This is a genomic window from Butyrivibrio sp. AE2005 (assembly GCF_000686965.1).
Classification (GTDB): Bacteria; Bacillota; Clostridia; order Lachnospirales; family Lachnospiraceae; genus Butyrivibrio; species Butyrivibrio hungatei_A.
Genome location: NZ_JMMD01000004.1, coordinates 115,344 through 173,014, shown reverse-complemented (window position 1 = coordinate 173,014; position 57,671 = coordinate 115,344). Strand labels below are relative to the sequence as shown.

Annotated in this window: 60 protein-coding genes and 1 pseudogene (1 of these 61 only partly in view); 16 read left to right on the top strand and 45 right to left on the bottom strand. The window is 41.5% G+C overall.

The features are described 5' to 3' along the window. Positions 1–85 precede the first annotated feature (85 nt). Together DL92_RS0105495 and DL92_RS0105490 are read right to left on the bottom strand one after the other, a co-directional pair. Positions 86–1,057, bottom strand: a complete 972-nt coding sequence (locus DL92_RS0105495; protein WP_026667146.1) for a LacI family DNA-binding transcriptional regulator — start codon at positions 1,055–1,057, stop codon at positions 86–88. 36 nt (positions 1,058–1,093) lie between these two features. Beyond that, the gene (locus tag DL92_RS0105490) at positions 1,094–2,080 is read right to left on the bottom strand and encodes a diaminopimelate dehydrogenase (RefSeq protein ID WP_026655979.1); all 987 of its coding nucleotides are present in this window, start codon (positions 2,078–2,080) and stop codon (positions 1,094–1,096) included. 179 nt (positions 2,081–2,259) lie between these two features. On the opposite strand from DL92_RS0105490, the gene DL92_RS0105485 reads away from it, so the two are divergent. Both DL92_RS0105485 and DL92_RS0105480 read left to right on the top strand, forming a co-directional pair. After that, a complete protein-coding gene (locus tag DL92_RS0105485) occupies positions 2,260–2,904 on the top strand; it encodes a hypothetical protein (protein WP_026667145.1) in 645 nt (214 codons plus the stop codon). 78 nt (positions 2,905–2,982) lie between these two features. Continuing rightward, positions 2,983–3,177: an SEL1-like repeat protein gene (locus tag DL92_RS0105480; protein ID WP_026655981.1), complete on the top strand. Its 195-nt coding sequence runs from the start codon at positions 2,983–2,985 to the stop codon at positions 3,175–3,177. A 29-nt stretch (positions 3,178–3,206) separates the two neighbouring features. Here DL92_RS0105480 and DL92_RS0105475 read toward each other — a convergent pair whose 3' ends face one another. From DL92_RS0105475 to metE, 6 genes are all read right to left on the bottom strand, one after another. Then, positions 3,207–3,773, bottom strand: a complete 567-nt coding sequence (locus tag DL92_RS0105475; RefSeq protein WP_026655982.1) for an alpha/beta hydrolase — start codon at positions 3,771–3,773, stop codon at positions 3,207–3,209. A gap of 20 nt (positions 3,774–3,793) precedes the next feature. Next, complete coding sequence (locus DL92_RS0105470; RefSeq protein WP_026667144.1) at positions 3,794–4,459, bottom strand: HAD family hydrolase; 666 nt, start codon at positions 4,457–4,459, stop codon at positions 3,794–3,796. Between the two features lie 76 nt (positions 4,460–4,535). Then, positions 4,536–4,781: a hypothetical protein gene (locus DL92_RS20670; RefSeq protein ID WP_074461911.1), complete on the bottom strand. Its 246-nt coding sequence runs from the start codon at positions 4,779–4,781 to the stop codon at positions 4,536–4,538. 246 nt (positions 4,782–5,027) lie between these two features. After that, entirely contained in the window at positions 5,028–6,212 is a 1,185-nt protein-coding gene (locus DL92_RS0105465) for a cation:proton antiporter (RefSeq protein ID WP_026667143.1), read from the bottom strand. Between the two features lie 183 nt (positions 6,213–6,395). Further along, positions 6,396–7,256, bottom strand: coding sequence for a methylenetetrahydrofolate reductase [NAD(P)H] (gene metF, locus DL92_RS0105460; protein ID WP_026667142.1), 861 nt, complete (start codon positions 7,254–7,256; stop codon positions 6,396–6,398). Positions 7,257–7,264: 8 nt separating this feature from the next. After that, entirely contained in the window at positions 7,265–9,544 is a 2,280-nt protein-coding gene (gene metE, locus DL92_RS0105455) for a 5-methyltetrahydropteroyltriglutamate--homocysteine S-methyltransferase (RefSeq protein WP_026667141.1), read from the bottom strand. Between the two features lie 178 nt (positions 9,545–9,722). Here metE and DL92_RS0105450 point away from each other — a divergent pair, with 178 nt between their 5' ends. Then, positions 9,723–10,628 carry a LysR family transcriptional regulator gene (locus DL92_RS0105450; protein WP_026667140.1) on the top strand — a complete coding sequence of 302 codons (906 nt, stop codon included), beginning with the start codon at positions 9,723–9,725 and terminating at the stop codon, positions 10,626–10,628. 151 nt (positions 10,629–10,779) lie between these two features. Here DL92_RS0105450 and DL92_RS0105445 read toward each other — a convergent pair whose 3' ends face one another. Beyond that, positions 10,780–12,063, bottom strand: a complete 1,284-nt coding sequence (locus DL92_RS0105445; protein WP_026513256.1) for an O-acetylhomoserine aminocarboxypropyltransferase/cysteine synthase family protein — start codon at positions 12,061–12,063, stop codon at positions 10,780–10,782. Positions 12,064–12,237: 174 nt separating this feature from the next. On the opposite strand from DL92_RS0105445, the gene DL92_RS0105440 reads away from it, so the two are divergent. Then, on the top strand, positions 12,238–12,636 hold the full coding sequence (locus tag DL92_RS0105440; RefSeq protein ID WP_026655988.1) for an RrF2 family transcriptional regulator: 399 nt from the start codon (positions 12,238–12,240) through the stop codon (positions 12,634–12,636). 274 nt (positions 12,637–12,910) lie between these two features. Here the strand turns inward: DL92_RS0105440 and DL92_RS0105435 are convergent, their stop codons facing one another. The 13 genes from DL92_RS0105435 to DL92_RS0105370 form a co-directional block, all read right to left on the bottom strand. Then, on the bottom strand, positions 12,911–13,408 hold the full coding sequence (locus DL92_RS0105435; RefSeq protein ID WP_026667139.1) for an NUDIX hydrolase: 498 nt from the start codon (positions 13,406–13,408) through the stop codon (positions 12,911–12,913). A 67-nt stretch (positions 13,409–13,475) separates the two neighbouring features. Further along, entirely contained in the window at positions 13,476–13,622 is a 147-nt protein-coding gene (locus DL92_RS21455) for a hypothetical protein (RefSeq protein ID WP_185750438.1), read from the bottom strand. Positions 13,623–13,694: 72 nt separating this feature from the next. Further along, the gene (locus DL92_RS21735) at positions 13,695–16,475 is read right to left on the bottom strand and encodes a carboxylesterase family protein (protein ID WP_330371029.1); all 2,781 of its coding nucleotides are present in this window, start codon (positions 16,473–16,475) and stop codon (positions 13,695–13,697) included. A gap of 491 nt (positions 16,476–16,966) precedes the next feature. Then, complete coding sequence (locus tag DL92_RS0105420) at positions 16,967–17,932, bottom strand: ABC transporter ATP-binding protein (RefSeq protein ID WP_197027236.1); 966 nt, start codon at positions 17,930–17,932, stop codon at positions 16,967–16,969. A 2-nt stretch (positions 17,933–17,934) separates the two neighbouring features. Continuing rightward, positions 17,935–18,759 carry an ABC transporter permease gene (locus tag DL92_RS0105415; RefSeq protein WP_026667136.1) on the bottom strand — a complete coding sequence of 275 codons (825 nt, stop codon included), beginning with the start codon at positions 18,757–18,759 and terminating at the stop codon, positions 17,935–17,937. Between the two features lie 77 nt (positions 18,760–18,836). Continuing rightward, on the bottom strand, positions 18,837–19,628 hold the full coding sequence (locus DL92_RS0105410; RefSeq protein ID WP_026667135.1) for an ABC transporter permease: 792 nt from the start codon (positions 19,626–19,628) through the stop codon (positions 18,837–18,839). Positions 19,629–19,630: 2 nt separating this feature from the next. Further along, positions 19,631–20,119 carry a DNA-deoxyinosine glycosylase gene (locus tag DL92_RS0105405; RefSeq protein WP_051625233.1) on the bottom strand — a complete coding sequence of 163 codons (489 nt, stop codon included), beginning with the start codon at positions 20,117–20,119 and terminating at the stop codon, positions 19,631–19,633. A gap of 1,346 nt (positions 20,120–21,465) precedes the next feature. Beyond that, complete coding sequence (locus tag DL92_RS0105395; RefSeq protein ID WP_026655990.1) at positions 21,466–22,344, bottom strand: hypothetical protein; 879 nt, start codon at positions 22,342–22,344, stop codon at positions 21,466–21,468. Positions 22,345–23,011: 667 nt separating this feature from the next. Then, positions 23,012–23,566, bottom strand: a complete 555-nt coding sequence (locus tag DL92_RS0105390; protein ID WP_026667133.1) for a GNAT family N-acetyltransferase — start codon at positions 23,564–23,566, stop codon at positions 23,012–23,014. Positions 23,567–23,629: 63 nt separating this feature from the next. Further along, the gene (gene ybaK / locus DL92_RS0105385) at positions 23,630–24,106 is read right to left on the bottom strand and encodes a Cys-tRNA(Pro) deacylase (RefSeq protein ID WP_197027235.1); all 477 of its coding nucleotides are present in this window, start codon (positions 24,104–24,106) and stop codon (positions 23,630–23,632) included. 141 nt (positions 24,107–24,247) lie between these two features. Further along, the gene (locus DL92_RS0105380) at positions 24,248–24,829 is read right to left on the bottom strand and encodes a flavodoxin family protein (protein WP_026667131.1); all 582 of its coding nucleotides are present in this window, start codon (positions 24,827–24,829) and stop codon (positions 24,248–24,250) included. Positions 24,830–25,262: 433 nt separating this feature from the next. Beyond that, positions 25,263–27,314 (bottom strand): methyl-accepting chemotaxis protein, encoded by a 2,052-nt coding sequence (locus DL92_RS20115; RefSeq protein WP_026667130.1) that lies wholly within the window; start codon positions 27,312–27,314, stop codon positions 25,263–25,265. 194 nt (positions 27,315–27,508) lie between these two features. After that, positions 27,509–28,450, bottom strand: a complete 942-nt coding sequence (locus tag DL92_RS0105370) for an AEC family transporter (RefSeq protein WP_026667129.1) — start codon at positions 28,448–28,450, stop codon at positions 27,509–27,511. A 303-nt stretch (positions 28,451–28,753) separates the two neighbouring features. Here DL92_RS0105370 and DL92_RS0105365 point away from each other — a divergent pair, with 303 nt between their 5' ends. Together DL92_RS0105365 and DL92_RS18350 are read left to right on the top strand one after the other, a co-directional pair. Beyond that, the gene (locus DL92_RS0105365; protein WP_026667128.1) at positions 28,754–29,416 is read left to right on the top strand and encodes a DUF4230 domain-containing protein; all 663 of its coding nucleotides are present in this window, start codon (positions 28,754–28,756) and stop codon (positions 29,414–29,416) included. A gap of 14 nt (positions 29,417–29,430) precedes the next feature. Further along, a complete protein-coding gene (locus DL92_RS18350; RefSeq protein WP_051199005.1) occupies positions 29,431–30,207 on the top strand; it encodes a hypothetical protein in 777 nt (258 codons plus the stop codon). A 25-nt stretch (positions 30,208–30,232) separates the two neighbouring features. Here the strand turns inward: DL92_RS18350 and DL92_RS0105355 are convergent, their stop codons facing one another. Further along, the gene (locus DL92_RS0105355; RefSeq protein WP_026667127.1) at positions 30,233–31,720 is read right to left on the bottom strand and encodes a 4Fe-4S dicluster domain-containing protein; all 1,488 of its coding nucleotides are present in this window, start codon (positions 31,718–31,720) and stop codon (positions 30,233–30,235) included. Positions 31,721–31,866: 146 nt separating this feature from the next. Continuing rightward, complete coding sequence (locus DL92_RS0105350; protein ID WP_026655997.1) at positions 31,867–32,052, bottom strand: hypothetical protein; 186 nt, start codon at positions 32,050–32,052, stop codon at positions 31,867–31,869. A 106-nt stretch (positions 32,053–32,158) separates the two neighbouring features. Between DL92_RS0105350 and DL92_RS0105345 the strand changes: the two genes are divergently transcribed. Next, positions 32,159–32,803 (top strand): polysaccharide deacetylase family protein, encoded by a 645-nt coding sequence (locus DL92_RS0105345; RefSeq protein WP_034468487.1) that lies wholly within the window; start codon positions 32,159–32,161, stop codon positions 32,801–32,803. 32 nt (positions 32,804–32,835) lie between these two features. Here DL92_RS0105345 and DL92_RS0105340 read toward each other — a convergent pair whose 3' ends face one another. From DL92_RS0105340 to DL92_RS0105325, 4 genes are all read right to left on the bottom strand, one after another. Further along, positions 32,836–33,936: an MFS transporter gene (locus DL92_RS0105340; protein WP_026667125.1), complete on the bottom strand. Its 1,101-nt coding sequence runs from the start codon at positions 33,934–33,936 to the stop codon at positions 32,836–32,838. A 203-nt stretch (positions 33,937–34,139) separates the two neighbouring features. Then, the gene (locus DL92_RS0105335) at positions 34,140–35,234 is read right to left on the bottom strand and encodes a galactitol-1-phosphate 5-dehydrogenase (protein WP_026667124.1); all 1,095 of its coding nucleotides are present in this window, start codon (positions 35,232–35,234) and stop codon (positions 34,140–34,142) included. Next, positions 35,234–35,962, bottom strand: a complete 729-nt coding sequence (locus tag DL92_RS0105330) for an IspD/TarI family cytidylyltransferase (RefSeq protein WP_026656001.1) — start codon at positions 35,960–35,962, stop codon at positions 35,234–35,236. Before DL92_RS0105330 ends, DL92_RS0105335 begins: the two co-directional genes overlap by 1 nt. Before the next feature lie 75 nt (positions 35,963–36,037). Next, a complete protein-coding gene (locus tag DL92_RS0105325; protein ID WP_026656002.1) occupies positions 36,038–36,271 on the bottom strand; it encodes a GlsB/YeaQ/YmgE family stress response membrane protein in 234 nt (77 codons plus the stop codon). Positions 36,272–36,401: 130 nt separating this feature from the next. On the opposite strand from DL92_RS0105325, the gene DL92_RS0105320 reads away from it, so the two are divergent. Further along, complete coding sequence (locus tag DL92_RS0105320) at positions 36,402–36,653, top strand: TIGR03905 family TSCPD domain-containing protein (protein ID WP_026656003.1); 252 nt, start codon at positions 36,402–36,404, stop codon at positions 36,651–36,653. A 73-nt stretch (positions 36,654–36,726) separates the two neighbouring features. Here the strand turns inward: DL92_RS0105320 and DL92_RS0105315 are convergent, their stop codons facing one another. The 6 genes from DL92_RS0105315 to DL92_RS18345 form a co-directional block, all read right to left on the bottom strand. Then, positions 36,727–37,128: a pyridoxamine 5'-phosphate oxidase family protein gene (locus DL92_RS0105315; RefSeq protein WP_330365408.1), complete on the bottom strand. Its 402-nt coding sequence runs from the start codon at positions 37,126–37,128 to the stop codon at positions 36,727–36,729. Between the two features lie 228 nt (positions 37,129–37,356). Next, entirely contained in the window at positions 37,357–39,675 is a 2,319-nt protein-coding gene (locus DL92_RS0105310) for a carbohydrate-binding protein (RefSeq protein ID WP_026667121.1), read from the bottom strand. A gap of 220 nt (positions 39,676–39,895) precedes the next feature. After that, positions 39,896–40,630 (bottom strand): amino acid ABC transporter ATP-binding protein, encoded by a 735-nt coding sequence (locus DL92_RS0105305; protein ID WP_026656006.1) that lies wholly within the window; start codon positions 40,628–40,630, stop codon positions 39,896–39,898. Between the two features lies 1 nt (position 40,631). Continuing rightward, the gene (locus tag DL92_RS0105300; RefSeq protein WP_026667120.1) at positions 40,632–41,300 is read right to left on the bottom strand and encodes an amino acid ABC transporter permease; all 669 of its coding nucleotides are present in this window, start codon (positions 41,298–41,300) and stop codon (positions 40,632–40,634) included. A gap of 4 nt (positions 41,301–41,304) precedes the next feature. After that, positions 41,305–41,964, bottom strand: a complete 660-nt coding sequence (locus tag DL92_RS0105295) for an amino acid ABC transporter permease (RefSeq protein WP_026667119.1) — start codon at positions 41,962–41,964, stop codon at positions 41,305–41,307. Between the two features lie 138 nt (positions 41,965–42,102). Next, positions 42,103–43,116 (bottom strand): transporter substrate-binding domain-containing protein, encoded by a 1,014-nt coding sequence (locus tag DL92_RS18345; protein WP_081670539.1) that lies wholly within the window; start codon positions 43,114–43,116, stop codon positions 42,103–42,105. A gap of 276 nt (positions 43,117–43,392) precedes the next feature. Here DL92_RS18345 and panB point away from each other — a divergent pair, with 276 nt between their 5' ends. From panB to panD, 3 genes are read left to right on the top strand one after another with little or no spacing between them, the layout of a single operon-like run. After that, on the top strand, positions 43,393–44,256 hold the full coding sequence (gene panB, locus DL92_RS18340) for a 3-methyl-2-oxobutanoate hydroxymethyltransferase (RefSeq protein ID WP_051625232.1): 864 nt from the start codon (positions 43,393–43,395) through the stop codon (positions 44,254–44,256). 44 nt (positions 44,257–44,300) lie between these two features. Beyond that, positions 44,301–45,152 carry a pantoate--beta-alanine ligase gene (gene panC / locus DL92_RS0105280; protein WP_026667118.1) on the top strand — a complete coding sequence of 284 codons (852 nt, stop codon included), beginning with the start codon at positions 44,301–44,303 and terminating at the stop codon, positions 45,150–45,152. 17 nt (positions 45,153–45,169) lie between these two features. Beyond that, on the top strand, positions 45,170–45,562 hold the full coding sequence (gene panD, locus DL92_RS0105275) for an aspartate 1-decarboxylase (protein ID WP_026656010.1): 393 nt from the start codon (positions 45,170–45,172) through the stop codon (positions 45,560–45,562). A 62-nt stretch (positions 45,563–45,624) separates the two neighbouring features. On the opposite strand, the gene DL92_RS0105270 is transcribed toward panD, so the two are convergent. Genes DL92_RS0105270 through DL92_RS0105260 form a run of 3 tightly spaced genes read right to left on the bottom strand, consistent with a single transcriptional unit; the run spans position 45,625 to position 47,835 of the window. Next, positions 45,625–46,377 carry a basic amino acid ABC transporter substrate-binding protein gene (locus DL92_RS0105270; protein WP_026667117.1) on the bottom strand — a complete coding sequence of 251 codons (753 nt, stop codon included), beginning with the start codon at positions 46,375–46,377 and terminating at the stop codon, positions 45,625–45,627. A 26-nt stretch (positions 46,378–46,403) separates the two neighbouring features. Then, the gene (locus DL92_RS0105265; protein ID WP_278246531.1) at positions 46,404–47,135 is read right to left on the bottom strand and encodes an amino acid ABC transporter ATP-binding protein; all 732 of its coding nucleotides are present in this window, start codon (positions 47,133–47,135) and stop codon (positions 46,404–46,406) included. A 10-nt stretch (positions 47,136–47,145) separates the two neighbouring features. After that, positions 47,146–47,835 (bottom strand): amino acid ABC transporter permease, encoded by a 690-nt coding sequence (locus DL92_RS0105260; protein WP_034468482.1) that lies wholly within the window; start codon positions 47,833–47,835, stop codon positions 47,146–47,148. Positions 47,836–47,994: 159 nt separating this feature from the next. Here DL92_RS0105260 and DL92_RS0105255 point away from each other — a divergent pair, with 159 nt between their 5' ends. After that, positions 47,995–48,525: a GNAT family N-acetyltransferase gene (locus DL92_RS0105255; protein WP_026656014.1), complete on the top strand. Its 531-nt coding sequence runs from the start codon at positions 47,995–47,997 to the stop codon at positions 48,523–48,525. Positions 48,526–48,608: 83 nt separating this feature from the next. Here DL92_RS0105255 and DL92_RS0105250 read toward each other — a convergent pair whose 3' ends face one another. The 4 genes and pseudogenes from DL92_RS0105250 to DL92_RS0105235 form a co-directional block, all read right to left on the bottom strand. Continuing rightward, positions 48,609–49,289, bottom strand: a complete 681-nt coding sequence (locus DL92_RS0105250; protein WP_051625231.1) for a CatA-like O-acetyltransferase — start codon at positions 49,287–49,289, stop codon at positions 48,609–48,611. An 80-nt stretch (positions 49,290–49,369) separates the two neighbouring features. Further along, a pseudogene (locus DL92_RS21730) lies at positions 49,370–49,710 on the bottom strand (C-GCAxxG-C-C family protein). 47 nt (positions 49,711–49,757) lie between these two features. After that, the gene (locus DL92_RS0105240; RefSeq protein ID WP_026513292.1) at positions 49,758–50,357 is read right to left on the bottom strand and encodes a 4Fe-4S binding protein; all 600 of its coding nucleotides are present in this window, start codon (positions 50,355–50,357) and stop codon (positions 49,758–49,760) included. Further along, entirely contained in the window at positions 50,344–50,544 is a 201-nt protein-coding gene (locus DL92_RS0105235) for a 4Fe-4S binding protein (protein WP_026667113.1), read from the bottom strand. The genes DL92_RS0105240 and DL92_RS0105235 overlap by 14 nt, the downstream gene beginning before the upstream one ends. A 118-nt stretch (positions 50,545–50,662) precedes the next feature. Between DL92_RS0105235 and DL92_RS0105230 the strand changes: the two genes are divergently transcribed. Continuing rightward, a complete protein-coding gene (locus DL92_RS0105230; protein WP_026656018.1) occupies positions 50,663–51,007 on the top strand; it encodes a winged helix-turn-helix transcriptional regulator in 345 nt (114 codons plus the stop codon). Between the two features lie 109 nt (positions 51,008–51,116). After that, positions 51,117–51,842: a hypothetical protein gene (locus DL92_RS0105225; RefSeq protein WP_026656019.1), complete on the top strand. Its 726-nt coding sequence runs from the start codon at positions 51,117–51,119 to the stop codon at positions 51,840–51,842. A 61-nt stretch (positions 51,843–51,903) separates the two neighbouring features. Here the strand turns inward: DL92_RS0105225 and DL92_RS0105220 are convergent, their stop codons facing one another. From DL92_RS0105220 to DL92_RS0105210, 3 genes are all read right to left on the bottom strand, one after another. Next, positions 51,904–53,019, bottom strand: coding sequence for a 5-methyltetrahydropteroyltriglutamate--homocysteine S-methyltransferase (locus DL92_RS0105220; RefSeq protein WP_026656020.1), 1,116 nt, complete (start codon positions 53,017–53,019; stop codon positions 51,904–51,906). A gap of 130 nt (positions 53,020–53,149) precedes the next feature. Continuing rightward, positions 53,150–53,536, bottom strand: a complete 387-nt coding sequence (locus tag DL92_RS0105215) for a hypothetical protein (protein ID WP_026667112.1) — start codon at positions 53,534–53,536, stop codon at positions 53,150–53,152. Between the two features lie 24 nt (positions 53,537–53,560). Next, positions 53,561–53,962: a (deoxy)nucleoside triphosphate pyrophosphohydrolase gene (locus DL92_RS0105210; RefSeq protein WP_034468480.1), complete on the bottom strand. Its 402-nt coding sequence runs from the start codon at positions 53,960–53,962 to the stop codon at positions 53,561–53,563. 213 nt (positions 53,963–54,175) lie between these two features. On the opposite strand from DL92_RS0105210, the gene DL92_RS0105205 reads away from it, so the two are divergent. Beyond that, positions 54,176–54,946: a hypothetical protein gene (locus DL92_RS0105205; protein WP_026667110.1), complete on the top strand. Its 771-nt coding sequence runs from the start codon at positions 54,176–54,178 to the stop codon at positions 54,944–54,946. Positions 54,947–54,960: 14 nt separating this feature from the next. Continuing rightward, the gene (locus DL92_RS0105200) at positions 54,961–55,863 is read left to right on the top strand and encodes a C45 family peptidase (protein WP_026667109.1); all 903 of its coding nucleotides are present in this window, start codon (positions 54,961–54,963) and stop codon (positions 55,861–55,863) included. Between the two features lie 172 nt (positions 55,864–56,035). Here DL92_RS0105200 and DL92_RS0105195 read toward each other — a convergent pair whose 3' ends face one another. Further along, positions 56,036–57,671, bottom strand: partial view of an HD domain-containing protein gene (locus DL92_RS0105195; RefSeq protein ID WP_026667108.1) — the 3' portion only. The gene runs 929 nt beyond the window's last position; only the last 1,636 of its 2,565 coding nucleotides appear in the window; its start codon lies off the right edge, out of view; its stop codon occupies positions 56,036–56,038.

The following is a 57,671-nucleotide window of genomic DNA, read 5'->3' as shown; positions in this document are numbered from 1 at the left end:
TGAACCTTGTATTATTATGTAAAATCAATATAAAAAGAGGCGATTTTAGTAAAATCCACCTCTTTTTTAGTAAAACATTATTGATTTAACTTGTTTTAACTAAAGCGGAATTCCTCCACTTTATCCTCGCACCGATCTTGAGAGATTCGTAGCTTCCCGTCCCTTCAATAAGCTCAACAAGAGACTGGGCTGCAAGGAAACCTCTCTCGTAATTCGGAACCTCTACGGTAGTAAGTCCCATGTACTTGGAAACAAAAGCATCGTCAAAGCCACAGACCGCTATGTCTTCAGGAACGCGCAGTCCCGCTTCCTTAAACTTTCTCATAGCGCCAATAGCCATCATATCGTTTGCACATACAAGAACCTGTGGCATGTGCTCCGAAAGCATCAACAATCTTGCCGCCTGCGTTCCGCTCTTTTCCCTCCAGTTTCCCTCGTAATAATCTCTTCTGTGAAAAGTTATCCCGTGGGCCGAAAGAGCATCGCGAAATGCACGGTATCTCTCCTTGTTATCATCCGTATCCATACCGGACAGATAAGCAAAGCGCTCATATCCCGACTTGATAAGTGTCTCAACCATCTCTTTTTCTGCATCATAGTTATTTACTATCACGCTCTTTATTCCCGAATGATTTATCTCCCTATCAAGAACTATTATCGGATAGTTGTTCTCCGCTGCCTTTATCAGCATGGAATCCTCACATCTGTAATCGATGTTGATGCATCCCGCGGAGTACGCATCAGACATATATTTTTCGGCATTTCTGCTTGTGCACACCATAATGTCATAATCCTTGGAATATGCATAATCGCTTATACCATGGAGTATATTCAGATAAAAATTGGTATCGAAGTCACTGAAATTAACTACTATAGTTTTGTTTTCGCTACTTTTTTCCTTTATTCGGATTTTTGGCAGTTCGTAGCCCAGTTCCTTGGCAATTGCAAGAATCTTCTCTCTTGTCTTATCACTCATGTTCCGCTTACCATGCAGAACATTTGAGACAGTTGCTATGGATACTCCGGCTTCTCTAGCTATGTCCTTAATTCCTACCATACCTTATGTCTTTCTGTGCAAAGTAAACAATCTGTCTTACAGTAAGTGTGCTCTAAGCTCCTCACCGCTCTTATCTGATAAATAAGAAGGAGCAATATCAAGCATAGTCTTGCATCCCTTCTGTCCTTCATTGTACATACGGAAAGCAGCACGTGCAACCGCTGTAAGAACGCTGGTTGTAAATTCAGGGTTTGAATCAAGCTTTAAGCTGTACTCAATAACATGGTTGTGCTCTTTGTCTGCACCTGTCTTGCCGCTTCTGAATACGAATCCGCCGTGAGCCATTCCGCTGTGATTCTTTAAAAGTTCCTCTTCACTGATGAAGTGAACTGTTGTGTCATAATCAGCAAAGTAGTTGGGCATTTCCTTGATTTCTTTTTCTACAGCTGCTGCGTCAGCACCCTCTTCAAGTACAACAAAGCATTCTCTTGTATGCTTCTGACGTGTTGTAAGCTTAGGATTCTGACCGCTTCTTACTGCCTCAAGTGCGCTCTCAACAGGGATTGTATACTGTTTTGCATTCTTAACGCCTTTTACGCGACGGATAGCATCCGAATGTCCCTGAGAAACACCCTTGCCCCAGAATGTGTAATCATTTCCTTCGGGAAGGATCGCATTTGAATAAACTCTTGCAAGAGAGAACATTCCGGGATCCCATCCGCATGAAATAACGGCAACTTTTCCTGACTCTTTTGCGGCAGCATCAACGTTTGCAAAATGCTCGGGAATTCTTGCATGTGTATCAAAACTGTCAACAACGTTGAACATCTTTGCATACTGAGGAGTCTGCACTGGAAGATCTGTTGCACTTCCTCCGCAAAGGATCATAACGTCAACTTTATCTTTCCAGCTCTCTATATCATTTGTAGAAACAACAGGAACGCCCTGTGTTTTAATCTGAAGTGTCTTGGGATCTCTTCTTGTGAACACTGCCACGAGTTCCATATCGGGAGCTGCCTTAACTGCAAGTTCAACTCCTTTTCCGAGATTTCCATATCCTAAAATTCCTATTCTTATGCTCATAAATAATGCCTCCTTTACTCTCGTAAAGTATATCATATAAACGATAACTTTTAGCATTTTTCTTTCCTTCTAGGACTTTTTTAACTTTTCCGTAACATTCTATTGACCCAAGACTATCCTAGTAGTATAAGTGTATTAGAACCAATAATACACTCGATGCTTATTTTAGGAGACACGATATGAACAGAAAAAGTATCGCCGCTATTACATCTGTGCTGATACTCATACTTATAGGATGCAGCGGAAAAGAATCCAATGACGCTGATCCCCAAAGCAACGAGGTCTCAAAAACAAATGTTAATATAGATAGCTCAGATGCAAAGGCAGAAGATGATGATGCAAAAACAGACAATGTACTACAGATTTCATCCGAAAAAAATACTTCATCAAAGAATCCCGATTCTTTGGTTAAATACAATGGAAAAGACTTATCAGTTTTAAATGATGCAGAGGCAGTTCTTGCAGAACTAGGTGATTACGACCCAAAACTTTCTTGTATAGATGATGAATATAAAAATTACGTCTTTTCTACCGCAAAAATACAGTTCGATACAGCAATTATCGACGGAAAGGAGGCTTCAGTACTTCTCTACATCTACAACCCCGATATAAAGACATCCAAAAATGTCGGTCTTGGAAATTCAGAGCAAGATGTGCTTGATGCATACGGATTTCCGGACGCCACGGACTCAAACGACCCTTCCTATTCTTTTGAATATCATTTTCCTTCATTCGATCTGATATTTGATTTTGAGACCGATAGCCAGACTGTAGAGATGATACGCTACAAAAATACCAATAACCACTCAAAGGCCGCACCATGAAAATCCGAAGCACTTGCTTACCGATACGGAAGTTGCTAATATATAACGCATCAATGCTAATGAAAGGACAATTTTTATATGGATAAAAAACAGAAACTTTTGGATCTTATAGATAAAGCCGGCCGCGGAAGTATAGAAGCAGCAGAAGCAATTGCAGAAGGTTATTTTAAAGGAGATTTCGGAGAACCCAATCCGGAAAAAGCAAAAAAATGGGCATCCTACGCCGCAAAGCACGGCAGTGAAAATGCCCAAAAGTTATTAAATCAATTATGAAAAAACCTATTTTGAAAAAATCTATCTAATTAAGTGTTTATGAAATCCTCCACGTTTTTCATTATACATGCTAAATTGCCGATGTCAGTCTGCACTGAATCAGTTTCAAGTGAATGATTGGCGTTGGCAATTTTTATGCAATCAATACCAAGTTCTTTGCACTTCTCATCTGCAAACGGCGTATCGCACCACGGATCGCTCGTTCCGTGAACAACAACTCCGCATTCTTTTCTAAGATATTTAAAGGTCTGTGCCACCGGTGTAAAGACAATATGCTCGGCATTCACATTCTCCTGCCTGTCATACTCGGCCGCTATCGCTGTTCCGATACTCTTTCCCGCAAAAATAATTCTGTCATATGCAGAATATTCAATATCCTTAAGCTGCTCTTTTGCCTGTGAAAGAGCGATGTTAAACGCCTCAAGCATCTTTTCCGGATTCCCCTTTACAGCAGATGCTTTCTCGGGAAGTTCAAAACTTACTTCGCGTATCTCATAACCATACTTCTGCGCCAGTTTCCTCGTATAGTAGAGAATGGGCCTTGATGAGTTGTAACCCATTCCCGGGAATATTACCATTAAATTCTTTTTACTCATTACAACAAACTCCTCTTACATTATAACTTTTCAAAATACCGGACAACCGCGCTAAGGTCATCACATACCACTTCCGAAAGATCACGCATCTCATCATCGGGGCCAATTATATCCGGTACCATTATGGGGCGCATTCCTGCTGCCTCTGCTGCTCTTATCCCGTTATAGGAATCTTCTATCGCAAAGGTCTCACTTGGATTCACTCCGAGTTCTCTGCATGCGATTGTATATATCTCAGGATTAGGTTTACTTATCTTTACGGCATCTCCTCCGACAACCATATCGAAATAGCCTATGAATCCCGCATCTGTAAGTTCGCTTATGACAAGTGCTTTCCTTGTGGATGAAGCAACACCTACCTTAACGCCTTTATCTTTAAGATATTCCAGTATCTCTTTTACTCCATTCTTAACGGGAAGCCTTCCACCGTCGAATTTCTCATGGAACAGTTTTGAACTCTCCGCAAGCAGCTTATCCGCTATGCCCGATCCTAACTTGTCCGCATATGCATTCTCAACAATATCGTGTGTCTGTGCGTTATTGGTCCCTATGCACCTCTTAAAGACCGGCTCCACATCTCCGAGCCCGAATCTTTCCCCAAGCTCATACCAGCATGAAAGGCAGGCTCTCTCGGAATCAAATATAACTCCGTCCATATCAAATATCACGTTGTAAGAACATGCCATTTGTCTTTCCTCCGAACTAATAATATAGGCGAAAGTATATCATAAGATACAGAAAAGAACAAAAAAGCACCCCGTTTTACCAGGGTGCCGATCTTACAGTATCAAGCCTTTCCGGATTGTTCAAATATTCGCAGTCCGGCGGCGAATTTACAAGTGAATTGTTTCGTACTTTGCATGAAGCATTCCTACATTCTTTACATCTGAAACTAATGTGATTGTTATATAGTCTCTTACAACCGACCGAGCAAAAAGCCCAATTACCGTTACGTGCCACAAATGTCCTTCCGCAATTCAGACATATCCTCTTTACATTATGTGCCATAATCCTATACTTCCCAAGAAAAAAAATAAAAAAAATATTACTACTATTTTGTAAAAATAAATTTGCTATAAAGTTATTATAAACTAAAGTGCACGTCCGTAAAAGAGGGACGTGCACAAGTTCAAACATTGTTCACAGTAAGTTCAATCTTTCTGAATTCACTATACTGTTTATTCAATTACACATATTATTTAATTCAATCATCAGCGATATATTATATATATCAAAAAATATCTGAAAACTTTTTTACGCTGCTGCCTTCTTGTCATCATGAGCATAGATTGCTTTCAAAATAACAGGCGTCAATATAGAACTGATAACGATAAGCAGGATTACCGCAGTAAAATACCTGCTGTCGATGATCCCCGCCTTAAGTCCTCTTTGCGCAACGATAAGCGCAACCTCTCCTCTTGTCATCATTCCGACACCGATCTTAAGACTGTCGGAGCCGTTATATCCAAGGACTTTGGCCATAAGTCCGCAACCCACTATCTTACCGAGAAGGCCGACTATAACAAATGCAAGAGAAAATACAATAACCGTTGTATCAACGGATCTTAAATTAGTCTGAAGTCCTACACTTGCAAAGAAAACAGGTCCGAATATCATATATGAGTTTATATCCATTTTTCTGTCGATATACTCGGAATCATCAAGCGAGCTTAAGATAATTCCCGCAACAAATGCACCTGTGATGTCCGCAACTCCAAAATACTTATCCGCAATATAGGAAAATACAAGAGCGAGCGCAAGTCCCATAATAGGAATACGTCTTGTATGACGCCACTTTGTATCAAGCTTCTGCATTATCTTAAAGATAATAATTCCCACAACCAAAGAGAACGCAAAGAAAAGAACAGTCTTAACGCACACCATTCCGATATTTGCACTTGGATCTTTCATACCGATAACGGCTGTAAGCACAACGATACCGATAACGTCATCTATTATCGCAGCACTCATTATTGTAGTTCCTACCTCAGTTGAGATCTTTCCAAGCTCTCTGAGTGCCTGAACGGTTATACTTACAGAAGTTGCCGTAAGAATTGTTCCGATGAAAAGAGCTCTCATAAACTCGACACTTCCAGGAGCCGCAAATCCGTAGAAGCACATATAAAGAACAGTTCCGAAAGCAAGCGGTATTCCAACTCCCGCGCACGCAAGTATTGTAGCTTTTATACCTGACTTTTTGAGATTATCGATATTAGTCTCAAGTCCGGCACTGAACATAAGAAGAATAACGCCGATTTCCGCCATCTGTGAAAAGAAATCACTCTCAGATACGATATTAAGTATTGTAGGTCCTATGATAAGGCCCGCAATAATCTCTCCCGCCACCTGAGGCGCCTTGAGTTTCCTTGCTCCAAGTCCGCAAAACTTAGCCGCAATAACTATGATCGCAAGATTACGCAAAATTTCTAAACTGTCCACTTTTCATCCCTCATTTCTGTTATAAAAAACCTGATTACATCGGCCATATTTTTACCCGAATGCAATCATATTATAATACAACTTAGATTTTTCGCAATCCAATAAACAAAAGTTCGGACAGCGACTCTATATCTGCTATCCGAACTATTTTTTTAATTCACTAATTGTTTATTGGCGCCTGCATCATACTATATTCTTAATACCTTCGCAGATTCTCCTTGCCACTACGGGATTGTTCATCGTATACAGATGTATTCCGTCGATGTCACTCACAAGAAGGTCTATGATCTGGCTGAGCGCATATGACATTCCCGCATCAAAAAGAGCTTCCTTGTTGTTCTCGTACCTTTCCGCGATCTTCTTAAATCTCTCGGGGAAAGTAGCGTTGCACATCGTGAGCATTCTCTTTATCTGTGCGGCGTTGATAACAGGCATAACTCCCGGGATCATCGGAACCTCTATGCCCTTAGCCTTACTCTTTTCCCTGAAGTTCATGAACTTGTCATTGTCGAAAAAGAGCTGCGAAAGAAGCACCTCCGCTCCGCTGTCCACCTTGGTCTTGAGATTCTTAAGCTCATCCTCTTCAGTTGCAGTCTCCGGATGCATTTCGGGATAGCATGCGCCGAGTACACAAAAATCATACTTATCCTTCATATATGAAATTACATCCGAAGCGTACCGGAAATCATCTTTTTCAGGGATATTCGCATTTCTGTCGCCCCTGAGAGCAAGAATGTTTTCAATTCCTTCACTCTGTAAAGCCACCGCAAACTCATCAATCTCACTCTTATCGTAATGCAGGCTCGTCAGGTGAACCACAGGCTCAACGCAGTAATTATGCTTTATCTTTTTGGCAATCTCAATCGTATTGTTTGAACCTACGCTTCCGCCCGCTCCGAAAGTTACACTTATAAAATCAGGCTTAAGCTCACAGAGAACATCAAGTGTCTCATCTATCGCCTCAAGCGCCTTATCTTTTTTCGGAGGAAAAATCTCAAATGAAAGAGTTTTTCTGCCTTCTTTATATAAATCCGATACTTTCAACTTCTTACTTATCCTCTCACTGTCTTTGCTGCCTTAACAAGATTTATAAGGCTCTCTTTGGTCTCGGGAATTCCCCTTGTCTTAAGTCCGCAGTCGGGGTTTACCCAGAGTTTGTGGTCATCGATCCTGCCGCGCATCTTGCCAAGTGCATCCACAATCTCCTGAACGGAAGGAACACGCGGGCTGTGAATGTCATAGACACCAGGGCCTACTTCCGTCTTAAAGTTATTAGCCTTTAATGAATCAAGAATCTGAAGATCTGATCTTGAAGCCTCAAAAGTAATAACATCCGCATCCATCGCATCGATCACAGGAATGATATCCGTAAACTCGCTGTAGCACATATGAGTGTGAATCTGTGTTTCCGGCTTTACCCCGCTGTGAACAAGTCTGAATGCGGGAATCGCAAAATCAAGATACTCGCTGTACCAGTCTGACTTTCTAAGAGGGAGCTTTTCCCTAAGCGCCGCCTCATCGATCTGGATGATCTCTATTCCCGCTTTCTCAAGATCAAGGACCTCATCTCTTATCGCAAGCGCAAGCTGCAAAATGCTCTCCTTAATGGAAATGTCTTCTCTCGGGAAAGACCAGTTAAGGATAGTAACAGGTCCTGTGAGCATTCCCTTCATAGGCTTATTTGAGCAGCTCTTTGCGTATTTTGACCATTCTACGGTAATAGGGCTCTTTCTTGATACGTCGCCCCAGATGATCGGAGGCTTAACGCATCTTGTACCGTAGGACTGAACCCACGCCTTCTCAGTGAACACATATCCCGAGAGGTGTTCTCCAAAATACTCGACCATGTCATTTCTTTCGTATTCACCGTGAACAAGTACGTCGAGCCCTATCTCCTCCTGAAACTCTATGCACTTTTTAATCTTCTCTTTGTTAAAGGCAACATACTGTTCTTTGCTGATATTTCCTTTTCTGTAGTCCTGTCTGTTCCTTCTTACATCCGTAGTCTGAGGGAACGAACCTATTGTAGTTGTGGGGAAAAGAGGGAGTCCCAATTTATCTTTTTGAATCTTTTCTCTCTCATTAAATTCGGGCTTTCTCTCGTAGTCGCTCTCTTTTATATTTGAAACTCTCTCTCTTACCGCCTCATCTACGCTATCAACTCTGTTCTTGAAAAGTTCGGCGTTAGATACAAACTTTTCAGAGGTTGATGCCTTCTTTACATCCTTCTCATCCGCAAGCTCCGCTATATCCTTAAGCTCTGACAATTTCTCTTTTGCGAACGCGAAATGCTTCTTGTACTCATCGGAAATCTTGTGCTCACTCTCAAGTGTGTACGGCACATGAAGAAGCGAACATGATGTATTCACAACAATGTTGTCCGCACCTGTAACACCTTGGAGCTTTCTTATTATTTCAAGAGACTTACCGTAATTATTCTTCCAGATATTTTTGCCGTTAACCACTCCCGCAAAAAGGAGCTTATCTGCAGGGAAGCCATTCTTTTTGACAAGCTCAAGAGATTTTTTCCCCTCAATGAAATCCAGACCGATCGCGTCAAAATCAAGCTGTGTAAGTAAGTTGTAAATATCTCTCACATCTCCGAAGTATGTCTGAAGAAGAACCTTGGTGTTTCCCTTTCCGGCAAGAATACTACGATACAGTCTCTCGAAAAGCTTAATATCATCGAGTGTCAAGTCTCTTACAAGATAAGGCTCATCAAACTCTGCCCACTTAACACCGTTTTCGCCAAGCTTTGAAAGGTATGCCACATATTCTTTTGCCAAAACCTGCTCGAAATCAGAAATATTCTTATCACCTGTATACTTCGCAAGCTTTAAGAAAGTAAACGGTCCGATAATGCTGACCTTAAGATTCTCTGCGTGCTCAAATGCTTCTTTGAACTCGTCAAAAGGCTTTGTTCCGACAAGTTTGATCTCAGTATTGTCATCAATCTCGGGAACAATGTAGTGATAGTTGGTATTGAACCATTTCTTCATAGCAAGTGCCTTTACATTTCCCTTCTCACCCTGATATCCTCTTGCCATCGCAAAGAATGTATCTGTATCAGAAAGTCCCAGCTCTCTGTATCTGTCCGGTACGATATTGAAAAGCACAGCAACATCAAGCATATTGTCATAAAAAGAAAAATCGTTTACAGAAATAAAATCTATTCCGCTTGCTTTCTGAAGCTCCAAGTTCTCTTTTCTTAATTTTAGTGCTGTAGTTTTGAGTTCTTTTTCGTCTATTTCATTCTTAAAGTATTTCTCAGATGCAAATTTAAGTTCTCTGTCTTTTCCCACTCTTGGGTATCCGATAACCGCTGTTCTCATACGCTTCCCTCTCTTATAAATGTGTATTTATGCAACGCCAATAAGCATTGTTCTTCGGCACACTGCGCCTGTTTCACTGTGGTAAATAGAAGTATAACCAGTTTTTATCCATAGGTAAAATATGTTTTTTATACCTTATATCATAGATTTAACCTATAATAGATGATATACTTACTTCATGACACTAAAACAATTAAATTATGTGGTAACCGTAGCTGAAACAGGCAACATAACAGAAGCGGCCAAAAAGCTCTTTATAGCCCAGCCCAGTCTTACCGGCGCCATTCAGGAAATTGAAAAAGAATATAAGATAACAATCTTCAACAGAACAAAAAGAGGAATCAGCGTAACAACCGAAGGAACCGAATTTCTTGGCTATGCACGCCAGCTCCTTGAACAGGCAAATCTTATCGAAGAACGATACACGGGAAAGCCTGTCGGAAAGACAAAGTTCTACATCTCTTCCCAGCACTACTCTTTTGTCGTTGAAGCATTTGTCGAGCTGTTAAAAAGACACGGCGGTGAAAAGTATGAGTTTCACATGAGAGAAACCCAGACCTATGACATCATCGAGGACGTTGCGCGCCTTAGAAGCGAGATAGGCGTGTTGTATATGAATAAGTTCAACGAGACGGTCATAAAAAAAGAACTTCGCGATAATGACTTGTCTTTTACTCCGTTATTCAAGGCAAAGCCTCATGTGTTCATCGGAAAGAATTCTCCTCTTGCCAAGAAAAAAAGTCTTACGCTTGATGATTTAAAGCCTTACCCAAGACTCTCCTACGAGCAGGGAACACATAACTCTTTTTACTTCTCAGAAGAGATACTCAGTACGCAAGACTCCGACAAAGATCTTGTTGTCTGCGACAGAGCGACTCTTTTTAACCTTCTGATAGGCCTTAACGGATACACAATCTGTAGCGGTGTGATAAATGAAAATCTTAACGGAGCAAACATTGTCGCGCGCCCGCTTAAAGTTGATGATTACATGGAAGTCGGATATATCCTCAAAAATTCTGTGGGGGTATCGCCGCTAACTCAGAGCTATATCGAGATAATAAAGAAACTTGTGAAAAAGAAATAAAAAACATGACACAAAAATAAGTGATAACTTGGGCAAATGAGCTCTCGTTATCACTTGTTTTATCTGTGCGAATGGGCACTATAAATATATAAAGTTTGTTATGAAGAAGCTATGTTATGAGCAAAAACGCTATAAACCGTGTTTCTCTTAATTACTTTGCAGCAGCAAATCCTTTCTCAAGATCCTCAATGATATCGTCTATGTGCTCTGTACCGATTGAGAGTCTGATTGTGCTCTGTGAGATTCCCTGATCCTTGAGCTCATCATCGTTAAGCTGAGAATGAGTTGTTGTTGCAGGATGAATAACAAGGCTCTTTACATCGGCAACGTTTGCAAGAAGTGAGAAAATCTCAAGGTTATCGATGAACTTCCAAGCAGCCTCTTTTCCACCCTTGATCTCAAATGTGAAGATTGAAGCTCCGCCATTGGGGAAGTACTTCTCATAGAGAGCGTGATCGGGATGATCTGCAAGTGAAGGATGGTTAACCTTCTCAACCTGAGGATGCTTTGAAAGGAACTCAACTACCTTTTTGGTGTTCTCCGCATGTCTCTCGAGACGAAGTGAAAGTGTCTCAAGTCCCTGAAGAAGCAGGAATGCGTTAAACGGAGAAATTGTTGCTCCTGTATCTCTGAGAAGAATAGCTCTTATAAATGTAACGAATGCAGCAGGTCCTACGGCATCATAGAATGATACGCCGTGGTAGCTGGGATTGGGAGCTGCGATGTTAGGATACTTGCCGCTCTTTTTCCAATCGAACTTACCTGACTCAACGATCACACCGCCAAGAGTTGTTCCGTGACCACCAATGAACTTTGTTGCTGAATGTACAACAATGTCAGCACCGTGCTCGATAGGTCTGATAAGGTAAGGTGTTCCGAATGTATTGTCGATAACAAGAGGAAGTCCATGCTTGTGTGCTATCTCTGCAACTGCGTCGATATCAGGAATATCACTGTTGGGATTTCCAAGTGTCTCAAGGTAGATTGCTCTTGTATCTTCCTCGATCGCACCCTCGATCTCTGCAAGGTTATGTGCGTCAACAAATGTTGTTCTTACTCCGTACTGAGGAAGTGTATGTGCAAGGAGGTTGTAACTTCCACCGTAGATTGTCTTCTGTGCTACGATGTGTCCTCCGTTAGCTGCAAGTGCCTGGATTGTATATGTTATTGCTGCTGCGCCGGATGCAACTGCAAGTGCTGCGCTTCCGCCTTCCAAAGCTGCGATTCTTTTTTCAAATACATCCTGTGTGGAATTTGTAAGTCTTCCGTAGATGTTACCTGCATCAGCAAGTCCAAATCTGTCAGCAGCGTGCTGGCTGTTTCTGAATACGTATGATGTAGTCTGATAAATCGGAACCGCTCTTGCGTCTGTAGCGGGATCCGGCTGCTCCTGTCCAACGTGTAACTGTAATGTCTCAAATCTGTAATTACTCATAATCTATCTCCTTCATTTGCATTTATTTTTCGTGTGTGTTATGTTGTGTTAATGTTATTCCTATTTACCTATTACGTCAATAGGTTTTATGATAACTAAATCAGCATGCCACTAATAAGTTTTTGTTATATCTTTTTATATAGGGTACAATGTCAGTATAAATAGGAGGTTCACATGTTTACTACCAAAGGACGCTATGCCCTGCGCGTTATGATCGATCTTGCGCAGCACACAGAAAATGAATACATCCCTCTCAAGGATATCGCCACAAGGCAGGACATCTCCAAGAAGTATCTTGAGATTATTGCAAAAGAACTTGTAAAAGGCGGTCTTATCGAAGGCGCCAGCGGAAAGCACGGCGGCTACAAACTCTTAAGAAGCCCCGAAGAATACAGTGTCGGAGAAATAATAGAACTTATGGAAGGCACGATCGCGCCCGTAGCCTGTCTCGAAACAGGAGCTCCCGAATGCACACGTGCCTGCAAGTGTAACACCATATCCATGTGGACAGAATTCTACGAACTTGAACGCAACTTCTTTTTCGGAAAGAAGCTCAGCGATCTGTGTAATTAGTTTGTAGATTTTCCGTACGCCCGACCATAAAGGTATATATTCGGAAATATGCTGTGTACGGCTGCGCAGTGATTTTCATACTTTAATAAAACCTGAAGATGCTTCCTTTCACGTTGTTCAGAGAAGTCAGCATCTTCGGGTTTTATTAAAGCTGAAAATCATCTTGCTCGTCCGAAGACAACGTATTTCCGAATATATACCTTTGTGGCCGGGCTGTCTATGAAAAGGTTAGTAAACATAAAAAACGAGCTTCGAAAAGCACTGACAATATTCTTTATTCCATATCTTTTGATTTGATGTACTTCTTTAGAGTTGAAACATGCATAGGATAGAAAGACTCTTCATCTCTCAACATATCCCTCAGATCATTCAGTGAAACCCACCTAAGATTTCTCGATTCATTAGTTTCTTCTACCTCTTTTCCATCAGCTCTGCAAATGAAAACTTGGACCATTATCGGGTAGTCCCCTTCAACATTCTGGGAACATGAAAAAGGTGTATAGTTTAAGACTTTATAACCATTATTTTCAACTATTACTGACTCTTCTTCTCCTTGAATATATGAGACCTCAAGACCGGTCTCTTCAGATATTTCCCTTCTCAGGCAATCATAAATATTCTCAAATTCTCTGATTTTACCTGCGGGAATTTCTACCAGTCCATTTTCACGGTCATTACCTTTATATCTCTCTTGCAGAAGGATAAATACTTCTCCGTCAATAATTCTTTCTATTATTCCTCCTGCAGCGGGTTTAGAAAATAATTCTGTCATATTGCTTACTCCTCCATAGATTCCATCAATATCTCTATATATCCTTTTATACACATTGACTTGATACTTATCCCAAATACTTCTTCTCCAATTCATCAAAAGCTGTCTTTGCGTCTATCGCCTCACCTGTTAATTCAAACTCAGCCTCTGCTTCGGTTATTGCCTGATCAATACGATTATTCGCTGCAAATTGATCGTATAATTCAGCACTCATAACAACACCTCCTTTATACAAATACGGTGTAACATAATTATGCTACACCGTAAATATAAAACTATTCCTATATCAATCATGCAAGAACTCTATCGACAAGAGACTACTGTTTCCTGTACCTGTATATCTAAGATACAATGCATGCGTTCCGGAAACCGCACCGAATCTGCATTCATCGGCAGTCCAGATATTGGAGCCTATAGCATGAATCTTACCAAGAGGCTCACCGTCTAGATCTGTGAGGATCTCAAAGTCTCCGTTGAAGTAAGCTCTTGTCTTAATTCTAAGTCCCGTAAGCTTTTCGAAGTCAAAGTACTTGAAACCGATTGTCGTTCCGTCAACAATATCTTTGATATAGCTTTCTCCGTATGACTCGTCGCCCCCGACCTGAACAACTCTGGGCGCTCCGGGCTCAACATACATCTTGTGTTCTTTCGTAAAGATATTGCAGGCAATGTAAGCCGGGTACTCTCCCTTGTCGGAAAGAGGTCCGCCGTTCAAACCGCAAGAAGTTATCTCTACCTGCGGAATACTTCCGTCCGGGGCAAAAGAGATTTTTTCCGCGCATCCCTGTCTGCTAAACCAGGTTCCGTTGGTATGTCTGTGATAGAAGATGTACCAGTCGTCGCCAATCTCGATTATACTTCCGTGGTTGTTGGCGCCGTAAGCTGTCGGCTCGTCCGCTTTCTTGTATGTATCAATGTGCATATCGCAGTTACTTACGATAACTCCACCGTACTCAAAAGGTCCTTCGGGGCTCTTCGATGTAGCATAGCAAAGCTCGTGCATAACTTCTGATGAATATACAAAGTAATAAATATCTCCGCGCTTTCTTATCGATGAAGCCTCAAAGAATGCGTGTCCTTCGAATGATGTTCCCTTGCTGTATTCGCATCCGGGCGCGATTATCTTGGGAGCTTTTTTAACCGTGAGCATATCCTTATCAAGGACTGTGAACATCGATCCGCTCCTTGACTTATCGCCCTGCCCGCAAAAGCCCGTATACATGTAGACTTCGTTGCCTTCCGTCAATACTCCGGGATCAAACTGAGGCTCGTCGCCCTCTTTGTCACCGAGCTTAACTCCGTCTTCATAGTGAACATATCCGTAGAACTCGTAAGGGCCTGCTGGTTTGTCACTTACCGCAACAGAAACAACGCTTACCTTATCAAGCACATAGTAAAGATAATATCTACCGTCGGGGCCAACCGTAACATCAGGCGCATAGAGGCACATGTGTCCAGTGGGATTGAGAGGATCCTGTGTCTTTTTGAAAATAACGCCTTCATACTTCCAGTTTCCAAGATCATTCACAGGTGCCGACCAGCAAACATAGTCGCCGAGGCAGAATGTCTCGCCGCCGTATATATCATGCGATCCGTATACATATACTCTGTCTCCGAACACATAGGGCTCGCCATCGGGAATGTACTCCCAGTTCGGAAGATAGGGATTGATTCCCTGCCGCCTTGTGTTCTGTCTTATGCCGCCTTCCTTCTTAGGAACTGCTCCGCGAGATGTGAATTCCATCTCGTTTGGATTTTCGGAAGTGTATGTTCCCCAGTTCGGGAGCTCTTTTCCACCCTTACCTGTTCCGTTAGGATTGCCTGTCTTAACAAAGTTGGCGAAATAATCGCACATCTGCGCCGCCAGATCGTAATGTCTTCCCTCGTAAGCTCTGTGGCTCTTTCCCAGAGTCTCAAAGAAAAACCACAGATCAACAGAGTGAAAACATCCCGGATATGCCTCATCTCCTGCACCGTCTCCCGGAATATCGGGACAGAATCTGTAGTAATAGAAATCTCTGTCGGGGTTATTTTTCTTAGCTCCAGCCAAAACCTCTTTTACAGATTTCTCGACCATGTTTATATTGTCTTCTATAAATTCATCCGTTGTATTTCCCGTAAGAACCGGTACATCGGGATACTTTCCTTCTACAAAGGCATCTGTGGTATTATGCTTGCAGAACACTCCGTCCATTATCGGAACCATCATTGGATTATTCAAAAGATATTTATTATAACCCTCAAGAATAGTTTTTGAATTAAGCCTTCTTGCTCCCTCAATTCCATCCACGCCAAGCGTCTCCATAAACTTTGCGCCAAGCTCTTCCGCCTCTGAAAGCGGCTTTGGTGTAAAGAGCTTATCCTCGGGTTTATCAAGCTTTATAATTCCGCTAAATATAACGGCGCCTTTTATTATCTTGCTGTTGTCTTCGCAAACAAGCTGATTCATTACCGACGCTCCGCCTGCAGACTGGCCGGCGATCTTGATATTATCCGGATCTCCGCCAAATGCCGCAATATTTCTATATACCCAGTGAAGTCCCGCCTTCTGATCGAGAAGACTGAAATTACCGGGCGCATCGGGTGATTCCTCAGTAAGTTCCTTATGCGCAAGATTTCCAAAACAGCCAAGTCTGTATGCTACAGAGGCAACGACAATACCTCTTTTTGCCAGTGCCTCTCCGTCAAGCTCCATCTCTGCCGTATACCCCCACTGGAAAGAGCCTCCGTAGTACCACACAAGTACAGGAAGTTTTTCATCTTTGCTCTTTGCAGGGGTCCAAATATTAAGATAAAGGCAGTCTTCACTCATCGGTATTTCAGGATCGACATGCCATTCTCTGCAATAAATATCAGTACCTACCCCCGGTGTGTCCTGATAAGGAATTGGTGCAAACTGGTTTGCCTCATATATTCCATCCCAGTCATTGCAAGGCTTTGGTGCCTTCCATCTATTCATTCCGACAGGCGGTGCCGCATAAGGTACTCCCTTAAATACCGTTATGCGCGGATCCGATCCTGCTATACCCCTGATCCTGCCGTTTTCTACTTCAGTTAATCTAAGCAACCTCCTTTTACCTCCTCTAAAAACATTAAACAATATAAGAATTGCATAATAACTTTTATCACCTATATCATTATTACATTTAAGTTATACCATAATATTTTAGATTTTGGTAAAATATTTATTTCACAATCTAGTGTCTTGGCAAGATGACTTTTGATCAATTACGAAGTGAAATAATTCAAGTATAAGGCGGAGGATTGAGTCGATGCAAGTTACTCAGATTCGATTACAAAATTTATGCCCGTATAATCGGTTCGGATTTCGCTTATTTCTACGTGTATATATCAATTTTCGGATTCTATGCCCGTATAATCGGTCCGGAATTTGCTTACTTCTACGTGCAATATATCAATTTCCGGATTCTATGCCCGTATAATTGGTCCGGAATTCGCTTACTTCTACGTGTATATATCAATTTCCGGATTTATACCCGTAAAATCGGTCACTCATTGCTCTATAGTTTTATGCATTTTGGGGCAAAACAATTTTCATTACGTTCCATACGCAATCTTAATAATATCATCAATCCCCGCTTCCTCTATCGAAACATCCTTGATGTTCTTGAGTTTCGAGAGATCAGCGATGATCTCTGCTGCCGTCGTTTCCTTTTTCATAAATTTGTACTTGGCGATATTGTCGGTATGCTCAACAAGCTCGCAGCGCTCGTGCGACGGCGCTTCTTCGTCGTAATACTCAACAACGAGAGTCTTGTACGGCGCAATCCTGTCGATGATCTGCGATAAATTCCCGTCCTCCATCATAACGCCGTGGTTAATGATTATCAGTCGCTCGCAAAGTTCCTGAATGTCGCCCAGATCGTGCGTTGTAAGTATAATTGTTGTCTTTTTGATCTTATTGATTTCTTTTATAAATGTGCGAAGCGCGAACTTGGACGATACGTCAAGCCCTATTGTAGGCTCATCAAGGAAAAGAACTTTCGGAGAGTGGAGCATTGCCGCAACAAGGTCACCTTTTACGCGCTGTCCGAGCGACATCTGGCGAACCGGCTTATCCACAAGCTCTTTTATCCCCAAGATGGAGTCCATGACATTCAGCGTCTTGTCATAATCGACTTGGTCAATTCGATAAATATGCTTAAGAAGCTCAAAGCTCTCTCCAAGTCGAAGATCCCAGTTAAGCTGCGATCTCTGGCCGAAAACAACACCGATGTTTTTCACAACTTCTTTTCTGTGCTTTGTAATATCCTCGCCGCCGATGTACACACTTCCGCTTGTCGGTGTAAGAATCCCCGACATCATCTTGATCGTAGTACTCTTGCCCGCGCCGTTAGGTCCGATGAAACCGACAATCTCGCCTTCTCCCAGCTCAAAAGAAAGATTGTCAACCGCATGAATTGTTTTATACTCAGTCTTTATAAGCCCTTTTAAAGCACCGGAAAGTCCCGGTTCTTTTTTCTTCAATAAATAATCCTTGCTCAAGTTTTCAACTTTTATCATGATCAGTTACCTGCACTTTCGTATTTTTTTAGTCCCCTTGTGAAAAAAGCTCCTGAAATCAGCATCATCACAAGCCCAATAAGTAATGTAACAAAAGGAACGATCAGGCCGTCGCAAATTCCGCTTGAAATCCCAAGCAGCGACGACACCGGATAAAAGGACACCCATCCGATCGGGATAAGATATGTCAGGATAAACTGCATGCTTTCCGGATACATCGATATCGGATACATGGTCGTCTTATCCATGATTTCCTGTGTGTACTGCCCAAAATCAACCACACTTCTTGTATAAAAAGATGTGCTTCCGAGAAAGATGTACAATCCGCCTCTGATCAGCGTTGCGCCTATCAGCATGACGATAACCTGTATGCAAAAGAGTAACGTGATCTTAATCTCACATTTCGCACAACCATAGATAAATACAAGGATTCCCGGAATCAGGTCCGTAACTCCAAACACATTTATATTGGTAAAAAAGAACTGATACAATACCCCAAGCGGTCTTGTAAGATATCTGTCAAAATCGCCGTAAATCACGTAATAGCCCATGAACCAGCCTTGTACAAAAAAGATCATCGAAAGTGCATGGGATATAACGGAGATTCCGTATAAGAACGCAAGCTGACCGTAGTTCCAGCCGTTTATCTCGCCAAAAGATTCAACTACAAATTTGATGATCGCAAATCCCATTATGAACTGAAGAGGATTCGATATCAGCCATCCCGCTATGTTAGAGGGATATTCAATTATCGTCATCATTGCCATCTTGATAACATGCCAAGTAACGTCGATATAGTGCCCCAGTTCGTCAAAAGCTTTTTTCATACTGCCTCCTCCATGTTGTCTTATAAAATAAAGCATTTCCCACGTACAAATGCCGATGCGAACGTGATCTTCCTCATTTAACCGCCTTGTACCATGACTTTTCGCGTCACTTTTTTCCGGATGAAAAAGAAAAAAGCCGCAAGCGCTACAAGCCACAAAAACTGAATCTGCATGCCTGCGATATACTCTGCTCTTTCACCTTTTCCAATGTAGATACTAAGCGGAAGCTGGTAGATATACACAAAGGGAAGCGAAGAAACCACCTTTGATACTCCCGCAGGAAAGAACCATATCGGTATAATGCTTCCCGACAGCAACCTTACGAGATGTTTTTTCACCTGAATAAGCGAATCGATGCTACCCGTTTTAAATGCTATCATCCCAAACAAAGCAGCGATGAGCCAGTTGATCATAAACGATTCCAAAACCGCGATCACAAAAAGCGGAAGTGCGCTTACATCCGCCATCACAGGAACTTTTATTAAAAGTGTCCCGATGATAAGGATCGGTAGCATGTTCTGAAACACAAGTGCAAAGACGCCTCCCAGATCTTCCGCAAAGTACATTCCGAAAAGATCTACGGGTCTCATCATATCCGTTGCAACCGTTCCTTTCATCACGCTCATCTCAATTCTTTTTTCCACATTTGTTATCAGCAAGACCGACAACATCGACGATACGATTATATATGTCAGCATGCTGTCGGCATCGACTCCGCCGACACTTCCGCGATCTTTATACAACGCTTTCCAGAAATATGCCGATGTGATCATAATAATCGTCTGCATGATAATATTTCCATATACACTAAACTCATAGGTCATACTCTTTATTATCTGTGTCTTTAATATGTATAGGTATTTTCTCACGTTTATCTCCCCGTTGTTTTTCTTATTTTTCTCCATTCAGCAACAAGCCTCTCCTGATTCCATGCTGCATTTGCAGGACTGGTCGACGGAAGGCAGATTGCCTCTCTTCCAACAAGTTTCTCCGTATATTTCTTGTAATACTTTTGCGCCGTCTTTCCGTTGACGTAAATATCTCTTATGTCCGCTACTTTCAATATCTCATTAAGGTCATTCACCGTCACATTCCTAATGCTCGAGTCTGAAGAGCCCTCAATCTCACATGAATGTATCACGTCCCATACCGCTATATGATTGCGAAGTAGAAACTCTCTTTTCTCTTCTATCGTTTCAGGCGTCCCTTCTCCAAAGACAGCCGCAACTACCTTCCAAAAACGATTCTGTTTATGGCCGTAGAAAAAGCCCTCTTCTCTTGATTTCACAGACGGAAAGCTCCCAAGTATAAGAATTTCTGTGTTCTTGTCATATACGGGAGAAATCGGATGAATTATCATAAAGTTCATTTCTCTTTTCCCTAATATTTTTTTAATCTCTGCCTCAATCGAAAAGGCATTCCGCGAGCTGCGCATCGGTCGCATCCTTATCGGAGCGTTTTTTTATTTGATAGGAATTCCTATCAAATAAAAAAAGAGCCTAACTGCGTACGCAAAATAGACTCATACAATCAGACCCACTATTACAAACAGGCTTGTAGCGTGATGCAACACACTTGAAATGCATGATAATCCGGATTAAGCGCACACAAAAAAAACTGCAATAGCCGCTTCAAAAAACTGTGTTCACCAAAACCAAATTATCTTATTTCCATTTCATCACCTATACGCAAAGCGTTCTTTCTTTATTTCTTATTTTTCATAATAATACTACAAATATGATTATTTTGTATAACCATTTTTCAAATTATTTGACACTTCTTATGATCGCTACTTCATCACTGATCCGCAACATCCTGAACTCCTATATTGCCATCCCTCACCCCCTGCAAAAACGCCCTCTCCAGGGATATTCTTTCCAAAAAAAGTACCGTCATAAATTGTATTTGCTCCACACGAAGAACTCCTTGATCGCAGTATAACAAGCTATCTTCCTTCATCAATTATAGTGGCTTATATTTCCGCAGACTCTCTTGAAATAGGCAGCTCTCCTACGTTACTCAGATTCAATTACATTGTTTATACCCGTAAAGTCATTCTCACATTTGCTCATTTCTACGTGTATGAGTCGATTTCAGGGATTCTATGCCCGTATAATCGGTCCGAAATTCGCTTACTTCTACGTGTATATATCAATTTTCAGATTCTATGTCCGTAAATCCTATCACGCATCTGCTCTTTTCTACGTGTAGCAAATCATTTTCCGGATTCTATACCCGTAGAGCCATTCCCACTTTCACTTATTTCTATGTATACAAATCGATCATCAGATTCCATGCCAGCAGAATCATTATTCCCTCATTTTGAGTCATGTATTTCAGCTTAATTCCTCAATTCCTTGCCTCAATTCCTTGACGCAGCGTAACAAATGCCAATTTTGACAGGTAATAAAGCGACATATTGGGTGTATTCAACTCTAGTGTGGTGTCTCCGTTGATATTCAAGGCAAAAAAATAAAGACTTTTCGTTTTTCGCTCCATAAATAGCCACAAACAGATGAAACAAAAACATAACGAAAAGTCCTTACTTTTACTCTTAAATATAACAAAACCTTCTAAATAACATGAGATACAGCCTTATGCACCTGTACTCTCTGTGAACCTCTCTCATAAAATATTCAATACACTCTTTCTCTGTAAAGTTCTCTCATAAAATGTACAATGCACATTTTCTCTATGTCCTTACCCTTAAGCTTCTATTGCCCTGTCAGTGTCGCCAAGGAGTTTATTCCACTGCTCATCGGTAAGGTCTGACAGCCCTTTATTTTTTCCTTTGGTCGCGAGTAAAAGAGCTGTCTCCTTGAGCATCTTTATAAGGACGGAGGCATCGAGTACTTCGCCGGTCATCTTTTTGGTGAGAGTTGTACTTGAAGAGGAGATAGTGCTTTCCCAATTGCTCTTTTTATTTATGGCCTCCTCCATCGAGGAATACTCTTTTCCACCCAGAGGATCCGTGACTCCCTTAAGTGCGTTGAAACTTCCAAAGGTACTACCGGTTCCTGTGCCATGTGCATCTGCGTACTGGCAATATGCGAACATCTCGATAATGGTGGCATTCTTTGGATCGACTTCCGAGATATTTACGTCGATGTCACGCCCGCCCATATGCACTCTCACAATCGGATTGCCGCAGCCTTCCCTTGTCACTTCGGAAGCCATCACCATATGGCTTGTATTGTTTCCCACAGGAATAGAGCCTATACCACGTAGCGGAGTTACGTGTTCTCTTGGTTTGTCGGCGTTATCACTTACTTCCGCCGGCTTACATTCATCAACGGATTCTTGCGGAATTACAGGCCTCATATCAATAAAACTTGTCTTCAATTCACTTGCTGAAATAATGCGAGTAAACTCTCTCTGAACAGAAACGTTCTGCTTTTTAGTACAAGTTGCATCATCTGATTTCTGTTCGCCACTCTCGGATAGAGCACTCAAAAAATCCGCTTCTCCGAGACTTTGATCTGCGCTACGATAAGAACTCTGTACAAATGTGCTCTGTCTAAACCAATAACTTCCGGTAGTAATCATATTTGACATATATGTTCCTTTCTGCGACTCTTCAGTCATTCACAGTCGCTCCACTCTCCTGAAAGGACCGAGTGGATAAGTGCACGGTCAACAGTTACGCATAACTTCGTCTCAGTATCACCCCCTTCTGGCAAAATAAAAAGCATCTTCTTCAGCCATTCCTTTGAACGTTGAAAAAGATGCTATCCATAGCAAAAATATTAAACTTACTGCTTTCTGTATATATCGGCAGACTATGCTATCGACTTTAGCATTCCAGATACTTTTTTTATATTAAATCCAATAACAAAGAGTTGCTTTGCAACTCTTTGCGCGCCGATGCGCGCAAGCTTTAGCTTGCATAATACTTCTGCGCATCGGTCGCATCCTTATCGGAGCGTTTTTTTATTTGATAGGAATTCCTATCAAATAAAAAAAGAGCCTAACTGCGTACGCAAAATAGACTCATACAATCAGACCCACTATTACAAATAGGCTTGTAGCGTGATGCAACACACTTGAAATGCATGATAATTCGGATTAAGCGTGCACAAAAGAACTGCCGTAAAGCAACTTTCCAAAAAACTGTGTTCACTAAAGCCAAATTATCTCATTCGCATTTCATCACCTATACGCAAAGCGTTCTTTCTTTATTTCTTATTTTTCATAATAATACTACAAATATGATTATTTTGTATAACCATTTTTCAAATTTCATCACAATTGTTTAATCATTTAATTTTTTCATCATCCAAAATGCATCGGCATAAGTCCCATCGGAATATTTCATATTGTCAGGAAAACGGCCGTATTCCTTGAATCCAAGTTTCTCATAAAGAGCTATTGCGCCCTCATTGGTTGCGATAACTTCAAGTTCCGCCTGCTCATAACCACACTTTTTTGCCACATCAAGAATTGTCTCAAGCATGATCTTTCCAATACCCGCTCCGCAATACTCCTTATAAAGCGCAATCGCAATATCACATCTGTGGCTGTATCTCCTATAATTTCCCATCCTCATAAGTGAACAGTTTCCGATATGCTTGCCTTCAATTGTTGCAACGAGCATAAGCTCTTTATCATCTTCTATCTTGGACTGCAAGAAGCTCTCTTCCTGCTCCGGTGTAAGTGTTACTTCCTCAGGCTCTCTTATAAGAAACGGTGTCTCCGCCGTTGTCACCTTCATATATTCAATCAGCGCCTCGCCATCGGATGCCTCCGCATTTCTAAGAACAACCTCACGCCCCAATTTGTCTTTCGTAATTATCGGTCCAAACTTCATTTCTAAATCTCCTCCGTGCCTTATAAAACTTTTTTCAACACATCACCCTTCTTTTACTTCAGGCTAAGCCGTAATATCCGCAAGTGTACAACGGACCACAGACATAAGATCGTCAGGTGCAAGTTCAATCTGGCATCCAACCTTCCCTGCGCTTACAAATATCTTTTCACCGTCCTTCGCGGTTTGGTGTATAAAAGTCGGAAAAGCTTTTTTCATGCCGATAGGTGAGCATCCTCCGTGGATATACCCCGTAAGCGGAAGGAGCTCTTTTTGCTTTATCATCTCTACTGACTTCTCGCCTGCTGCCTTTGCGGCTTTCTTTAGGTCAAGTTCAGCCTCAACCGGTACTACGAAGACATAATACTGCCCTGTCTTTCCTCTTGTCACCAGCGTCTTAAAAACTCTTGAAGTATCTTCCCCAAGTATTCCCGCAATCTCAGCGCCTGTAAGCGTCTGGTCAGGCTCATAGGAATGGCTCTCGTAGGCAATCTTCTTGCCATCCAGAACTCTCATTACATTTGTTTTTTCATTGTTCTTCATTATCTTTTCCTCAGTCTAAACTTGTTGTCATCTTCTCACTTATTTTTGCACGCGCTGAATTTTTATGTTATGACCTATCCGAGCAAAAGACCACCATCAAACTACAGCATGCACGCTGCTTGCTCTAAACACCGCAACCTCTTATCTGATAAAGTTTGTAAACACTTTATCTTCCGCTACAGGCTGCTCAACGCCTGCATTCTTGCCGGCTTCGATACTCTTAAGTACCCATGCCATGTTCTTTCCGAGAGTGCGCATGATCTGAAGACCTTCTGAATCGCGGAGAACATCTTCGGGCTTGCCGCCGTGTACCATGTTCCAGTATCTTGAAGCAACAAGAGGCATCTGCGCATAAAGAGGATATTTGTTGAGAACATCGAGTGTTGCGGTAGTTCCCGCTCTTCTTGCAGATGCAATCGTTGCGGCCGGCTTGAATCTGAGATAATCTTCCGCTGACCAGAACAATCTGTCGAGGAACATAAGAATCTCGCCTGTAGGACTTGCATAATAAACAGGTGAACCGATGACGATTCCGTCAACGCCCTTGATTATCTCTGTTGCTTCCTGAACAGCAAGATCTACTTCTCCCTTAAAAACTTTATATCCTGCATTATAGATTTCTGTCTCAATGTCTCTTTTATTGAGCTCTTTTTCAATCTCCGATAATGCCGTAAATGTGCATCCTTTGCTTCTTCTGCTGCCGTTTATAAGTAATACTTTCATTATGTGATCCTCCTCTTCCTATGAAATAAGTGACTAAATACATGGGAAATTCGCATTTTAGTCACACATCAAACTTACGATTACAGACAAAAAAGTAATATATGCTTCAGTTATCTGTGAAATTTCGCCTTTTTGCTTGTAAATCGCCATTATCTCACAGATAAATTTTGCCACCCATGAAACATTATCTGTGTTTCAACACATATCATGCCATAAAATCACAGATAAACCATTTCTTTTCACAAATCTTATCTGTGTCCCTGCCAAACTACTACCCTATGGATTGGACACATGGCTTTTAATTTTGGTTAGCACGTAGATAAGTGACCGTAGTTTCAAAGTATGGTAGGAATTTCCTACCATATAATAATGAGCGGCACCGCATTTGTTCGATACCGCTCACCCATAATTCTATATCATATTCACATTAATGTCATTCGGAAATCTTGAATACATCTATATCCTTCTTAACTCCGGCAGCAATATCCGAAATCTGCGTAGCGATAGTCGATACTTCTTCCATCATATTGCTTACAACAGATGTCGATGCGCTTGTTTCCTGCGTCGTTGCCGCATTTGTCTCAGCAATGGTTGAAAGAGATTCTACTACATTTACAACGCTGCTGCGGACATCATCAAGCCTCTGTACCGTCGAAGAAATCTCATCGATACTGTCAAGGTTATTGGCAATCTCGCCCTCAACGGAACCAAAGATTTCTTTCGTCTGCTGAACATACTCGTTCTGCATATCTATTATCTTCTTAACTTCATCCATAGCTTCTATCGATCTCTTTGAATTATCGATCAGCTGCTGGATAATGTCATTAATCTCCTTGGTCGTATCGGCAGTCTGTGAAGCAAGGGATCCAATCTCGCCTGCAACAACCGCAAATCCTCTTCCGGCATCTCCTGCTCTTGCAGCCTCTATAGAAGCATTAAGGGACAAAAGATTGGTCTGGGTAGCGATAGATGCAATAAGTTCGGAAGCTTTCGAGATCTGGTCTGCTGAATGACTTGTCTGTGCAGTCTGCTCATACATCGCATCAACCGCAGTCTTTGTCTTTTCATTGACTTCACCAAGCTCTTTGAGAATCTCTCCCGCTTTCTTGGAAGAATCCTGCATGGACTGCGAAGCTTCTTTAAGCTGCATTGTCTTTTCTTTGGTCTCTTCAACCATAACTCCGATTTCTTTTACAGAATCGGTTGCATTCTTTGTTTCATCAGACTGCTCTGTCGCACTCTGGGCAATATCGTGAACCGCGATATCCACCTGTCCGATGGATTCAAGCGTTGATTCAGAATTCTCACGAAGCTTTCCCGAACCGTTCTGAAGATCTCCGGAATGCCGGCGAAGCGATTTGATCGTCCTTTCAACCGCGCTCGAAAGTTTCTTGGTGGCATCCGCGATAAGTCCTACTTCGTCATTTCTTCCTTTGTATTTTTCAAGTGCCTGAGTCTTGGTAATATCAAGTGTTCCGAGATCTGTGATTACCTCCGTTACACCCTCAATATCCTTTGATATAGCCTTTGAGATCAGAACAACTCCTACAAGCGAAACGCAGAATACAAGTATTACAAGGAAAAGAATGAAATTACTGAGGGAATTGATATCCTTCAAAAAATCTTTTTCCGAATCAGTAACAATGAATGTAGCAGCCACGCTCGGAATATTGCGATATGACAGTATAGAGCGTCCCAATGTCTTATCACGATATGTAAAAAAGCTTGTCGGAACATCCGCCATCTGCTGAAGAGCTTGAACCTGAGCTTCATCTTCAACAGGTGCTCCAAGCATCGCGGGATCGGGTGCAAAAATATATGTTGCCGCAGTAATATCACTGCTTCCGATAAGATACATCTGAGCTGCATCCAGTCCCTGTGTACTCATTCCTGTAATTGTGCTCTGAAGCTCATCTACATATGTTGCACCTCCGACGAAGCCTATAGGCTTACCCGATGCATCATGTACATTTGCAAATACTATCGCAACATTACTGTTACTTGCCGGAGAAAGAACGATTCCGGCACACATTGCACCTCCTGCGCTTTCGATATTTGCCGTAAATCCCGCCATTTCAGCATTTGCGACCTGACCTATAAATGACGGATCGGTATGCGCATAAACAAGCGTTGCATCATCAGCAAGATACATACTCTCAATATCCGATCTTGTGGATGTATAGCTCAAAAGAGTTTCCTGAACATTGTTCGCTGCAGTTTTATCACTTGTATTTTGCATATAAGATACTACAGCAGGAAGTTTTGCAAAATTCACAACATAATTTTGCAGATCTGAAAAATATTTCTCGATAACAACCGAGCGGCTTTCGGTAATCTCCGATAACCTTATCTCAGTCTGTTTTCTCATAATAGATCTGGTTCGTGAATTAATTATGCCATATATACTTCCAAGTCCAATCATGATCACAAGACCTATTACAAGGCTCATTTTGATATAGATCTTCAAGTCGTTGATCTTTTTCATCTACGGGCCTCCTTATTACAAAGAAAGAGCATGTATCATGTTGTAACTGAATATACAATAATCATAACATTTTTGAACGTAAAAACATCCCATCTTTTATCGTAAAGTCATTAACTTTTTCTAAATTTTTACTGCCTTAGCAGCTTATCATATTTTTGAAATTATTCATTTTTATGTTAACCTCCCTGATAATTTCAATATGATGCACTGATATCCAATGCGCCTGTGAAAAGAATCATAAGAACTGTTATCGTCACCATCGAAACAATTGTTGTAACCGTGATGGCTCCTGAGAGTATCCGCGTATCCTCCCCAATCTTTTCAGACTGAATAAGAGGAAGATTTCCGACAGGCATTGTTGCCATCAGACAAAATCCAAGTACTGCCACATCGTCACATCCGATTGCTCTCAATATGTAGAACATAGCCACAGGGAGAAGTACCATCCTGATAGCAATATATCCCCAGATTCTGAGATCCTTGAACCCGCTTTTGACTCCGGATCTTGCTATGGAAACACCAAGAAGCGTCATAGACAAAAAGACCGTCGCATTGCCGATATAACTTACGCTGTTTGTCACGATCGGCGGCGGTGTAATCTTAAACCAGCACACAACAAGGCTAAGGAGCGCCATTATAGTTCCCGGGCTCATAGCTTTTTTCAAGCTCATCTTCTCTTTTCCATTGCTGAGGACAGAGATTCCATGGGTGTAAAAGAGAAGGCTGTACATGATATTGCATACGATAACGTAGATGATGGCTTTGTCCGGAAGTATTGCCTTAGCAACGGGAATTCCGATGAACCCTACATTTGTATAAACAACCATGAGATTGTAAAATCTTCTTTTTTCCCTAACAACTCCGAGTATCGCGGGAAAAAGAGCTCCGAATATCATAAGAAATGCATAAAATATAACGCCGAGGATCACCGCTTCCAAAAGAACCTGATGACTTATATCGACATTTCCCGTAAGAATCGACGCCAGTATTAGCGCGGGATTGCATATATCCATGACAATCACCGACAGCTGCTTTGAAACCGTATTGTCTACGACACCTTTCTTATAAAGATAAATTCCGACAGAAACAAGAATGACTATCATCCCCATTTGCTGCATTACTATAAAAGCACTCATTTTACTTAACTTCCCTTTTTTCCTATCATATTCATATATTTTTGCAAAGCTACCAATCACTTACCGGGTAACCTCAAATTTCCAACCGCATCATTTTAACTCAAACTTTGATGAGCCACAAGCACATTACCTTATACCCAATACTGACAATTTTGCTGTCACTGTATCTTTTGGTCACTAAATGATAAAATTGAATTGCATATTTTCTTTTTGGCCGCTCTTTGCGAACAGATGCCCGCATGCTTTTTCTTGCATGATTTTTCTGCGCATCGGCTGAAGATGCAATATAACGGAGGTTTACGTATGGAATTTTTCAAAAAAAATAAAAACTACCTATACATAGCTGTTATCCTGGTTGCCGTGATCGCTATGCTGGTTCTTTTGACCGATTACAAGAAAAACGCTAACTCCGAGCCAAGTCTCGCTGATATAGCCGCAACGGAAAGCACTGTAAAAAAGAGCCCCGCCAAGGTCATCGTAACGGTGAATACCGAGACGATCCGCGAAGGAATTGCGAACATGGGAACTCTCATAACGCAGGAATATTACTTCACTCAGGTTGAAAAATATACCAAAGAAAAAACAATAATGAAGTTCATCACTTCTTCGTCCGAGTTTTTATACAGTTATGACGGTGCTGTCACAGCAGGAGTCGACTTCGAGAAGATAGCAATCAGCAAGGATGACAACGCAAAGACTATCACGATCGACATTCCCGACTCTGAGATTTTTTCCGTAAACATCGACAAAGATACCTTTAAGATCTATTCGGAAAAAGACTCTTTGTGGAACCCTTTAAAGCTTGAGGATTACAACACTTCGCTCGCCAAATTCGAAGCTGCCGCAAAAGAAAAAGCGCTGGCAAACGGGATTCTCGAAAAGTCCGATGCACAGGCAAAGACCATCATAGAAAACTTTGTAAACAGCTTACCCGAGGCATCAAAGTACCAGATTGAAATAAAATAAAGGGGATGAAACGGATGAATTTAAAAAAGATAACAACAATAGTAATACTGCTTCTCATCGCAGTTATATCGCTTACAAAGATTGCTCCTACAGCGGCTAATCCCGCAAATCACAAGCATTCAATCGAGCAGACCGACGCAAAGATTGCGACAGTCATGAAGCTCTCAGGAGGAGCCGCTGCGGCATCCGCAACTTTGTCACTCCTTCCGGGCGATCTGTGTACACCCATTTCAGAGCAGCTCGCAGATCTCGCTTCATATTTTCTCTTGATACTTAGTGCTCTGTACCTTGAGAAGTTCATGATAACGCTGACCGGTTATGTTTCATTTTCCGTGCTTATTCCGGCTGCGTGCCTGCTTTTAAGCGGAGCTATATTACTTAAGAAAAAGAGCTTGTCGGACATGGCCGCAAGAATCGGAATCGTTGGAATCGTCATATTCCTTCTTGTTCCTTCAAGCATCTGGCTTTCCGACAAAGTTTATCAGACTCAGTCAGCAAAGGTTGAGTCCACGATTGAAGAATACAGCGACCTCAATCTTGAAGGCGAATCCGATTCAGGGCTCCTTAGCGAACTCAGTACGATAACCACCGACACGATCGACAAGGTTTCAAATTTCTTAAAGAACATGCTTGAATCACTCGCAGTAATGATCGTTACGGCATGCGTGATTCCTTTGCTTGTATTCGTGCTTCTTGTGTGGATCGTTAAGACTGTATTTTCGTCAAGCGCACTCAATATTGACAAACTTGTCATAAAAAATGACACAGACTCACAAGCCACCGCTGAATAAACCTGCTGAATAAACAGGCCTTCCGTTAATCCGGAAGGTCTATTTTTTTGCCGTCTCTATGCATCGAGAATTTATCCATAGGATATTTCTTGAGATTATCTAATACTTTTCTGTCATCAGCTTTTGAAAGAAGCGATTCTCTTGCCTTTGTAATCTCGACTTCCGTCTTGTGTTTTGACGGGCCACCTACACAGCCTCCGGGACATACCATTCCTTCGATGAAGTCCTCGGGAAGTCGTCCTGCTTTAAGAAGTAAGAGAGCTTTTTTACACTCATTGCCACCGGCAACGCGGTGAAGCTTGATATTACTTACGTCTTCGCCTCTCTCTTTCATGCACTCGATAACCGCATTGGCAACGCCTCCGCTTGTCGCAAAACGTTTGCCCCAGATGGAAGATTCCTGATATTCATCTGTTACAGGCTCGAAATCTATATCTTTTGACCTCATAAGAGCGCGCAGCTCTCCGTAGGTTACTACATAATCTGCATTATCCGGAACGCTCTCATCAATTGCCTCAGACTTCTTGGCAATGCAAGGTCCGACAAATACTGTGACGCATCCCGGACGTGTTGCCTTGAGATACCTTGAAATCGCACACATAGGCGAAACGGTTGATGACATGTTGTTTTCAAACTGCTCGGGGAAGTGTTTTTTCAGCATGTTGATAAACGCAGGACAGCATGAAGTCGTCATTTTTTTGCCCTCTGCATAGGCTTCGGCCCACTCTTTTGACTCATAAGCGGCTGTCATATCGCCTCCGAGGCCAACCTCAACCATATCTGCAAAGCCAAGTTTTATCAGCGCATTTTTAACGGCAGCCATAGAGATGTCTTCGCCAAACTGCCCTTCGGTAGCGGGTGCACACATTGCTATGACTTCTTTTCCCGACTTAATTGCTTCTATTATCTGAACAAGGAATGTCTTGGAGCCGATTGCTCCGAACGGACAGCTGTGGATACAATGACCGCACTGAATGCACTTGCTCTCATCAATCTTACAATATCCATTCTCATCATAAGTGATAGCGCCGACAGGACAAGCCTTGTAGCAAGGGCGCTCGAGATGAACGATAGCACCGTACGGGCAGGCACCTGCGCACATTCCGCACTCTTTACACTTTGCGGAATCAATGTGCATCCTGACATCTCCGGGATGTATCGCATCAAATTTACATGAGTTAAGACAGGCTTTTCCCATACAAAAACGGCAATTATCAGTTACGGAAAAAGCATGAATCGGACACTCGTCACATGCCGGGTCAATTACCTGCACGATATTTTTTGATCCCTCATTGTATGTTGTGCTAAGACCGCAAGCAAGACGTATTCTCTGGCGCACGATCTCACGCTCTTTGTACACGCAGCACCTGTATACAGGCTTTGGCCCCGGTGCAAGCTTATAAACAAGCTGCTCTTTGTGCTCCTCGTCGAGTTCATCGTTCCACGCAAGTCTGCAGACTTCTTCCATGATCTTGTGTTTAAATCCTACCAGTCCCTTATCGTTCGTAATCATAATAATCCGTCTCCTACCCTGTTTAAGATACTACTGCTATTAGTTACCAAACTGATAATCCCGTGTTTTTGCCGTAACACGGGCTGCGGTTTCTGCTAATACTATTCTACTCATTTTTTTGTCTATTTGCACGTCTTCCGACAAAATCAGTTTTTCTTTGTTGCAATGAAATATGTGATATATCTGATTATCATCATGAAAGCAAATGTACAGGATAGATAGCGGTTGAGCTCATCTTGTTTAAGTATGAATGCGATGATTGATCCGACTGCTGCAATGATGATTGCGGCGTATCCGGTATAAGACCAGCTGAGCATGCTGCCTACATGCATAGAATCTAGCTCACACTAATTATTTAAAGATCTTTTTTTAGTGTGGTATATTAGATATTGGTTACTTTTACAAATTTACAACGATTACAAATGGGGATTAGAAATTATGGGTAAGAAAATAGCATTAACTTTTGATGACGGCCCGAGCACCGTCACAACGCCACAGGTTCTTGAAAAGCTCAAGAAGTATAATGTTGTCGCATCCTTTTTCCTGATTGCGGACAACATAACCGATGAATCGGAAAAGATTGTCAGAGAGTGCATCGCGCACGGTTGCGAGATCTGCAATCACTCAAAGACGCATTCTCACATGCAGACATTTACGGCAGACGAAGTACGCTCAGAGCTTGAATATACCGACAAGGAAATTGAGAGAATTGCCGGATATAAGCCGCGTTTTTTCAGACCTCCGTTCATAGATGTGAGCCAAACCATGTACGACTGCATAGATCTTCCGTTTATATGCGGAATTCACGGCGAAGACTGGGAAGACAGCATTCTTGCCAAAGAGCGTGCTGAAAAGATATTGTCTCAGGCCTGTGACGGCTCGATCATCCTTATGCATGATTACACAGGAAACGTTGAAACCGTCAAAGCCCTCGACATTGTTATCCCGGAGCTTCTTGCGCAGGGTTATGAATTTGTAAATATAAGCGACCTCTTCACAGACGGAGGCGTTGAGCCCACCGTGCACAGCGGTATCGTCTATTCAAACATACACGACACCGAGCCAAGAGAACCGATTTGCTGAAATTGAATCTGTAATGCATTGAAGCATTTCACTTACAGCATAAACAGCGCGCCAAATATCGGCGACAGGATTATCATGACCACAGAGAACATGAAGGAGTTCACGGACATGAGTGTTGCGCGCTGTTCGGAGGGAATCATATTGTTGAGCATGACGTCGGTTCGCACTTCAATATAATTGTCTCCGAAAGCGCCGACAAATCCACCGATAACGGCTAAAATAATGTTTCCGGAAAATGCCATTGCGAATGCAAAACAAACACACAACAAGCTTATAACTCCAATATATCTGTATCGCGAAGGCTTTATGTACTCGACAGTCTTCGCTCCCACAGCTGCGCCAAGGCCCATGGCAAAAAGTGCCGGACCAAGAAACACATTTGAAATTCCCATCTCGGGAAGTCTTGCCTGCAGGAAGAAAAGAACAAGTATCGAAACCGCTCCTATAGCCGCATTAAAGATAATAATAAGTCTGACTCTCGAATTATTCTTAAGAAAAAGAAAGCTCTCTCTTGCAACTTCCGCAAAGCGTTTCTTAACGCTCTTCTCTTCACTAAGTTCAGTTCGAACCTCCCGCAGAGACGCCGCAATTCCGATCGCGATCAATCCCACAATAACATCCACCGCGTACGCTTTTCTATATCCAAGCGCCAGCGCCGCTCCCGCAAGAATCTTTGCAAGCGAGCTTGTGACCTGATATATGACAAGATCGTTAGATGCAAACTTATCGTACTCGCCCTCAATCCCCGCCTCTTTCAGCGAGTCATAAGCAAGTGCTTCTCTGGTTCCCGACGCAAGATTATAACTGAGCGCACTCACAACCATCGCAACAGCAATAAATAAAAATGAATTTGAAAAGATCATCATGAGAGCCGCAAGTACAGACACTACACTGCTCGCGATCATCGTCTTCTTCCTTCCGAACACATCTGCCACAGCCCCCGACGGAACTTCGAAGATCATACTTGCAACATGAAATATACTCTCGAACAAGCCGATTTCCGCAGTCGTAAATCCTCTCGCCGCAAGAAGCGCAACCCACGACGCTCCGGCAATCATGAGACTTCCCACACTGTCTAATAAATACAATTTCCCTATCTGTCTTTTTGCTGTCTTTATACTAAATTTATTCATAAAAAAATCTCCTCATCTTTTTTGGTAAGTAAAAAGAATACGGAGATAACACGTTCTCATTTTGCAGTTAAAGCCTTTCAAACTTTGCAAATTCACCTAAAAAAGAGCGCACTATCCCCGTAAACAGCAAAAATGCATCCATTCATCAATTGAATATTAACTGTTTTCCAGGACATTCGTTCGCTCCTTCCAAATTTTTTCATTTATAATCCACTTGGATAGATCATAATCTTGCAATAATCTTCCGTCTTATTGCGCATAATGTCAAGCCCTTTATCAAGCTCTTCCAACGAAAGTCTGTGCGTAATAAGCTTAGAAGGCTTGATTCCGCCCGCTTCCAATCTGCTAAGCACATAATGCCAATCGTCAATCTGTGCTACATCCACACCACATTCAGCCGCATCTTTTCTATATGAAGAATTCCATATTCCCATAAGACGCATCTGCTTTCTCAAGATTTCCCAATAAGTATTTCTGGAAAAAGACATATCACCCCTTGGGTTACCGACCAGAACCTGTCTGGATTTCGGCGCTCCCGCTTCAAGTCCGTATCTGATACTTTCGTTACTTCCGACGCACTCAAAATAAACAGAAACTCCGCTTGTCTTCTCTTTAAGCCATGCGACAGGGTCTGAAGTTCTGACATCGCAGTAATGCTCCGAAGCGATTCCAAGATCAAGCGCCTTCTCCCTGTGACTGTCCTTGTTTCCGATAACATAGAGATTCGAAAATCCCATATCCATCAAAAGCATAACAACCATGAGCCCTATTGTTCCCATTCCGCAAACCGCGATCTTAACTTCGCAATCTGAAGGATCAATTCCGGCGCAGCCCGTTCTCACCGCATTGGCAGCAACGGCGAGCGGTTCTATCATAGCTCCCTCTTCAAAAGAGATGTTATCCACAAGCTCTATAAGGTTATCCACAGGAACGCACACATATTCCGCAAAGGCACCGTCGCGTCTTGAGCCGGTATAGTCATAGTTAAGGCACAGATCCGTCTCTCCCTTCACGCACATCTCGCATTTCCTGCATGGAATCTTAGGCGAAACGGCAGTCCGCATTCCTTTAAGCTCAGGAGAAACATTCGCACCTGTCTTTACGACAACTCCCGAAAACTCATGCCCCGGAATAAGCGGCATCTTGTGCGCCCCGGTCTCATAGACACGCGGCACGTCCGATCCACATATTCCAACAGCCATGACTTTAACAAGAACTTCGTTATCGCCGGGAGAAGATATCTCCACCTCCTCATACCTTATATCTCCTATGTCATGCAGTACCCATGCCTTCGACATTACTGCTTTTCCTCCTTAAGCTGCTTAAACCTGTCAAGATCTGACGCTGTTGTCACTTTGAAATTTGCTTCGTTTCCGTTAATCATCGCAATATCCATTCCCGCAATGATCGCCGGTTCCGTCGCACCATTTATGGAAAAGATCTTATCGGGCAAAAGAATCACATTTGCCTCATAATATTTTTTATATTTAAAAAGCTCAGGCGCCTGGCCTGCATATACTTTCTGCCTGTCAAGAAGCTTTGAGACCGTCTTACCGTTCTCACTAAGATAGACAGTATCCTTCATGGAAATAACAGGCATAACACCGTCATGACCTGAAATTGCTCCATAGCAGTCATTTAAAAGTTTCACATCAAGAAAAGGTCTTGCTGCATCATGAACAAGCACCGTATCCTTGTCGGAAACATCCTCAATATTCTCCTTCTTTGAGATATCGCGAAGAATTGCAGTCATTCCGCTTAATATCGACGCCTGCCTGTTTACCCCCGGCATGGCAAAGCCTTTTATCTTCTTCACATTAAGACCGGCCTTCTCGGCATCTGCCACAATCTCTTTTGTCCAATCATCGCCTGCAACCACATATACGCCATCGATGTGCTTGCACTCAAGAAGCGGCTTTATAGCATAAGTTGCCATCATATATCCGCCCGCACGCACATACTGCTTTGGTACATCTGATTCAGTCCTGGTACCGGTCCCCCCGGCCAAAAAAATCGCATAATTCATAATTTAAACCGCTTCCCTTTTACATATAATGTTAGTGGCCATAGCAAATAAGCCACGACCACGAAAAATGATTATTTAGAACAGCTTTCTTCCGCCCCAAATGCAGATGCAAGCACCTACAACTGATATCAAAAGTCTTCCGATGAGACCGTTCGCATTTAAATCAAGAAGTCCGAATACGAATCCTCCGACAAATCCACCGACAACTCCAAGAATTATGTTCTTAAGAGTTCCCGAAGATTCATTCATGATCTTGCTCGCAATAAAACCTGCAACAGCTCCCAATATAAGACTACCGATCAATCCCATTTTTTCCTCCATTCAAAAAACAAAACGTTAACTATCATTTTATATGATACCGCATTTTTAGAAATTTCGGTACTTGATATTTTTTACGTAAAATGTAGAATATCCATATCAGAAAAAGGAGATTTCTATTATGCAGAATTATTCATACCAGACCCGCGGTGTCTGTGCAAAAAAGGTCGATTTTGATATCGAAGACGGCAAACTTCACAATGTGAAATTCACAGGCGGATGTCCCGGCAACACCGCTGCCGTTGGCAAACTTCTTGAAGGAATGAATGCAGAAAAAGCTGTTGCCATCTTAAAAGGAAACGATTGCAACGGAAAAGGCACTTCATGCGCCGACCAGCTCGCAATCGCTGTAGAACAGGCACTTGCAAACTAAATTATAATTTCCTATTGAAAAAATAGCTGTTTCCAAGCGACTAAGTCTTGAAAACAGCTATTTTAAATTTTCATCAGAACTTCAGTGTTACGGGAGCCTCTGTAAATGATGTAATTGTTGCTGTCGCATTTTTGAAATACAACATCTGCATATTGTCATCATCTGCGCTGTACATTCCGTTAAGCTGAGGCATCTTCTCAAGCATTGCAACCTTAACATCGTGAGAATCATCATTGATAAGCTCTCCGGCTACACGGATCCATCTGCCATCCTTAAATGCACAGATCTCAGCCTTAGGATTTGCTGCAAGCTGCTTAGAAACGTCTTTAACTTTACCTGTCTGAATATAGAGCTTGTCACCTGACAATAGAACTGTGCCAAAAGGTCTTACTCTCGGCTGATCTCCGTCTACAGTAGCGAGATAATAAGTCCCTGCATCATTTAAAAAATCATATACTTTCTGAATATCTGACATTTATCTACCCTCCAAATGTACATCATTTTATTTCACAAAGTTCATGTTAGTATAAAAAAAAAGATGTGTAAATATACAAACTTGATTAAATTATGTAAGAATTTCCTTATAAATTGCTATACGCAGAAAACTCCTCTCACTGTTTTTCACAGTAGAGAGGAGCTTCCGGTTTCGTATCAGCTTTTTACTTTCTATTTCAATTCAATTATCTTTATTAAACTTCTTAAATTATTTTACAAACTCATATGTTATTGTTCTGGGTGCTGTGCCCTGTCCAATAATACCGAATGAGATGAAGTTACCGTTCTCGATGTATGCATTCCAGAAGAAAGGAGTAATTACATAATAATCGCCTTCTTCCTTGACTTCCATGCACCAGCTCTGGTTGATCTTGATTCCATCCTTCTTGATTCTGAGCTTCCAGCCGTTTACTGTCTCACCTGAGTTATTGCTTACTCTGAAATCTACGAGATATCCTGAGCCCCAGTCATTTACAGTGTGAGAAAGTGTAAGGTTTGACTTAGCGGGTGTAGGTGTCTCTGTGCTTCCACCGTTTCCGTTATCGGGTGTAGGTGTAGGTGTTGGTGTTGGAGTGGGTGTTGGTGTAGGTGTGGGTATTGGTGTAGGTGTGGGAGTGGGAGTCGGTGTAGGTGTAGGTGTGCTTCCGTTACCCTGATCATCTACGCTTGCCTTCCAGCTTGCAATACTTACATCACCAACTTTACCAACAAATGCAAGTGTATGTCTTCCTGTAATATTATCAAACTTCAATGTATAAGTTGCATATTTACCGTTTGTATTGGCAATCTTGATATTTCCAAGTGCCTTTCCGTCAACGCCACCGTCTCTGATCTCGACAACAGCGGGCTTATCTGCCTTTGCACTGATAGTGATTGATGTTGCGCCCTTCTTGAAATCTACATCAGTTACTGTGAAGTAATCATCTGCTCCAAGGCTTGAAACAACTTTCTTTCCATCGTAATCTACATACTCAATGCCCTTTGTCTCACCATAGTTAACGCCTGTTGAGATCTCGTTGTAAGGGAAAAGAGTTGATCCTGAACCACTCTTTGTATCCTCTGTCTTCTCAGGTGTAGGAGTAGGTGTTGGAGTAGGAGTAGGTGTTACATCATCCTTCTTCTCAGGTGCGCTCATTGCCTTCCAGCTTGCAATGCTTGTATTTCCAAGCTTTCCTACGAATGCGATTGTATGCTTTCCTGTAAGTCCATCAACCTGTACGCCGAATGTCTCATATTTTCCGTCTGTAGAATTGATCTTAAATGTTCCGAGCACTTTTCCGTCTGCGCCGCCTTCTCTAAGCTCTACCATAGCAGGCTTGTCAGACTTTGCATTTATGAACATTGTAGCAACGCCCTTCTTGAAATCTACATCCTTTATTGTGAAGTAGTCACCGGAACCAAGGCTTGAAACTACCTTCTTTCCGTTGTAATCTACATATTCAATGCCCTTTGCCTCACCGTAATTTACATCTGTTGAGATTTCATTGTAAGGGAAAAGAGTTGCTCCTGTTCCTGTCTTTCCTGTTGTATCTTCAACCTTCTCAGGCTCTTTGTTATTGTCTCCCTGTGTATCCTTATCAGGAGTCTTTGTCTTATCATCTGTCTTAGCGCCGGGTGCATGTAATGCCTTCCAGCTCTCAATGCTTACGTTACCTGCCTTACCTACGAATACAACGGCATGAGTTCCTGTAATATCGTTCTCCTCTGCCTTTACTGTTACTGTCTTGTACTCGCCGTCTGTAGAAGTAACTTTAACCTTACCAAGTACTGTTCCTTCAACGCCGTCAGCTCTGATTTCTAATGCTGAAGGCTCATCAGACTTAAGTGAAATATTAAATGCAGCTACACCCTTATCAAAAGTAAGGTTGTGTACTACATAGTAGTCGTCCTTCTCAAGGCTTGTAAGAACCTTTGTGTCCTTATTATCCTGCTGCTCGATTCCCTTAGAGTCCTTAGAAACCTCTTCTGTCTTGATTACATCATAAGGTGAAACAAAATCTCCTTCACCTGTCTTTCCTGTCTCAGAATCAACAGGGAACTCTGTCTTAGCTTCATCCTCTGAAGATGCCTCTACAGCTGACCATTTATCAATAGCTATAGTTCCCATCTTTCCAACAAAAGCAATGGTCTTCTTACCATCAATCTTCACCGATGAATCGATCACGAACTCTTTATATTCGCCCTTTGTTGCACCAATTTTAATATTTGCGATGACGTCACCGTCAGCACCGCCTTCTCTGATTTCAAGAAGTGAAGCTGAATCAGCCTTTGCATTTACCTTGAACTTTGATACTCCCTTAGAAAAGTTAACATCCTTTACTATAAAATAATCACCGGAATCAATACTTGATACCGCCTTGACATCCCCATCAGTAACAACCTTTGTTCCTGACTGTCCGAAATTAACTTCTGCTTCTACCCCGTTATAAGGATTAAGCGCAGGTGCCGCATTAACATCTACGCTGTTGTTAAGTACCAGTAAGCCCCCCATGGCAATACTTGATAAAACCGTCATTTGTCTTTTCATACATGTACCTCCACATTTTGTAAACTTATTCCTTACAAATATTTTTATATATTAAATATTCTTTAATATTTGTTAGGATAAGACAAATTATAGCAGTAAACGTTTAAGACGACTTGTCAAATATTGCTTTTACCTGCTCATTTATTGCTTTTTGGTGAAAATTTGTTACTTTTCTTTTAACGTCGGATTGTATCAAATAAAGTTGTTATTAATATAGTATTCAATACGAGAATGTCTGCAAAAATTGCTTCAATCTATCCGACTTCGGATTTTCAAAAAACTCTTCGGGGCTTCCTTCTTCAACAATTCTTCCATTATCAATGAACACCATTCGGTCCGCAACAGCTCTTGCAAACTGCATTTCATGCGTCACGATTATCATTGTCCGCCCTTCTTTTGCCAGTGAAAGAACAACTTCGAGGACCTCGTGTACCATCTCAGGATCGAGCGCCGCCGTTATCTCATCAAGAAGCAGTATCTCAGGATGCATGATAAGCGCCCTTACTATCGCAACTCTCTGCTTCTGTCCGCCTGACAACTGCCTGGGGAAACTGTCTTTTTTGGTCAAAAGACCTACTCTCTCAAGTAAAGTCAGCGCCTCCTTTTCAACTTCCTTCTTATCTCTCTTCTTAACCTTTACAGGTGCAAGCATAAGATTCTGAAGTACCGTAAGATGCGGGAAAAGATCGTAGCTCTGAAATACCATCCCCGCTTTTTCCCTGATATTTCCGATATTCTTGCTCGCAGCATAAACCTTCTCACCGTCCAGCAAAATCTCTCCGTCCTGTATATTTTCAAGAGCGTTAAGGCATCTCAGAAACGTACTTTTTCCGCAGCCCGAAGGGCCGACGATAACCACAACTTCGCCTCTTTTTACCGTAAGATTCATATTCTCGAAAACTGTTATGTCTTCATATCTTTTGCATACATTATTTACTTTGAGTATCTCTTCCATATCAGTTCTCCCATTTCTTCTCTAAATATCTTGAAAGCATACTGATCGGCCAGCATGCCATAAAGTATAGCAAAAATATTACAAGGAATATTCCAAACGCCGCCGTGGGCGATGCTTTCCTGTTTGCCTCGATTATCTGCTGTCCAACTTTGAGCACCTCTACGATTCCTATCATCATAACAAGGCTCGTAGTCTTTATCATTCTCGTGATCAGGTTTATCGACAGCGGTATCATGCACCTTATGATCTGCGGCACGATAACATATCTGTACGTCTGAAATCTGTTAAGTCCAAGCGATATGCTGCTTTCGTACTGGATCACAGGTATGCTCAGAAGTGCGCCTCGAACAAGGTCCGCCATCTCAGCCGTTCCCCAGAACGAGAACACGATGACGGCAGCCGTCTCTGCCTCCAGATTGATTCCCAGTGCTTTCGTGGTCCCGAAGTACACGATGAAAAGAAGCACCATCTGCGGCATTATCCTTACAATCTCAAGATACACTCTTGTGATCACCGCAATTACAGGGTTCTTGAGTGCCATCAAAATTCCAAGTATAACTCCGAGCACAATACTTATCGCAACGGATATAAAACTTATCTTCAGCGAAACTGCAAGTCCCGTCAGGAGCCTTATCATATTATTTCCTTTTAATAAAACTTCAAATCCCATATGCTCACACTCCTAACGTCCTAAATCTTGCCTTTTTCTCAATAAAGCTTCCTATCACCGAAACGGGAAGCAGCATTATTATATAGAAAATAACCAGCAGGAACAGCGCTTCCTTCGTATCGTAGTAAAGTCCTATCAGGTCTTTTGCCGTAAACATAAGGTCCATAAGGCTTATCGCAGAAAAGACACTTGTCTCTTTGAGAAGGAAAATGACATTTGCCAGTATTCCCGGAACGCTCTGCGAGATTGCCTGCGGCAGTATTACCGATAAAAAGAGCTGTTTCCTTGATAATCCAAGTGCGAGCGCGCTCTCTGTCTGTGAATTCGGCACGCTCTCAAGTCCGCTCCTAAATACTTCAGCCATGTAACTTCCGCCAAGAAGCCCAAGCCCGACAAATCCGCACGTCTCCGCAGATATCGACAGCCCTACTTTCGGAAGTCCGAAGTATATGAAAAAAAGCTGCACAAGAAGCGGTGTATTTCTGAAAAGCTCGATATACACAAGCGCTATCCCAGACAGAAACGGAATCTTAAAGTGCATGATAAATGCGACAACAAGTCCTATGGCCAACGCAAACAATATACCAAGCCATCCGATCCTTATCGTTAAGAAAAATGCTTCTATATATAGTGGAATATAGGAAATAATAACGTCTAAGTTCATGTTGTGTTTCCTTTTAAAAACAAGTATTGGGAGAGCCCGCAAGCTCTCCCTCATTTATGTTACCGGTTATGATATCTTGAATCATGTTCTTACAAAATCCGCAACCGGTGCGGATTTCTGCAATTTAATTCATGTACTTCACTGTGCAGATGAAGCCTCTGTTGAAGCTTCTGCATCTGAAGCTGCTGCGCCTGCATCCTCTGAAGAAGCTGATGAAGCGTCAGATGAAGCTTCTGCGGCATCGGCGACCTTTCCGCCCTCAACTACGAGTGTTTCCTCATAATCTTTGCCGTATGTATCGATAAGAGTTGCCTCATAATCTGCATGGAAGAAGTTCTCTTTTCCAAGTGTCTCGATCTCACCGTTGATCCAGTCAAGAAGTGTTGTGTTGCCCTTAGATACTGCAGGTGCGATAGTATCCTGGCTTCCGAGTGAAGGAATACCTACTTCATATCCCTCGTTCTCGATCGCATAAGCAATAACCTCTGTGTTGTCATTTGCCCAAGCTACGCCTGTTCCGTTTTCAAAAGAAGTCTTTGCTGTTGCATATGTATCAAACTTCTGGAGCTTGATGTCGGGATAGTTCTTTTCAAGATATGTCTCTGCTGTTGTTCCTGAGATAACGATAACCTGATCGTCAGGCTTGATCTCACTGAGGTCCTTAATTACATTTGCTTTGGGAGATACAACTCCGAGAGCTACATTCATATAAGGAAGTGCGAAGTCAACTTTTTCTGCTCTTTCTTCTGTAACCGTGAAATTTGCAAGTACGATATCAACCTTACCTGTCTCAAGGTATTCAACTCTGCTTGCCGCCTCTGTTGATACGAAGTTGATCTTTACACCGAGGTCTTCGCCAAGTTTATTTGCGAAGTAAACATCATATCCCTGATATTCACCGTTCTCATCAACATATCCGAAGGGGTTCTTATCTGAGAAAACTCCGATGTTGATCTCGCCACTCTCCTTGATCTCATCAAGTGTTCTGTATACTTTGTCTGTGCTCTGTTCCTGTGCTGCAGGAGCTTCGCTGCTTGTCTGCTCTGCAGAACTATCTTTAGCAGAAGCGGAACCGCATCCTGTAAGTGTTGCTGCTCCAAGTGCAAGTGTAAGTGTTGCAGCTAATATTTTTTTCAAATTGTTCTTTTTCATAATGTTACTCTCCTCAAAACTTAAATTTTCCAATTGAACTTTACTGTCAGATTTTTTAACGGGTCCGTTTCGTAATCACTGAACAAATATTACTTCCAATTACCTATTAGGTCAATAGGTTTTTCGATAGCTAATCTTTATATCTCCTGATAGGTTACGGTTATATCCGGACAATTAATGCTGGAATATGCAACTCATGTCTGATATAGTTACATCGAAGCCCTAAAACAATGAGACCTTGAACGATCAAGGCTTGTATGGAAAAGAGGTAAAAAAATGAAGAAGACAGTAACGACGTTACAACAACAAAAGTTGGAAGGCCGTAGAATCAGCATGCTCACATGCTACGACTACACTACCGCATGCCTTATGGAGGCGGCAGGCGTAGACACAGTGCTGATAGGCGACTCTCTCGGAATGACCATGCTCGGTTATGACGACACTCTTCCCGTCACCATGGAAGACATGATCCATCATACCGCAGCCGTTTCAAGAGGTTTAAAGAACACCTTCCTAATCGCTGATATGCCCTTTATGTCATATCAGACATCTATCTATGATGCCGTAATGAATGCCGGCAGACTCATGAAAGAAGGCCACGCGCAGGCTGTCAAGCTTGAAGGCGGAGCTAAGGTCTGTGAACAGATTGAAGCAATCACCAAAGCGGACATTCCCGTGGTCGCACATCTTGGACTGACTCCTCAGTCCGTCAATGCCTTCGGCGGTTTCAAAGTACAAGGCAAAAACGAAGCGCAGGCAAAGCAAATTCTCGAAGATGCACTCGCAGTAGAGAAAGCCGGCGCATTCATGGTAGTTCTCGAATGTATTCCCGAAAAACTTGCAACACTTATAACAAAACGTCTGACCATTCCTACGATCGGAATAGGCGCAGGTGCCGGATGCGACGGACAGGTACTTGTTTATCAGGATATGCTTGGCATGTTCGAAGGTATCAAGCCCAAGTTCGTAAAGCAGTTCGCACAGATTGGAAAAGAAATGAAGGAAGCTTTCAGTGCTTACGATGAAGCTGTGAAAGCGGGCGAATACCCTTCAAAAGAACATTCTTTTGCAATTGATGATGATGTTATAAGCGCTATCGCTCCTGATTTCGCAATACATGATGAAGCACGTGCAATCTGATTATTTATCAAAAACACATAAAGCATCATAGAGAGGACAATCAAATGATAATTACAGAAACAATAGATGAAGTAAAAGAACATGTAAAAGAATGGAAGAAAGCAGGCTACTCCATAGGACTTGTTCCTACAATGGGCTATCTTCATGAAGGTCACGCAAGCCTTATAAAAAGAGCCGTTGCAGAAAATGACAAGGTAATCGTAAGTGACTTCGTAAACCCGATCCAGTTCGGTGCAAATGAAGATCTTGCAACTTATCCCAGAGACTTCGAAGCCGATTGCAAGCTATGCGACGGACTTGGCGCCGATCTTATCTTCCATCCCGAACCGGCTGAGATGTATGGCGATACGTTCTTCTCACATGTCGGCGTAAATACACTTTCCAAGGGGCTCTGCGGAAGGAGCCGCCCCACGCACTTTAACGGTGTATGCACAGTCGTGACCAAGCTTTTCAACATTGCAGAGGCAGACAGAGCATACTTTGGAGAAAAAGATTATCAGCAGCTTGCAATTGTTCGTAAGATGGTTTCCGACCTCAACTACAACATAGAGATTATCGGCTGCCCCATCATAAGGGAAAAAGACGGACTTGCCAAGAGCTCAAGGAACACCTATCTGAATCAGGCAGAAAGAAGCGCCGCTCTAATCCTTCACAAAGCACTTACAAAGGGCGAAGAAATGGTCCGAAGCGGTGAAAAAAGCGCAAAGAAAGTTATCGCTGCTATCAAAGAGATAATCGAATCCGAGCCTCTTGCCAAGATTGATTATGTAGAACTTGTAGATTCTGAAAAACTTCAGCCCGTTGAAACGATCGAAGGTCCTATCCTTACAGCACTTGCTGTTTATATAGGAAAGACAAGACTCATCGACAATTTCTTCGTTGACTCTTTGGCCTGATGAGGAAGGATGTGCATATGAATATAACCATGTTAAAAGGAAAAATTCATCGTGCGACCGTAACTCACGCCGAGCTTGATTATATAGGAAGTATCACCATCGACAGCTCTCTTATGGAAGCTGCGGGAATCCTTGAATATGAACAGGTTCAGATTGTCGATGTGCAGAACGGAAACCGCTTCGAGACATATACCATTGCAGGAGAAGCGGGAAGCGGAATGATATGCCTTAACGGCGCGGCCGCCAGGCAAGTGTGCGTCGGCGACAATGTGATAATCATGTCCTACTGCACAATTGATTCACAGGAAGCCAAGACTCACAAACCTACCGTAGTATTTGTGGATGAATCCAACAAACCAGCGCGCATCACAAGATATGAGAAACACGGAAAACTCACAGATATGACATAAATATCTACTTAGACAAACAGGGCTGCCGCTATAGCGACAGCCCTGTGATCATCTAAAATTCTTTATTCAGCATCGGCATACTTTGCTGCAAACTCTGAAATTGTTCCGTCAGCGAGCATCTTATCGATTGCTTCGTTGATAGTATTAAGAAGCTCTGTGTTACCCTTCTTAACTGCGATAGCATATTCCTCAGACTCAAAAGCACTCGGATCTTCTACGATAACAAGACCTTCGTTGTCTCCGACATAATCTTTTGCAGTTGCTGAATCAATAACAACCACATCACATTTACCGTTTACAAGCTCAAGGATGCACTCTGTTCCTTTCTTGAATGCTTCGTACTGATATCCGAGATCTTTTACAACAGTCTCACCTGTATATCCCTGAACAACCGCGATTGATTTACCTTCCATATCTGCGGCAGTCTTGATATCAGAACCCTCTTTTACAACCATAACCTGTGTTGCTGTATAGTAAGGAGTTGAGAAATCAACTGTCTTAGCTCTCTCTTCCGTAGCTGTCATACCTGCGATAGCGGCATCGATCTGACCGTTCTGAATGGCAACAAGAAGTGAATCAAATTCCATGTTGGCAATCTCAACTTCTTTTCCTGCATTCTCACCGATCTTGGCTGCGATAGCCATGTCGATTCCGTCATAACCATCAATAACACCGTTTGTTGATTTGAACTCAAAAGGCGGGAATTCCGCATTTGTTCCAAACACGATCTTGTCTGAAGACGAAGAACCGCATCCTGTGAGTGCAAGGACACCCATTACCAAAATAAGTGCAACTGACAATATTCTCTTTTTCATTTTTATCTCCCTTTTTGCCTTTGTATTTATAAGACCTTACTCAAGAACAACTTTGCTCTGTCGCAGGTCGGGTGGCTGAATATCTGTTCCGGAGTTCCTTCCTCCATGATGACTCCCTCATCCATGAAAAGAACTCTGTTCGCAACTTCCCTTGCAAATCCCATCTCGTGAGTAACGATAACCATCGTCATTCCTGTCTCTGCAAGTCTCTTCATAACATCAAGAACTTCTCCTACCATCTCGGGGTCAAGTGCTGATGTAGGTTCATCAAAAAGCATTACTTCCGGTTCCATCGCAAGCGCTCTTGCAATAGCAACACGCTGCTTCTGTCCGCCGGAAAGCTGAACGGGATAATTGCCGGCTTTTTCTGCAAGGCCGACTCTCTCAAGTAACTCAAGTGCCTTCTTCTGTGCATCGGGCTTAGTCATCTTACCGAGCTTGACCGGTGCATAGGTGATATTATCAATGATAGTCATATGTGGAAAAAGATTGAAATGCTGGAATACCATTCCCATCTTCTGGCGGATCTTGTTGATATCCGTCGCCGGGTCATTTATCTTTTGCCCATCAAGGAAAACCTCTCCCTCGGAGATCTCCTCAAGCTGATTGAGACAACGCAAAAACGTGCTCTTACCTGAACCTGAGGGACCGATGACAACTACCACTTCTCCCTGCTTGATGGAAGTGGTGATGCCATTTAAAACTTCTAAATTCTCAAATTTCTTTTTAAGATTCTTTACTTCAATCATATCACTCATGGCATTCTCCTCATCGTACATCAGACTTACGAAGAGTATTCTCAACTCTCTTAAGTGCAAGTGTCAGCAGCTTGATCAGAACATAATAGATTACGGCCGTTCCGATCAAAGGCATAAATGCCAGGAATGTAGAACTCTTTATGAAATCGCCCGCCTTCTGAATGTCCATAAGGCCAACATATCCGACGATGGCGGTTTCTTTTATAAGAACGATAAACTCATTGCAAAGTGCGGGAAAAATATTCTTGATAGCCTGTGGAACAACGATTCCCATAAGTGTCTGTCTTGCGTTGAGACCAAGCGATCTGCCCGCTTCGGTTTGCCCTTTATCGATCGACTGAATACCTGCGCGGACAATCTCCGAAACATACGCACCCGAATTTATTCCGAATGCGATCGCCGCGATGATCCACTTGGGCCAGCGAACGCTTGCAAATACAACGAAATAGATAATCATAAGCTGTGTAACGGAAGGTGTTCCTCTTATGACATCCGTATATATTGTGCCGATAGTCTTCAGTATTTTATTAGAAGACATGTTGCACATCGCGATCAAAAAACCTATTACAATACCTATCGCAACGGCAACGAGCGAAACCTTAACAGTCACTCCGATACCGTCTATCAGCATCATGTATCTGTTCTCTTCAATGAAACAACGGCTGAAATCCTCAGCCAGTTTAGCAAACCATTCTTTCATACAATCAACTTCTCCCAGTAAATTCCTAATGAAAAATACCATATAATCATCAATTTTACAATATTTACAACCAATATCGCAATTATCGGGAAGTTTGCAAAATCCTTTACCGACACCTTATTACGTGTTACCATTGTAAATTATGGAGGTAGACATAAATTGAAATACGACATCGTAGGGAAGACAATCGGCCTCAGGAAAATGAAAATCGATGATTGTGAAAAAATCGTTGAATGGAGAAATAACGAAAGAGTGAGAGAACGCTATGTTTACCGCGAAAAATTCTCTCTCGAAGCTCAGCAGAAATACTACAAAGAGCAAGTACAGACCAAAAACGTATTCCAATACATGATATGCGAACTTAACAACAATGACCGCGCTATCGGTTCCGTTGTTTTTAAAGATTACAAGCTTTCCGACAGACAGATTGAATACGGCCTGTTCATCGGTGAAGATGATACCATCGGAAAAGGATACGGAAAAGAAACCGCGCAGCTTAGTATGGAACTCGGCTTTGAAAAATTCGAAGTCGACAGGATAATCAGCAGTATCTTTTGTGACAATATTCCCTCACTTGTTATTCACATAAAAGCAGGAATGCTCCCATGCATGATTTTACATGACGTCGAATGTACCGACGGCGAACGGAAAGATATGATAATTCTCGAGGCAAAACGAAAAAACACTTAAGGAAAAAGAGTGATTACCCTTTATCGGATGATCACTCTTTCTTTTTCAATTACTGTTTTCTTTAAAAACTACATTCTAATAAACTACTTAAATTGCATTCTGGAAAGTTCCGCATCCAGGTTCGCATAGAACTTGGATATATGCAAACCGTCAATAATCGCATGATTTACAAAAACAACTACTGGTATGGTTGTCTTTTCTTTTTCTGTAACTTTGCCATCTTCAAGTGCAAGATACTTCTCCGTCTTGTATTTGCCCCAGACAACATTCGGTATTGAGAATTTCGAATCGGGATAAGGCATAGTTCCCCCTGTAAAATCCTGCCACGGAACACAAGATGTAAACAGGTGGCTTCGAGCTTCTCCCTCTTCCTCCAAATGTTCCGCATTAAGGGCTTTCTCCTGCTTTATCTTTGCTTCTGCCAGATAGTCATTAAGAGGCTGATTGGTGTTAACCATGCAATATCTGTATGTCTCATCAGGAAGCGCCACTGTATAAGAAGGATTGCAATAATCATATTCTATGATTCCATCTCCCTCAATCCTTTGCCTAAACTCCGGAACACTGTTGGCCGCGCGCGCAACCGCATACTGGAAACAAAGGAAAAGAGAATATTTCGCTTCTTTAAGCCTTTTTATCCAATCCGAGATATCAACCTGAACCGTCATCGTCACAAAAGGATATTCCATATTGCGAAAATGATCGAAATGTTCCTTCCTCGGATATGTTGTCATGTCAATATTCTTATACATTATCTTTATCATTTTCCTCAATCTACGGGTGTAAAATCTATAGGCGTTGCAGATAAATAGTTTTCATAGTATTTCTCATACTCTTTTTCTCCCTATTTCAGGCCCATTATCTCACCATAGATCATAACCGCATTTCTAACGCAGTCTTCGCAGGGGCACAATGGCTTGCCGTCTGTGACAGTCTTAAGATCTTTGCATTTTAATGCGCCACATCTTTTGCCAAACTCTTCCTGAATCTGCTTGGTAACTCCAAGAGTTCCTTTGCCTTCTGTCTTGAGGCCTGCTATCATTCCTGCCCCATCAAGGCTCCGCAGGTTGCTTCAAGATTGCCCATTCCCGCACAGAATCCGGCAGATACCTGTTTGAGCTGTTCCTCCGTAAGTCCTGTCTGATCTGCCAAAGCCGCAGTCACTGCCTGTGCACAGTTATACATTCCGGAATTCTTAAGCTCCACAGCCCTCTCAGCTCTTTCTTCTAATGTCATAAATTCTCCCTACCTTTCTTTGCCTTTATCTTGCAAATGCCCTGTGTCATTGTTCCCATTGGACAGAAAGAACACCAGGTTCTCTCTTTGTACATTGCCATCACTATCAGTCCTATCAGAGTGGATGTCAGCATAAGGCTGTAAAAGCCAAATCCGAACTGTGCCACCCAATCGGGGAAGACACTTCCATTATATGCCCATTTCCATGGTACTTTAAATGTCCAAAAGAGCTTTACTACTTTCTTAAGCGACTCCGCTCCCGAGAACACAAGATAGGTCTGAAATATCATAGTTCCAAACATTGTCATAAAAAATGTGAGGAATCCATATCTGAACCACTTTGAGGAAATCCACTTAGGCGCCGGCTTTTTTCGCGAGCACTTAAGATTCCTTCCAAGTACCCAGAAAAGCTGACCTCTGCCGCACATGTGATTACAAAACCATTTATTTCCACCGACTATCGCAAAGATAAGAGGAAGTATGAAATCGATCATTCCAAGCCAGGCAAATAAGATATTAAAGAATCCGAGTGCAAAATAAATGATCGTCCATATCCAAAGATAGTCGTACCATTGCTTTTTCTTATTTAATACCATCTTGCACCTCCACTACTTTTACAGTTCCTGCCGGACAAGCTTTTTCGCATATACCGCATCCCACGCATTTAGAAACATCAACAACCGCATAAATGCCTCTATAAATGTCAATCGCTTCCCTCGGACATTGCAACGCGCATACTCCGCAGGCTACACATCTGTTTGTATCAACAGCAGCCTTTCTCATAATGAATCTCCTTATCTCAAAATCTACTTGTTTTTCCTGCTCGATGCTTTTATTATATGTGGTATAATTTTTATATCAAGTACGCAGTTATTAGTTATCTGGTAAGGAAAAGTATACTATGAGAAAAAAAGAGAATCATGAGCTATTATGTGAAGATATCGCAGGAAAAGGTTGCGGATTAAAAAAGGTTATTGATACCGTCGGCGGTAAGTGGAAAATTATGATCTTATGTGTCATCGACAAGAATGAAGTTGTCAGATACGGAGAATTGAGCCGTTCAATACACGGAATCACCAATACGATGCTGGCCAATTCATTAAAAGAACTTGAAGCGGACGGCCTAGTTGAGAGAAAGCAGTATGATGAGATGCCTGTGAGGGTTGAATATAGTCTTACTAAAAAAACCAAGAACCTAATCCCTATTCTTCTCGAATTAAAAAGATGGGGCGAGAATAATCTGTAAATTTATAAAACAATATAAAATACGCAGATAGAACACAAATGTGTGATATTATTTATTTGCCATTTTACAATATTTACATTTTTTTAACAGAGAAGAGGAGTAAAAAGAAATGAAAAAAAGAATTGCTTATTTAGTTATGGCAGGAATGCTGACATTTACGGGATGCGCGGGGATTGGCACATCCGAAGACGCAGGGGAGCCGGCAGAGACAGCAGAGGTAGCCGAGCCTGAAGCAGATGAACCTGAAACAGCGGATGCTGAAACAGGATCGGATGATGAGGCATCGGCTGACGAGATAGCGGAGGATAATGCTGCAGACGATGATTTTATGCCAAGCTCATTTGTTGAGGAAGCGTCAAAAAAGGATAAGTTTAAGAGTTATGATGAGATAATTTCTTATCTTACAAAAGGCCAGGGATATACAAAGATAAAGATTAAAGGTTACAACGGCGAGGTTCTTGCAATTACAGATTCAGTTGACGCTGAGAAGCATGGAGTAGAGGTAGCTTTTTATGGCGAAGTAAATGGCATAGTTAAGAATATCGGTAATGCTTTTTCCTGTGAAAAAGAGTATCCGATAGCGACAGGAAACGATATGGTATATGCGTGCTATACGGATTGCTACGAGTCACTTTTCTTAAATCCTGACGGCGACGGTCTTATGATAAAGGATCACATCACTAAAGACGGTGATACATATTTAGGATTTTTAAGAGAGACCAACAGTCTTGATGAAGCTGATACAAAAGATTTCACAGGCGGCGAAAAAGAATTCAAAGAATATTGGAAGAATTATGAAGCTGCAACACCGATCAGCTTCACAGTTGTAGAGTAATTATAAAAAACGTGTGCGTTTTTGAAACATTATCAAAACCGCACACTTTTTTATGAAAGCGTTATCCCCACACTTCTTCTGCAATCTCTTTAACAAGCTTGAGCTTTGCCCACTGCTCTTCTTCCGTAAGCTTATTGCCTATCTCACAGGAAGCAAAACCGCACTGCGGGCTCAGGCAAAGTCTGTCGAGAGGAACATATTTTGCAGCCTCATGAATTCTGTTTATAACTTTCTGCTTATCTTCAAGCGCAGGTGTCTTTGTTGTGATAAGACCAAGAACAACTTTCTTATCATCGGAAACCTTGGAAAGCGGAGCAAATCCACCCGATCTCTCATCATCGTACTCAAGGAAAAGCGCATTCACATTCTCTTTTGCAAACACATAATCAGCAACGGTATCATAAGGTCCGCTGGTGAAATAGGTTGAGTGGTAATTGCCTCTGCAGATATGTGAATTGATCACCATGTCGGCAGGCTTTCCTTCGAGCGAAAGATTGTTCACTCTAAGGAGCTGCTCTTTTACCTCCTCAAGGTCTATTCCAAGCGACTTATAGCGCTGCTTAGCCGCATCACCGACAATCGCGCCCCATGTGCAGTCATCAAGCTGAAGATTACGGCATCCCGCATCGTAGAACTGCTTTATAACATCACGATATGCCTTTGCGATATCTTCAATAAGTTCATCGTTTGTAGGATAGAACTTCCTTGTGGTCTCAAAGTTCGCAGGCACGATCATCTGCTGGAAAGTCTGCGCAGGTGCAGGAATTGTATACTTCGCGACAGTGTTCTCATCCTCGAACTGCTTAAGGAACTTGTAATATTCCACAAAAGGATGCGCCTTTGCTTTGATCTTACCAACAAGATATGTATCATCAAGAACAGCCAGCTCACCGTTAAACTCAACTCCTTTGCCGGTAGCCTTATGCTCTACGCCTTCAAAGCCCCACATAAAGTCAAGATGCCAGAAGGTTCTTCTGAACTCTCCGTCTGTTATCACCTGAAATCCAAGCTCTTTCTGCTTTGCAACTACCTTAGTGATCTCATCATTGATAACTTTATCAAGTTCTTCCTTGCCAATATTACCTTCAGCAAACGCTGCCTTAGCATCCTTAAGCGCCTTAGGCCTCAAAAAGCTTCCAACAAAATCATATCTGAACGGTGTCTGTAAACTACTCATCTTATATCTCCTCTTCAAGCTAGTATTATAGGCAAAATAATATACCTACCATGGTGATAGGTATAATATATTTTTCATTGAGTTATCGATAGATTTTATCTATGAAAAGGAGATGTTAGGAGAAATAATTCTATGTCAGTAAATTTAATAATCCCAAACCAATTGCCAGTATTCCACCGAGAAACTCTCCATGCATTTTTCTAAAATCTGCATAATCAGCCGGAATACAGAATTTACGATCATATTCGCAAACCAAAATATCCATCTTATCCCCCACTTTATATTTTGGTTTATCCATCCAATACGGTATTTCTTTATGCGATTTTGCCGTGTACCACCAATGCTCAATCTTATATCGATATGTAGGGTAATAAGATACTCGTTTTCTGTAGTCAATTTCCAGTTCAATATCAGTAATTGTTGCAGATACTCTGATATTACATTTTCTGATCAACAGGAAGTAGCGTAGCAGTAATATAAATCCTACCACTATCATAATAATAGATAATACTTTCATAATTCTTTTCCAAATAAAGCATTATTACATCTCTGCTTTAATCTTATCAATCAATATTTCATCCGCAGGAAGCCATTCCACATCATCGAGTTCCTCCTTGGTAAGCCACCTTGCGGCCTCTGCTTCCTTAAGTTCCAGATTTCCTGATTCTACTTCTGCCCAGAAACAGTCCATAGAAAGATGGAAATTGGGGTAATCATATTCGATTGTCTTAATGAGGCTTCCCACTGTTATGTTGACAGTAAGTTCCTCACGGATTTCCCGCATAAGAGCCTCCTGTGGTGTCTCACCGTTCTCAATCTTTCCACCTGGAAACTCCCACCAGCCTTTGTATTCGCCGTAGCCTCGCCTGGTGGCGAAGACTTTTGTTTTACTATTGAAACCATCGCAGATTATAGCGGCGACAACGTTTATTGTTTTTAGCATGATTGTTCCTTTTCTCTACTTAAAATATTCATCCCAAATCATTATAACAATCTTCCCTACATTATTTCCTAATGCGAGAATCATTGCAATAGACAATAAAAGTTATGAACAAAAATTCGTTCCTTTTTGTTTGGTTAATGATATCATTAATATATGTATTCTCGTCTATTATCTGTTACCTATTACAATCATCGTATTCATTTAGGAGGGCGTATGGATCTAATCGAGAACGGAAAAAAAGTAATCTATGTCAGTCAGGATAATTATTATCTAGTTAATCCAATCGAAGCAAGTACCATCTATTATTGTGACAGTGCCACGTCATGCATAATCATAATTGCTACCGGATACAGCTCTGTACACAATAGTGAAATCGCACTAATCAGTCATTTAAGTAGACCCGGAAGATTTGATGATTATTTTTCAATAATCGAAAAAAATTTTGATAGCAGTGATATGGTAAAATTTTTTGCTGCAGGTGCAAATCCGCCGGAACGTTACAAAAAAGCAAGTGGTGGTTATGATACTACAGCACTCAATAATGCCACGCAACTAATATCTTGGTTGGCCGCTAAGCATATAACACTTGATCAAGTAAGTTTAAGGCTTGGCCAAGGTGATCCTGCAATCTATGATAATGATCTTGATTGCTATTCAATTTCATTTGACGAACAAAAAGCAATGACTGTAACAAATAGACGAATCTACATCACACAAGAGCAACGCGATCCGGATCAAGGATTACAGACACTGTTTTGCATATATGGCGATCCGAATTTTGTCCGCAATCAAACCGATACATTCACTGAAAAAGAAATTTCAGTTCTTGTCAACGCTGCAAGAAATGCCGGATTAGAAGAAGCCGCAAAAATGAGCGACAAAGAAATATTAAATAAATACTCATCAACCCCTGAATATGAAGTGCCATGGTTTTGCGACAGCATACGCCAAGCTGCAAATTACGTAATCAATTATAGTTTATAAGATAAGGAGGCATTATGTGTACAATAGGTAATTCATTTTGGACAACAGAAGGACACACTATCAATACTATTTTTAAGCAATGTGATCTAGTAGATGCAACAAATTTTATTGAACCGGTTGTGAGACAATCACAGGAAGGAATAAAATATGTGGCCTTTACCAGAGAGAAAAAATATGAAAAGCCCAACCCTGCATGGGCCGGAGTTAATGAATACGGTGTAAGCTTTGTTGCAGCCGATTCGTATCTTAAGAAAAACGAAAACGGATTGTGGAAAAAAGCTGAAAATAAACCAACTGTATTTGAAACGTATCTTACTATTATTACTAATTTCAGAACCGCAAAAGAAGCCCTTATATATGTAAAAGCATATTATGAAACTTACAAATCCTCCGAAGAATTTACAGACATACTTATGATATCAGATCAAAAGGAATCATATTTTATAGAGACTCTAAACGGAGTAGTTCGCATAATAAAAAGGACTAACGGACATTTTGTTTCGACAAACCACTGTCGAATGTTTTATGGTACCGCTCCATATGATCAAAATCATAGTACATTTCTTCGACTTAACAGAGCCGAAGCTTTACTTCAAAAACGTGATGATGATACCGGAATAGGTGACCTTCTCAGAGATTCATACTATGGCAAAACAGTATGGTCAATCTGCCGATATGCAAGCGTAACAGATCAAGACATTGAAACATCTACAAGTGCTGATGAGGATATGTTCTTCACACAGGCTGCAGTAATCTTTACATTAGTTCCAAACAATAATCCTTCTCCAAAAGTTATATGCGAATATGTTATCAACGGCAACGCAAAGGATTCAACCGGTTATGTATGGTGCCCATTTGAGAATACTGCTCCCCAACAAGTATGCATAGGAAAAAATGAAAACCTTATAAAAGTATGATTGGTTGAACTTAGAACAGCCAGATAACAAAAGAGAGACAAGGATGCAACCAAAGAGGCTGCATCCTTTTTGAATATACTTTTTAAAAAATGCTGAAACATTTGGAATTAACTCAATTGCCAAAAAGCCGTTCTACCCGAAGCAGAACGGCTTTCAATTTAAAAACCACTTATTAATCCGATACAAAGCCAATCTTTAATACCGAGCATTGTTCACCAAATAGATTTTGTACACGTTTTTCTTCAAGTTCCTTCTTAACAGAAATCCCATGTCTTTTTGCAACAAAACTAATATAATCTAATATCGTGTACCCTGTTTGTGAATTGCATTCTTCCAACGAAAGGAAGGAGCTGTTTTCTACAGGAACAAATAGCCATTCACCTTCTTTAGCACACTTATAATATCGTTCTGTGCCAATATAGCTATCAACTCTGGGAGTATTAGTTATGTTACTCACAACAAATGCAATTCTTTCCTTAGTGTTAGCCAAAGATTTGATTAATTCCTCTAGTCTTCTGTATTCTGGTGCAGCCATTCCTTTTCTAAAGCATAGGATCACAACTATACTTGATACATCAATCTTATATGGACCGATAGCATAAGGAAGATAAACACAATCTATAATATCAATTCCTCTTTCAGTAATCTCGTGCAATTGATTTTGAGCCCATTCATGCATTTCAAAAATATTATATACAGTATTTCTTCTAGCAGTTTCGGGCTCAGATATCAAACACCCTATATATCCTCCAACATCAAAAGGGATATTAAATGTTGTTAATCCGCCAACCGTCTCTACCCCAAGATAGTTAGCCTTTGTTTGCCAAAGAGTATTTAACGCAAGAATTCCTTTAAATGTCCCATCAATATATACTTTTTTCAATCGCATGTAATTATTGTCTATATAATTATTGTAGAGATCTGTTTTCCGGTAATTAGCATACGAAATAGTTTTTAGCCATTCTGCAATTTCTTGTGTTTTTTCTTGTAAAAGATGTATATTTTTATGTATCATCCTATATTCCGTATTCGTATCCGAATAATAGACATCAACATCTAATCCTGCAACCATATTTGCAACTACAGCAAAATAAGGGACTTCAAATGGTTCTTCTTTATTAACATTCGGCTCAATCCGTTTTATTGGCTCCCATTCTTCTAAATATTCATCTAATGAAAACATAACTTTTGTCGAATACTCCATGCTTCCACTTGTAATATTATTAACAATTGGGCGTAAACAAAATCCGTTATTAAACTTGAGCTGTATAGCAGTCTCTGCCCCCTTATCATATTTTCGCGTCTCTATAATAACATCTTTAGCAACCATAAATATTGAATAAAAGCCAATTCCGAACTCGCCAATTGATTTAAATCCAGAAGAATTTAATCCAGGAAATTCAGATTTCATCAAGTCAGATTTCCAAAAACTTTTCCCAAAATTTAGAAGACACTCCTTAACTGTGTTTAGGGACATTCCTATTCCATTATCTATAACTTCTACCCATATAGTTCCATTCTCGTCTTTTCTAATATTTATAATGATTTTGCCATCTAGATCATTCTCCCGTTTTTTTCTTGCTACAATAGCATCGCGAGCGTTTTGTATTAATTCCCTAAGTACTATTTCAAACTTATTATCTTTTCCATATAGTTTTTCTCCCCCGATAGTCTTAATCAAATGCTCCACGTCACCAATATGTATTTCCGCATCACATGGTTTCCACCCTTTTGTTTTTATATATAAAGATAATTCCTCCTGAGATTCTACACCTTTTACTGATTTAGCTTGAAATTGACTTGTCCCA

Bases quoted from the DNA above. Each gene is read 5' to 3' on its own strand.
- DL92_RS0105210 (WP_034468480.1), bottom strand. From the start codon at position 53,962: ATGCTAAAAACAATAAACGTTGTCGCCGCTATAATCTGCGATGGTTTC.
- DL92_RS0105450 (WP_026667140.1), top strand. From the start codon at position 9,723: ATGACACTAAAACAATTAAATTATGTGGTAACCGTAGCTGAAACAGGC.
- DL92_RS18345 (WP_081670539.1), bottom strand. From the start codon at position 43,116: ATGAAAAAGAACAATTTGAAAAAAATATTAGCTGCAACACTTACACTT.
- DL92_RS0105220 (WP_026656020.1), bottom strand. From the start codon at position 53,019: ATGAGTAGTTTACAGACACCGTTCAGATATGATTTTGTTGGAAGCTTT.
- DL92_RS0105250 (WP_051625231.1), bottom strand. From the start codon at position 49,289: ATGATAAAGATAATGTATAAGAATATTGACATGACAACATATCCGAGG.
- DL92_RS0105300 (WP_026667120.1), bottom strand. From the start codon at position 41,300: ATGGGATTTGAAGTTTTATTAAAAGGAAATAATATGATAAGGCTCCTG.
- DL92_RS0105260 (WP_034468482.1), bottom strand. From the start codon at position 47,835: ATGAAAGAATGGTTTGCTAAACTGGCTGAGGATTTCAGCCGTTGTTTC.
- DL92_RS0105265 (WP_278246531.1), bottom strand. From the start codon at position 47,135: ATGAGTGATATGATTGAAGTAAAGAATCTTAAAAAGAAATTTGAGAAT.
- metE (WP_026667141.1), bottom strand. From the start codon at position 9,544: ATGAGAACAGCGGTTATCGGATACCCAAGAGTGGGAAAAGACAGAGAA.
- DL92_RS0105440 (WP_026655988.1), top strand. From the start codon at position 12,238: ATGTTTACTACCAAAGGACGCTATGCCCTGCGCGTTATGATCGATCTT.
- DL92_RS0105370 (WP_026667129.1), bottom strand. From the start codon at position 28,450: ATGAGTGCTTTTATAGTAATGCAGCAAATGGGGATGATAGTCATTCTT.
- DL92_RS0105495 (WP_026667146.1), bottom strand. From the start codon at position 1,057: ATGGTAGGAATTAAGGACATAGCTAGAGAAGCCGGAGTATCCATAGCA.
- DL92_RS0105350 (WP_026655997.1), bottom strand. From the start codon at position 32,052: ATGCATGTAGGCAGCATGCTCAGCTGGTCTTATACCGGATACGCCGCA.
- DL92_RS20670 (WP_074461911.1), bottom strand. From the start codon at position 4,781: ATGGCACATAATGTAAAGAGGATATGTCTGAATTGCGGAAGGACATTT.
- DL92_RS0105215 (WP_026667112.1), bottom strand. From the start codon at position 53,536: ATGAAAGTATTATCTATTATTATGATAGTGGTAGGATTTATATTACTG.
- DL92_RS0105335 (WP_026667124.1), bottom strand. From the start codon at position 35,234: ATGTCGAAGGCATGGGTACTGCATGACATAGGAGATATAAGGTATGAG.
- DL92_RS0105490 (WP_026655979.1), bottom strand. From the start codon at position 2,080: ATGAGCATAAGAATAGGAATTTTAGGATATGGAAATCTCGGAAAAGGA.
- DL92_RS0105480 (WP_026655981.1), top strand. From the start codon at position 2,983: ATGGATAAAAAACAGAAACTTTTGGATCTTATAGATAAAGCCGGCCGC.
- panB (WP_051625232.1), top strand. From the start codon at position 43,393: ATGAAGAAGACAGTAACGACGTTACAACAACAAAAGTTGGAAGGCCGT.
- DL92_RS0105445 (WP_026513256.1), bottom strand. From the start codon at position 12,063: ATGAGTAATTACAGATTTGAGACATTACAGTTACACGTTGGACAGGAG.
- ybaK (WP_197027235.1), bottom strand. From the start codon at position 24,106: ATGAAGAACAATGAAAAAACAAATGTAATGAGAGTTCTGGATGGCAAG.
- DL92_RS0105380 (WP_026667131.1), bottom strand. From the start codon at position 24,829: ATGAAAGTATTACTTATAAACGGCAGCAGAAGAAGCAAAGGATGCACA.
- DL92_RS0105470 (WP_026667144.1), bottom strand. From the start codon at position 4,459: ATGGCATGTTCTTACAACGTGATATTTGATATGGACGGAGTTATATTT.
- DL92_RS18350 (WP_051199005.1), top strand. From the start codon at position 29,431: ATGAATTTAAAAAAGATAACAACAATAGTAATACTGCTTCTCATCGCA.
- DL92_RS0105485 (WP_026667145.1), top strand. From the start codon at position 2,260: ATGAACAGAAAAAGTATCGCCGCTATTACATCTGTGCTGATACTCATA.
- DL92_RS0105340 (WP_026667125.1), bottom strand. From the start codon at position 33,936: ATGAATAAATTTAGTATAAAGACAGCAAAAAGACAGATAGGGAAATTG.
- DL92_RS0105295 (WP_026667119.1), bottom strand. From the start codon at position 41,964: ATGAACTTAGACGTTATTATTTCCTATATTCCACTATATATAGAAGCA.
- DL92_RS0105315 (WP_330365408.1), bottom strand. From the start codon at position 37,128: ATGTCAGATATTCAGAAAGTATATGATTTTTTAAATGATGCAGGGACT.
- DL92_RS0105325 (WP_026656002.1), bottom strand. From the start codon at position 36,271: ATGGGATTGATCGGTAGTCTTATATTGGGAGCTGTTGCAGGTTTTATT.
- DL92_RS21455 (WP_185750438.1), bottom strand. From the start codon at position 13,622: ATGAGTGCTGAATTATACGATCAATTTGCAGCGAATAATCGTATTGAT.
- DL92_RS0105225 (WP_026656019.1), top strand. From the start codon at position 51,117: ATGAAAAAAAGAATTGCTTATTTAGTTATGGCAGGAATGCTGACATTT.
- DL92_RS0105320 (WP_026656003.1), top strand. From the start codon at position 36,402: ATGCAGAATTATTCATACCAGACCCGCGGTGTCTGTGCAAAAAAGGTC.
- DL92_RS0105475 (WP_026655982.1), bottom strand. From the start codon at position 3,773: ATGAGTAAAAAGAATTTAATGGTAATATTCCCGGGAATGGGTTACAAC.
- DL92_RS0105235 (WP_026667113.1), bottom strand. From the start codon at position 50,544: ATGAGAAAGGCTGCTGTTGATACAAACAGATGTGTAGCCTGCGGAGTA.
- DL92_RS0105270 (WP_026667117.1), bottom strand. From the start codon at position 46,377: ATGAAAAAGAGAATATTGTCAGTTGCACTTATTTTGGTAATGGGTGTC.
- DL92_RS0105230 (WP_026656018.1), top strand. From the start codon at position 50,663: ATGAGAAAAAAAGAGAATCATGAGCTATTATGTGAAGATATCGCAGGA.
- DL92_RS0105310 (WP_026667121.1), bottom strand. From the start codon at position 39,675: ATGAAAAGACAAATGACGGTTTTATCAAGTATTGCCATGGGGGGCTTA.
- DL92_RS0105415 (WP_026667136.1), bottom strand. From the start codon at position 18,759: ATGAAAAAAGCTTTTGACGAACTGGGGCACTATATCGACGTTACTTGG.
- DL92_RS0105240 (WP_026513292.1), bottom strand. From the start codon at position 50,357: ATGGTATTAAATAAGAAAAAGCAATGGTACGACTATCTTTGGATATGG.
- DL92_RS0105395 (WP_026655990.1), bottom strand. From the start codon at position 22,344: ATGACTGAAGAGTCGCAGAAAGGAACATATATGTCAAATATGATTACT.
- DL92_RS0105390 (WP_026667133.1), bottom strand. From the start codon at position 23,566: ATGAAGTTTGGACCGATAATTACGAAAGACAAATTGGGGCGTGAGGTT.
- DL92_RS0105405 (WP_051625233.1), bottom strand. From the start codon at position 20,119: ATGATAATTCATCCGATTTCTCCCGTATATGACAAGAACACAGAAATT.
- DL92_RS0105200 (WP_026667109.1), top strand. From the start codon at position 54,961: ATGTGTACAATAGGTAATTCATTTTGGACAACAGAAGGACACACTATC.
- DL92_RS0105330 (WP_026656001.1), bottom strand. From the start codon at position 35,962: ATGAATTATGCGATTTTTTTGGCCGGGGGGACCGGTACCAGGACTGAA.
- DL92_RS0105205 (WP_026667110.1), top strand. From the start codon at position 54,176: ATGGATCTAATCGAGAACGGAAAAAAAGTAATCTATGTCAGTCAGGAT.
- DL92_RS0105420 (WP_197027236.1), bottom strand. From the start codon at position 17,932: ATGATAAAAGTTGAAAACTTGAGCAAGGATTATTTATTGAAGAAAAAA.
- panD (WP_026656010.1), top strand. From the start codon at position 45,170: ATGAATATAACCATGTTAAAAGGAAAAATTCATCGTGCGACCGTAACT.
- panC (WP_026667118.1), top strand. From the start codon at position 44,301: ATGATAATTACAGAAACAATAGATGAAGTAAAAGAACATGTAAAAGAA.
- DL92_RS20115 (WP_026667130.1), bottom strand. From the start codon at position 27,314: ATGAAAAAGATCAACGACTTGAAGATCTATATCAAAATGAGCCTTGTA.
- DL92_RS0105355 (WP_026667127.1), bottom strand. From the start codon at position 31,720: ATGATTACGAACGATAAGGGACTGGTAGGATTTAAACACAAGATCATG.
- DL92_RS0105435 (WP_026667139.1), bottom strand. From the start codon at position 13,408: ATGACAGAATTATTTTCTAAACCCGCTGCAGGAGGAATAATAGAAAGA.
- DL92_RS0105305 (WP_026656006.1), bottom strand. From the start codon at position 40,630: ATGGAAGAGATACTCAAAGTAAATAATGTATGCAAAAGATATGAAGAC.
- DL92_RS0105345 (WP_034468487.1), top strand. From the start codon at position 32,159: ATGGGTAAGAAAATAGCATTAACTTTTGATGACGGCCCGAGCACCGTC.
- DL92_RS0105365 (WP_026667128.1), top strand. From the start codon at position 28,754: ATGGAATTTTTCAAAAAAAATAAAAACTACCTATACATAGCTGTTATC.